This window comes from Cupriavidus sp. GW822-FHT03E04 (assembly GCF_058801495.1).
Window position 1 is genome coordinate 55,114 of sequence record NZ_JBXANI010000009.1, and the last position, 57,671, is coordinate 112,784.

The 57,671-nt window shown below is 68.0% G+C and carries 42 protein-coding genes (2 of these 42 only partly in view); 20 read left to right on the forward strand and 22 right to left on the reverse strand.

The features are described 5' to 3' along the window. On the reverse strand, positions 1-862 hold the 5' portion of the coding sequence (locus AC1RQC_RS14275; RefSeq protein WP_492883755.1) for a Zn-dependent alcohol dehydrogenase. Its footprint begins 227 nt before the window's first position; 862 of the gene's 1,089 nt are visible here — the first part of the coding sequence; the start codon lies at positions 860-862; its stop codon lies beyond the left edge, outside the window. Between the two features lie 157 nt (positions 863-1,019). Further along, positions 1,020-1,910 carry a mechanosensitive ion channel family protein gene (locus AC1RQC_RS14280; RefSeq protein WP_492883757.1) on the reverse strand — a complete coding sequence of 297 codons (891 nt, stop codon included), beginning with the start codon at positions 1,908-1,910 and terminating at the stop codon, positions 1,020-1,022. A gap of 264 nt (positions 1,911-2,174) precedes the next feature. Here AC1RQC_RS14280 and AC1RQC_RS14285 point away from each other — a divergent pair, with 264 nt between their 5' ends. The 6 genes from AC1RQC_RS14285 (at position 2,175) to AC1RQC_RS14310 (ending at position 12,373) form a co-directional block, all read left to right on the forward strand. Beyond that, positions 2,175-3,710, forward strand: coding sequence for an amino acid permease (locus tag AC1RQC_RS14285; protein WP_492387236.1), 1,536 nt, complete (start codon positions 2,175-2,177; stop codon positions 3,708-3,710). A gap of 91 nt (positions 3,711-3,801) precedes the next feature. Beyond that, positions 3,802-5,472 carry an amidohydrolase gene (locus tag AC1RQC_RS14290; RefSeq protein ID WP_492375619.1) on the forward strand — a complete coding sequence of 557 codons (1,671 nt, stop codon included), beginning with the start codon at positions 3,802-3,804 and terminating at the stop codon, positions 5,470-5,472. 701 nt (positions 5,473-6,173) lie between these two features. Beyond that, positions 6,174-7,511, forward strand: a complete 1,338-nt coding sequence (locus tag AC1RQC_RS14295) for an HlyD family secretion protein (RefSeq protein WP_492375620.1) — start codon at positions 6,174-6,176, stop codon at positions 7,509-7,511. Between the two features lie 34 nt (positions 7,512-7,545). Then, positions 7,546-8,898, forward strand: coding sequence for a hypothetical protein (locus tag AC1RQC_RS14300; protein WP_492375621.1), 1,353 nt, complete (start codon positions 7,546-7,548; stop codon positions 8,896-8,898). A gap of 2 nt (positions 8,899-8,900) precedes the next feature. Continuing rightward, positions 8,901-10,886 (forward strand): glycosyltransferase, encoded by a 1,986-nt coding sequence (locus tag AC1RQC_RS14305; protein WP_492883759.1) that lies wholly within the window; start codon positions 8,901-8,903, stop codon positions 10,884-10,886. A 5-nt stretch (positions 10,887-10,891) separates the two neighbouring features. After that, on the forward strand, positions 10,892-12,373 hold the full coding sequence (locus AC1RQC_RS14310) for an efflux transporter outer membrane subunit (RefSeq protein ID WP_492375623.1): 1,482 nt from the start codon (positions 10,892-10,894) through the stop codon (positions 12,371-12,373). A 29-nt stretch (positions 12,374-12,402) separates the two neighbouring features. Here the strand turns inward: AC1RQC_RS14310 and AC1RQC_RS14315 are convergent, their stop codons facing one another. Genes AC1RQC_RS14315 through AC1RQC_RS14325 form a run of 3 tightly spaced genes read right to left on the reverse strand, consistent with a single transcriptional unit; the run spans position 12,403 to position 14,783 of the window. Beyond that, positions 12,403-13,179 (reverse strand): amino acid ABC transporter permease, encoded by a 777-nt coding sequence (locus tag AC1RQC_RS14315; RefSeq protein WP_492375624.1) that lies wholly within the window; start codon positions 13,177-13,179, stop codon positions 12,403-12,405. Then, the gene (locus AC1RQC_RS14320; RefSeq protein ID WP_492883761.1) at positions 13,172-13,918 is read right to left on the reverse strand and encodes an ABC transporter permease subunit; all 747 of its coding nucleotides are present in this window, start codon (positions 13,916-13,918) and stop codon (positions 13,172-13,174) included. Before AC1RQC_RS14320 ends, AC1RQC_RS14315 begins: the two co-directional genes overlap by 8 nt. Positions 13,919-13,952: 34 nt before the next feature. Continuing rightward, a complete protein-coding gene (locus tag AC1RQC_RS14325) occupies positions 13,953-14,783 on the reverse strand; it encodes an ABC transporter substrate-binding protein (protein WP_492883763.1) in 831 nt (276 codons plus the stop codon). A 228-nt stretch (positions 14,784-15,011) separates the two neighbouring features. Here AC1RQC_RS14325 and trhA point away from each other — a divergent pair, with 228 nt between their 5' ends. Continuing rightward, complete coding sequence (gene trhA / locus AC1RQC_RS14330) at positions 15,012-15,629, forward strand: PAQR family membrane homeostasis protein TrhA (protein WP_253929680.1); 618 nt, start codon at positions 15,012-15,014, stop codon at positions 15,627-15,629. Here the strand turns inward: trhA and AC1RQC_RS14335 are convergent. Beyond that, the gene (locus AC1RQC_RS14335) at positions 15,626-16,105 is read right to left on the reverse strand and encodes a GNAT family N-acetyltransferase (protein WP_492375627.1); all 480 of its coding nucleotides are present in this window, start codon (positions 16,103-16,105) and stop codon (positions 15,626-15,628) included. The two genes, trhA and AC1RQC_RS14335, sit on opposite strands and share 4 nt — an antisense overlap. A gap of 99 nt (positions 16,106-16,204) precedes the next feature. Beyond that, positions 16,205-18,658, reverse strand: coding sequence for a penicillin acylase family protein (locus AC1RQC_RS14340; protein WP_492883765.1), 2,454 nt, complete (start codon positions 18,656-18,658; stop codon positions 16,205-16,207). Positions 18,659-18,968: 310 nt separating this feature from the next. On the opposite strand from AC1RQC_RS14340, the gene AC1RQC_RS14345 reads away from it, so the two are divergent. From AC1RQC_RS14345 to AC1RQC_RS14375, 7 genes are all read left to right on the forward strand, one after another. After that, positions 18,969-19,832: an IclR family transcriptional regulator gene (locus AC1RQC_RS14345; RefSeq protein WP_492375629.1), complete on the forward strand. Its 864-nt coding sequence runs from the start codon at positions 18,969-18,971 to the stop codon at positions 19,830-19,832. A 15-nt stretch (positions 19,833-19,847) separates the two neighbouring features. Continuing rightward, positions 19,848-20,903 carry a cyclase family protein gene (locus AC1RQC_RS14350; protein WP_492883767.1) on the forward strand — a complete coding sequence of 352 codons (1,056 nt, stop codon included), beginning with the start codon at positions 19,848-19,850 and terminating at the stop codon, positions 20,901-20,903. Between the two features lie 49 nt (positions 20,904-20,952). Next, complete coding sequence (locus AC1RQC_RS14355) at positions 20,953-22,203, forward strand: ABC transporter substrate-binding protein (protein ID WP_492375631.1); 1,251 nt, start codon at positions 20,953-20,955, stop codon at positions 22,201-22,203. 25 nt (positions 22,204-22,228) lie between these two features. Further along, a complete protein-coding gene (locus AC1RQC_RS14360) occupies positions 22,229-23,410 on the forward strand; it encodes a thiolase family protein (protein ID WP_492811062.1) in 1,182 nt (393 codons plus the stop codon). Next, positions 23,407-23,766: a Zn-ribbon domain-containing OB-fold protein gene (locus AC1RQC_RS14365; protein ID WP_492827979.1), complete on the forward strand. Its 360-nt coding sequence runs from the start codon at positions 23,407-23,409 to the stop codon at positions 23,764-23,766. The genes AC1RQC_RS14360 and AC1RQC_RS14365 overlap by 4 nt, the downstream gene beginning before the upstream one ends. Positions 23,767-23,834: 68 nt before the next feature. Next, complete coding sequence (locus AC1RQC_RS14370; RefSeq protein WP_492883769.1) at positions 23,835-24,833, forward strand: tripartite tricarboxylate transporter substrate binding protein; 999 nt, start codon at positions 23,835-23,837, stop codon at positions 24,831-24,833. A 61-nt stretch (positions 24,834-24,894) separates the two neighbouring features. After that, positions 24,895-27,015, forward strand: a complete 2,121-nt coding sequence (locus tag AC1RQC_RS14375; protein ID WP_492375635.1) for an acetate--CoA ligase family protein — start codon at positions 24,895-24,897, stop codon at positions 27,013-27,015. Between the two features lie 17 nt (positions 27,016-27,032). Here the strand turns inward: AC1RQC_RS14375 and AC1RQC_RS14380 are convergent, their stop codons facing one another. The 5 genes from AC1RQC_RS14380 to AC1RQC_RS14400 form a co-directional block, all read right to left on the reverse strand. Next, positions 27,033-28,544 (reverse strand): sulfite reductase subunit alpha, encoded by a 1,512-nt coding sequence (locus AC1RQC_RS14380; RefSeq protein ID WP_492883860.1) that lies wholly within the window; start codon positions 28,542-28,544, stop codon positions 27,033-27,035. 191 nt (positions 28,545-28,735) lie between these two features. After that, positions 28,736-29,743 carry an FAD:protein FMN transferase gene (locus AC1RQC_RS14385; RefSeq protein ID WP_492883771.1) on the reverse strand — a complete coding sequence of 336 codons (1,008 nt, stop codon included), beginning with the start codon at positions 29,741-29,743 and terminating at the stop codon, positions 28,736-28,738. Between the two features lie 123 nt (positions 29,744-29,866). Beyond that, complete coding sequence (locus AC1RQC_RS14390; protein WP_492811179.1) at positions 29,867-30,691, reverse strand: DUF4198 domain-containing protein; 825 nt, start codon at positions 30,689-30,691, stop codon at positions 29,867-29,869. Between the two features lie 65 nt (positions 30,692-30,756). After that, entirely contained in the window at positions 30,757-31,281 is a 525-nt protein-coding gene (locus AC1RQC_RS14395) for a DUF2271 domain-containing protein (RefSeq protein ID WP_492883773.1), read from the reverse strand. A 63-nt stretch (positions 31,282-31,344) separates the two neighbouring features. Beyond that, positions 31,345-31,980 carry a PepSY-associated TM helix domain-containing protein gene (locus tag AC1RQC_RS14400; RefSeq protein WP_492375637.1) on the reverse strand — a complete coding sequence of 212 codons (636 nt, stop codon included), beginning with the start codon at positions 31,978-31,980 and terminating at the stop codon, positions 31,345-31,347. A 398-nt stretch (positions 31,981-32,378) separates the two neighbouring features. On the opposite strand from AC1RQC_RS14400, the gene AC1RQC_RS14405 reads away from it, so the two are divergent. The 4 genes from AC1RQC_RS14405 to AC1RQC_RS14420 all read left to right on the forward strand — a co-directional run bounded on the left by AC1RQC_RS14405 (position 32,379) and on the right by AC1RQC_RS14420 (position 36,405). After that, positions 32,379-33,935, forward strand: a complete 1,557-nt coding sequence (locus tag AC1RQC_RS14405) for a methyl-accepting chemotaxis protein (RefSeq protein ID WP_492375638.1) — start codon at positions 32,379-32,381, stop codon at positions 33,933-33,935. Between the two features lie 687 nt (positions 33,936-34,622). Next, positions 34,623-35,069 (forward strand): ferric iron uptake transcriptional regulator, encoded by a 447-nt coding sequence (fur, locus tag AC1RQC_RS14410; protein ID WP_492811074.1) that lies wholly within the window; start codon positions 34,623-34,625, stop codon positions 35,067-35,069. A gap of 92 nt (positions 35,070-35,161) precedes the next feature. Then, on the forward strand, positions 35,162-35,440 hold the full coding sequence (locus AC1RQC_RS14415; RefSeq protein ID WP_492375640.1) for a hypothetical protein: 279 nt from the start codon (positions 35,162-35,164) through the stop codon (positions 35,438-35,440). Positions 35,441-35,607: 167 nt separating this feature from the next. Beyond that, positions 35,608-36,405, forward strand: coding sequence for a MipA/OmpV family protein (locus tag AC1RQC_RS14420; RefSeq protein ID WP_492371951.1), 798 nt, complete (start codon positions 35,608-35,610; stop codon positions 36,403-36,405). A gap of 62 nt (positions 36,406-36,467) precedes the next feature. Here AC1RQC_RS14420 and AC1RQC_RS14425 read toward each other — a convergent pair whose 3' ends face one another. Next, positions 36,468-37,394, reverse strand: coding sequence for a DMT family transporter (locus AC1RQC_RS14425; protein WP_492371950.1), 927 nt, complete (start codon positions 37,392-37,394; stop codon positions 36,468-36,470). Positions 37,395-37,747: 353 nt separating this feature from the next. Between AC1RQC_RS14425 and AC1RQC_RS14430 the strand changes: the two genes are divergently transcribed. Then, positions 37,748-38,065: a PadR family transcriptional regulator gene (locus AC1RQC_RS14430; protein ID WP_150985106.1), complete on the forward strand. Its 318-nt coding sequence runs from the start codon at positions 37,748-37,750 to the stop codon at positions 38,063-38,065. 320 nt (positions 38,066-38,385) lie between these two features. On the opposite strand, the gene AC1RQC_RS14435 is transcribed toward AC1RQC_RS14430, so the two are convergent. The 4 genes from AC1RQC_RS14435 to AC1RQC_RS14450 all read right to left on the reverse strand — a co-directional run bounded on the left by AC1RQC_RS14435 (position 38,386) and on the right by AC1RQC_RS14450 (position 45,675). Then, entirely contained in the window at positions 38,386-39,405 is a 1,020-nt protein-coding gene (locus tag AC1RQC_RS14435) for a putative 2-aminoethylphosphonate ABC transporter substrate-binding protein (RefSeq protein WP_492371949.1), read from the reverse strand. 84 nt (positions 39,406-39,489) lie between these two features. Further along, positions 39,490-41,235 carry a putative 2-aminoethylphosphonate ABC transporter permease subunit gene (locus AC1RQC_RS14440; RefSeq protein ID WP_492371948.1) on the reverse strand — a complete coding sequence of 582 codons (1,746 nt, stop codon included), beginning with the start codon at positions 41,233-41,235 and terminating at the stop codon, positions 39,490-39,492. Beyond that, positions 41,232-42,332 carry a putative 2-aminoethylphosphonate ABC transporter ATP-binding protein gene (locus tag AC1RQC_RS14445; protein WP_492371947.1) on the reverse strand — a complete coding sequence of 367 codons (1,101 nt, stop codon included), beginning with the start codon at positions 42,330-42,332 and terminating at the stop codon, positions 41,232-41,234. Before AC1RQC_RS14445 ends, AC1RQC_RS14440 begins: the two co-directional genes overlap by 4 nt. A gap of 115 nt (positions 42,333-42,447) precedes the next feature. Then, entirely contained in the window at positions 42,448-45,675 is a 3,228-nt protein-coding gene (locus tag AC1RQC_RS14450) for a bifunctional diguanylate cyclase/phosphodiesterase (protein WP_492883776.1), read from the reverse strand. Positions 45,676-45,962: 287 nt separating this feature from the next. Here AC1RQC_RS14450 and AC1RQC_RS14455 point away from each other — a divergent pair, with 287 nt between their 5' ends. Further along, positions 45,963-47,915 (forward strand): sensor domain-containing diguanylate cyclase, encoded by a 1,953-nt coding sequence (locus AC1RQC_RS14455; protein ID WP_492883778.1) that lies wholly within the window; start codon positions 45,963-45,965, stop codon positions 47,913-47,915. A gap of 19 nt (positions 47,916-47,934) precedes the next feature. Here AC1RQC_RS14455 and AC1RQC_RS14460 read toward each other — a convergent pair whose 3' ends face one another. From AC1RQC_RS14460 to bcsA, 5 genes are all read right to left on the reverse strand, one after another. Further along, the gene (locus tag AC1RQC_RS14460) at positions 47,935-48,267 is read right to left on the reverse strand and encodes a hypothetical protein (RefSeq protein WP_441632494.1); all 333 of its coding nucleotides are present in this window, start codon (positions 48,265-48,267) and stop codon (positions 47,935-47,937) included. 66 nt (positions 48,268-48,333) lie between these two features. Continuing rightward, positions 48,334-52,770, reverse strand: coding sequence for a cellulose synthase subunit BcsC-related outer membrane protein (locus tag AC1RQC_RS14465; RefSeq protein WP_492883780.1), 4,437 nt, complete (start codon positions 52,768-52,770; stop codon positions 48,334-48,336). Further along, positions 52,743-53,969 (reverse strand): cellulose synthase complex periplasmic endoglucanase BcsZ, encoded by a 1,227-nt coding sequence (gene bcsZ / locus AC1RQC_RS14470; RefSeq protein WP_492371943.1) that lies wholly within the window; start codon positions 53,967-53,969, stop codon positions 52,743-52,745. Before bcsZ ends, AC1RQC_RS14465 begins: the two co-directional genes overlap by 28 nt. Continuing rightward, positions 53,966-56,233: a cellulose biosynthesis cyclic di-GMP-binding regulatory protein BcsB gene (gene bcsB / locus AC1RQC_RS14475; protein ID WP_492371958.1), complete on the reverse strand. Its 2,268-nt coding sequence runs from the start codon at positions 56,231-56,233 to the stop codon at positions 53,966-53,968. Before bcsB ends, bcsZ begins: the two co-directional genes overlap by 4 nt. Positions 56,234-56,433: 200 nt before the next feature. Then, on the reverse strand, positions 56,434-57,671 hold the 3' portion of the coding sequence (gene bcsA, locus AC1RQC_RS14480; protein ID WP_492371942.1) for a UDP-forming cellulose synthase catalytic subunit. It continues 1,030 nt past the right edge of the window; 1,238 of the gene's 2,268 nt are visible here — the last part of the coding sequence; the start codon falls outside the window, past its right edge; the stop codon is at positions 56,434-56,436.

Here is a 57,671-nt window from a genome sequence, read left to right on the forward strand (position 1 = left end):
CGATCTTCACGCCTGGCGCGATCATGCCGATCACCGTGGCGGTGCCGCCGCGACGCAGCATGGAGAAGGCTTGCTCGGCGGTCTGCTTCAGGCCGATGGCTTCGAACGCATGGTGCACGCCGCCACGGGTCAGCTCCCGCACGGCTTCCACCGCATCCACGTCAGCCGCGTTGATCACATCGGTCGCGCCGAATTGCCTGGCAAGCTCCAGCTTGCCAGGCACCCGGTCGATCGCGATGATGCGGCCCGCGCCGGCAATGGCCGCGCTGTTGATGGTGGCCAGCCCGATGCCGCCGCAGCCGATCACCGCCACGGTCTCGCCCGGGCTCACGCGCGCGGTGTGGATGACCGCGCCCATGCCGGTGGTCACCGCGCAGCCGATCAGCGCGGCGCGGTCCAGCGGCATATCGCGGCGGATGGCCACCAGCGCGTGCTCGTGGATCAGCATCTGCTCGGCAAAGGCCGACAGGTTCAGGAACTGGTTCATCGGCCCGCCCTTGCCCGCCAGCAGGCGCGGCTCCTCGCCCTCGCGGCGCTTGGTGTCCGGCTCCACGCACAGCGACAGGTGGCCGGTCAGGCAGTGCTCGCAATGGCCGCAATAGGCCGACAGGCAAGTGATCACGTGATCGCCGGGCTTGACCGTGCGCACTTCGGAACCCACCTGCTCGACCACGCCGGCCGCCTCGTGCCCAAGCACCACCGGCATCGGGAAGGGATAGGCGCCATCTAGAAAATGCAGGTCCGAGTGGCAAACGCCCACCGCCGCCGTGCGCAGCAGCACCTCGTGCGGGCCCGGCTTGCCAATGGCGACGTCTTCGATCACCAGCGGGGTCTTGGGTTGATGCAGGACAGCGGCTTTCATGGGTCTCCTCGTTGTTCGATCTTGTTCGGCACAATTCGCTAAGATTCCCGTCCCCGGCAACGGCGGCGGCACGGCTACCATACAACCGAAACGCCGTTCAGTGAAGCCATAAAACAGCGCCCGCCCCCGGCCTGCCGCCCGGCCACGCGCCCGAGGATCAGGAATGCGACGCCGCCTTGTCCTGTTGCGCGGGCGCCGGCTCCGCAGCAGCAGCAGCAGCAGCAGCGGCCGGTTCCGCATTGCGCCGCTGGTGGTACTTGCGCAGGATCTGCTGCGCAATCGACAGCCGCGAGCCCACCGGCACCGGGAACCGCACCAGCGCATCGAGCCGGTCCGCCGCCATGGCTTCGAACATCACGCGCGGCTCGAACTGCGAGAGATCGAGAAAGCGCGAGCCGCCGTATTCCTCCAGGCTGTGCCGGGCCTCGGCCAGGAAGCCGGCGCACACCTCTTCCGTGATCGCGATCAGGTCGGCCTCGACGCGGTCCGGGTCGCTCTTCTCCGGCAACGGAATGCGCAGCGTGTCCAGGGTGTACTTGCCCGCCTGGGAGTGGTTGCGCACGGCGACTGTCAGCAACATGCTGTTGGGAATCTGCACCGTGGAACCAGTGAACTGGCGCGCCCCGGCAATTTCCACCAGCGTGGTGGTGAGCGCGTCCATGTCCACCACCTCGCCGGAATGCGGGCCAATCTCGACGATATCGCCAAGCTGGAAGGGGCGCGCCATCATGCGCAGGAAGGCGCCAAGGAAACACATCACCAGTTCCTTGCCGCCGATCACCAGGGCCACCGCGAAGGCGGTCAGCGAGATCGCCACGCTCTTGAGCTCGGACACCCAGATGCCCAGCAGCAGCAGGAACACCACCGCGGCAACCGCATTGCGCGAGGCCACGGTCCAGGTGCGATAGCTGCCGCGGTTGTCCTTGTCCCCCTGCTGGCGGGCCTGGAAAAAGCGGTTGATGAACTTCACTGCCAGCATGCCGGCCAGCACGATGCCGACGCTAAGCGCGATGTGTAGAAGATAGCTGTCGTTGAAGGGCAGGTTCATGAGGATCGGTCCGGATACCGCGAGGATGCAAACCCCAGATTCTAGCCATGCCGCACCGCAACCAGGGCAAAACCCGCCGCAGCCCCGCCCCGCGCCTTTCCCCAGGCGGCTTTTTCTCTTATGATGCCGCCCAATGTACCAGCCGGTAAATGTACTGCCGTGCATCCTGCCTTGTGCTGGCCGGGCCCGGTCGGATGCCGGCAGCGCCAGTCAATGCGGGCCACGCCGGCACATCCTGCTTCCGCGCTCCAATTCCTCTTATCCATGACCAGCCAGCAACCCGCACCCCACCCTCCACCACCCGCCCTGCGCCGCACCTTGCGCGCGCGCCATCTCACCATGATCGCCATCGGCGGCTCGATCGGCACCGGGCTGTTCGTGGCCTCCGGCGCCACCATCGCGCAGGCCGGCCCGGGCGGCGCGCTGGCGGCCTACATCCTGATCGGCGCCATGGTGTACTTCCTGATGACCAGCCTGGGCGAGCTGGCGGCGTACATGCCGGTGTCGGGATCGTTCGCCACCTACGGCGCGCTCTACGTGGAGGAAGGCTTCGGCTTCGCGCTGGGCTGGAACTACTGGTACAACTGGGCGGTGACCATCGCCGTGGAACTGGCTGCGGCGCAGCTGGTGATGCAGTACTGGTTTCCGGATACGCCCGGGCTGCTGTGGAGCGCCTTGTTCCTCACGCTGATGTTCCTGCTCAATGCCATCTCCGTGCGCGGCTTTGGCGAGGCCGAATACTGGTTCGCGCTGGTCAAGGTGGTGACGGTGATCGCGTTTATCGTCATCGGCGTGCTGATGATCTTCGGCATCCTGCGCGGCGATACGGGCGGCGTGCCGGCCGGGCTGGTGAACCTGACGGCAGGCGACGCGCCCTTCGTCGGCGGCCTGCCGGCGATGATCGGCGTGGCCATGATCGCGGGCTTTTCCTTCCAGGGCACCGAGCTGATCGGCGTGGCCGCCGGTGAATCGGCCGATCCCGCCAAGAACATCCCGCGCGCCGTGCGCCAGGTGTTCTGGCGCATCCTGCTGTTCTACGTGCTGGCGATCCTGATCATCGGCATCCTGATTCCCTACACCGATTCCAGCCTGCTCAAGAGCGATGTGGAAACGGTGGGCGTGAGCCCGTTCACGCTGGTGTTCCGCCATGCGGGACTGGCATTTGCCGCCGGAGTGATGAACGCGGTGATCCTGACCGCCGTGCTGTCGGCCGGCAACTCCGGCATGTACGCCTCCACCCGCATGCTCTACAACCTGGCGACCGAAGGCCGCGCCCCGCGCATCTTCGCACGCCTCACGCGCAACGGCGTGCCGCTGGCGGCACTGCTGGCCACCACCGCGGTGGGCGCGCTGTGCTTCCTGACCTCCATGTTCGAGAGCAAGTCCGTCTACCTGTGGCTGCTGAACCTGTCGGGCATGACCGGCTTCATCGCCTGGCTCGGCATCGCCATCAGCCATTACCGCTTCCGCCGCGGCTTTGTCGCGCAAGGGCTGGACCTTTCCCGCCTGCCGTATCGCTCGCCTTTCTTCCCGTACGGCCCGATCTTTGCCTTTGCGCTGTGCCTGATCGTCACGCTGGGCCAGAACTACCAGGCCTTCATGGACGGCAAGATCGACTGGGTGGCAGTGACCGCCACCTATATCGGCATCCCGATCTTCCTCGCCATCTGGCTAGGCTACCGCCTCGTACGCAAGACGCGCTTCGTGCGCTACGCGGACATGCAATTTCCGCCGCTGCCGCCGGCCCGCGGCACGCAGGCAACCGGTTCCGTCTTTCCCGCCACGGCGACCGGCGAATAAAGAGCAGTAAGCAGTAAGCATCCTGAGAACACATAAGAAAACCAAAGCGCTGTACTACAGCCGCAGTACGACAACAACAAGGAGAGTTGACTTGAAACACGCGATCCACAAGAGCCTGCTGGCAGTGGCCGTCGGCTTCACGATGTCGGCCCACGCCGCGCCTACGCTGATCGAATCCGTGCAGGGCTACACCTTGAAGAACGACCAGGTCGCCAGCTTTTCCGGCCTGGTGTTCGACCAGGGCAAGGTGCTGGCCACCGGCGACGCCACCGCGCTGCGCGCGCAGTACCCCGATGCCAGGCGCATCGACGGCCAGGGCAAGACCCTGCTTCCGGGCCTGATCGACGCCCACGGCCACGTGTTCCGCCTGGGCTTCAAGACCACCGAGATCTCGCTGTCGGGCACCAAGGACCTGGCCGAAGCGCAGGGCATGATCCGCGCCTACGGCGACAAGAACCCGCAGCGCAAATGGCTGCTGGGCTACGGCTGGAACCAGGTCAACTGGAAGCTGGGCCGCTTCCCCACCGCCGCCGAGCTGGACGCCGCCGTATCGGACCGCCCGGTGCGCCTGGTGCGCGTGGACGGCCACGCCGCCTGGCTGAACACCAAGGCCATGCAAGCCGCCGGCATCACGCGCGACACCAAGGACCCGGCGGGCGGGCGCATCGAGCGCGACGCCAACGGCAACCCCACCGGCGTGCTGGTCGACAAGGCCATGGCGCTGGTCAACAACGTGATCCCGCCGTACTCGGACGACGACCGCCGCGCCGCGCTGGCCGCCGCGCTGGCGCACATGAACGCGCTCGGCCTGACCGCCGCGGGCGACGCCGGCGTGACCGCGCAGGAAGACCGCATCTACCGCGAGTTCGCCGACCAGGGCAAGCTGACCACGCGCATCTACGGCATGATCCGCGACACCGGCGACGACTTCAAGGCGCTCTGCGCCAAGGGCCCGCTCTCCGGCTACGGCAACGACCGCTACTACCTGCGCGCGGTCAAGCTGTACGGCGACGGCGCACTCGGCAGCCGTGGCGCGGCGCTGATGGCGCCGTACTCGGATGACCACGTGCACAGCGGCCTGCTGTTCATGAGCGACGCGGCCATGCAGGCGAGCGTCAAGATGGCGATCAAGGCCGGCTACCAGGTCAACGTGCACGCCATCGGCGACGCCACCAACCACCAGGTGCTGGACGCGATTGAGGTCGCCTACAAGGAAGTCGGCGGCCGCGAACTGCGCAACCGCATCGAGCACGCCCAGGTGGTTGCGCTGCCGGACATCCCGCGCTTCAAGCAGCTCGACCTGATCGCTTCGATGCAACCCACCCATGCCACCAGCGACATGAACATGGCTGAGGACCGCATCGGCAAGGAACGCATCAAGGGCGCCTACGCCTGGCAGACCATGCTCAAGCAAGGCACCGTGATTGCCGGCGGCTCGGACTTCCCGGTGGAATCCGCCAACCCCTTCTACGGCCTGCATGCGGCGGTCACGCGTACCGACCACGAAGGCCGCCCGATCAAGGGCTGGCATCCGGAGGAAGCCATGACCCTGACCCAGGCCTTCCGCGCCTTCACGCTGGACGCTGCTTACGCGGAGCACCAGGAGAAGACGCTGGGCTCGCTGGAGCCGGGCAAGTGGGCCGACTTCATCCTGATCGACCAGGACCTGTTCAAGGTGGCGCCGGCCGAGATCTGGAAGACCCGTGTGACGCAGACGTGGGTGGCAGGTGAGCGCGTGTACGCGGACGCAAGCGCACGTTGATGTTGATGTGCTGAATTGCCGAGTGCCATGGCGTGTATTCGTCGCCGTGGCATGATCGAGAGGCCGGCCCTGCGCCGGCCTTTTTTCATGCGCGCTGCTTCTTCACAGTGCGTGTTGCAAACAGAAGACAGAAAACACCCATTGCCCGCCCCGCCGGGCGGCAAGCGATCAAGTGGCGAGCATGGCGCACAGGCCATCGCGCGATGAGAAGAAACAATGTCTGCAGAGGCCGCGGGGAATGCCTCACCCTCCGAAAATGTGCCCATGCGCATGTGAAAGCCAGGTCTCTGCCCGCGTGGGAAATGGGGGTATCGGATGCCATTGATTTCAACGGTGTGACATCCTGCTCTTACACATTCTTACAGCACTAGCGCCGCTTCTTGGCTAGCCTTCATTTACTCGCCACCGTGCAGCGAACCCGAGTCCTGCACATCCGCGAGTATCGTCGATGGCCCTCGGGCCATACGCATTCGCCCCGCTCCTGTGCTCAGCCGGAGCGCGGGCAGATCAACGGACCCGGCATGTCCTGGTCCACACACAGATGCGCAAGCGGCCCGGCTGGGCCGTGAAACAACGCATCGCGGAAGAAAAATTGGGGGACTTGCTTTACAGGGAACGTGCGTCTTGCCGACACGCCCGGTGCCAACGGCTTGCCGCTCGTTTTGCGAACCCGATCGCGCAAACTTGCCAGTGAGGATGCCATGAGCGACAAAATCGAACAAAGCCGTCCCCCGGCCACGCACCTGCCGGACTTGCGCACAGACCATCTGGCGCCTGCGAGAGGCAGCCGCGAGCTGAGCAAACGCCCCCTCTGGCATGTGGTGCCTCGCCTGACCAGTTACGGCGTAGCCGCCTTTATCGTCTGGGTGATCTTGGCCGTGATGTTCCCCCCCGTGTTTACGCGCTCGTCGGAACGCGCCGTGGTCGATGGACCGGTCAACCTGGTCACCACGCCGGTCGAAGGCGTGGTGGCAGGCCAGCGGATTTCGGTGGGCGCCTCATTTGCACCGGGAGACACGCTGATGAGCGTGCAGAACCAGAATATCGACCGCGCCTTGCTGGTGGAACTGACGGGCAAGAAGCTGGACAACCAGCAGCGCTACGATGCGGCCAAAGCCAAGCTCGAAGGCGATCAGGCCCGCCTCGATGCAACCGACCAGGAGACCAAGAAATACCAGGCAGCCGCACAAGCCGAGCACGCCGCCAAGATCCGCGGCATCCAGGCCCGCATGGCAATGGCCAAGGAACAGGTGGACCAGCAGGAAGACGTGGTGAACCGCAACCAGGCCATGCAATGGGCGGGCGCGGTCAGCGAGGCCTACACAAACGCCTCCCGATACCAGTTGTCGATCCTGTCGAACTCCAAGGAAGCGATCCGCGCCGAGCTCGACAACGCGCTTAGCAACAGCCAGGCAGCCAAGGGCAAGGTGTACCTCTCCAGCACCGATGGCGCGGTCTCCACGCTGGCGCAGCGGCACGACGAACTGAGCGCGGAGATCACCCAGCTCAAAGCGGAGCTGACCCAGCTTGAGCAGTATGGCAAGTCGGTTGACTCCCTGATCGCGCAGGAAGAGCAGCGCGTCCAACGCATGTCCAACCTGGATATCAAAGCCTACGATTCCGGCATGGTCCAGGACGTGCTGGCACCACCCGGCACGCGCGTCGCGGCCGGCGCGACTTTGCTGCGCAGTACCAATTGCGCGCAACCCCGGGTGGTGGCCGTGTTCCCCCGCAGCCTCAGCAACGACCTGTTGCCCGGCACCAAGGTGACGGTGCGCGTGGATGGCGTGGCCGCGCCGTTGGCCGGCAAGGTTGCTGAAATCCTGCCGCGCGCTCCAGATGGCGAGCAGGCGCGCTACTTCGTGCCGTTCCCGCCCATCGAGAAAAACGAGATCTACCTGATCGCCAAACTGGACAAGCGCTTGCCGGCGTTGCCCCAGCAGAGCGCCGGCGCGGCGGCGGATCGCTGTGCGCTGGGCCGCTGGGCCAAGGTCAGCCTCGACCAGCCCTGGTGGGGCCATATGCGCGCGCTGATCTGACGGCAGCGAATCCGACGCAAGGCAGGAGATCGCCATGAACCGGACCTTACCCACCTTATCCACTTTACTCACCTTACGCCGCCGAATGCTGCCGCCGCTGCTGGCCGGCATGACCGGCCTGGCCACGATCCTGGCGCCGCCCGCTGCCGCCCAGGCGCCCCCAGCGCAAGCGCGCGAGCAGTTGCTGGCAGGCGCCTGCCAGGCCATTGCCGCGCGGGTCGCGGCGGTGCCAGGCCAGGGCCCGGTGATGCTCGGCAGCTACGAGCCTGCACCGGGGCAGGGTCCGCTCGCACCCGCCTTGCAGCAAGCGGCGTTCGTCTATGACAACGCGCTCGCCGGCATCGCGCTGGTGGCCTGCCGCCGCGTTGGCGATGCGCGCCGCATAGCGGACGCCATGGTTGCTGCCAGCGCGCGCGATCGTCACTACCACGATAACCGGCTGCGCAATGCCTACCGCGCCGGCGCCCTGCCGGCGGGCCCCGCGCCCCTGCCCGGCTGGTGGGACGCGCCGAGCCAGCGCTGGTTCGAGGACGCGTACCAGGCCGGCACAGCCACAGGCAATGTGGCGTGGGCCGCGCTGATGCTGCTGGCCGTCTACGACAGCACCCACGAACGCCGCTATCTCGACAGTGCCGCGGCGCTGATGGGCTGGGTCGACGCCACGCTCTTCGATGCCGGTCCCCCGGGCGGCTTCATCGGCGGCTACTTCGGCGAGGAACCCAGCCCCACCCGCCAGTCCTGGAAATCCACCGAGCACAACGTCGATGCCTATGCCGCGTTCAGCTGGCTGGCCCGCCTCAGCAACGATCCGCGCTGGCCGGTGGCGGCGCGGCGCGCGCGCGGCTTCGTCGAGGCGATGTGGCAGCCGCGCGAAGGCCGCTTCGTGATCGGCACGCGCGACGATGGCCGCTCGCTCAATAGCGGCCCCTCCGCTCTCGATGCGGTGTTATGGCCGCTGATCGCCGTGCCAGACGCGCCCGCGGACTGGCGCAGGGGCCTGGACTGGACCCGCGAGCGTCATGGCGTCAAGGGCGGCTACGGCTTCAACGGCAACCCCGACGGCGTCTGGACCGAAGGCACGGGGCAGGCCGCGCTGGTGCTGCGCGCCAGCAGCCGCGTGCAGGATGCCTCATCGCTCTGGCCACTGCTGCTGTCACAGCGCGCGCCCTCCGGCCTGCTTTACGCCACGCCGGAACAACGCATCCGCACCGGCCTCTCGATCGGGCCGACCTCCACCACGGAGGACTTCTACTACTACCACCTGCCCCACCTCGGCGCGACCGCATGGGCGGTGCTGGCCGCCGCAGGCTGGAACCCCTTCCGTCCTTCCGGATGTGTCGATGCCGCTTGCACCAGCGCCATTTCCGCCTCTCCGTCCAAGGAGTAACGATGTTTGCATTCTTCCTCGATGGCAGGGCGCTGCTCCTCATCAACGCCGCCACACTGCTGCTCGCCTGGCTTTGCATGCGGGCAGACCGCGCCCGGGACTCTGACCGTTGCGTGTTCGGTGCCATCACCGCGACCCTGCTGCTCGTCTACCTCGCCTGGCGCTGGACCCAGACGCTGCCCGAATGGCAAATGACCTTCCCGAGCCTGTGGGCACATGCCTTCTTCGGGTTCGAGATCATGACGATCGCGTACACCGTGATCTCCATCGTCACGCTGACGCGCGGCAGCAACCACGCGCCAGCGGCCGATGCAGGCGAGGCAGCGCTGCGGCGCAGCCGCTCGGTGCCCCGCGTCGATATCTTCATCGCAACCTACAACGAAGGACTGGAAATTCTGGAGAAGACCATTGTTGCCGCGCTGGCGATCGACTATCCGGATTTTCGCGTGTGGGTACTCGACGACACCCGGCGCGACTGGCTGAAGGCGTTCTGCGCGCAGGTCGGCGCCAACTACGTCACGCGTCCCGACAACACGCATGCCAAGGCGGGCAACCTCAACAATGGCCTGCAGCATAGCGCCCGTGCGGAGCATGGCGGCGGCGCACCCTACATCATGGTGCTCGACGCCGACTTCGCCCCGAACAAGAACATCCTCATGCGTACCATCGGCCTGTTCGCCGACCCCAAGGTCGGCGTAGTGCAGACGCCGCAGTTCTACTACAACGCGGACCCGATCCAGTACAACCTGCGCTCGACCGAATGCTGGGTCGACGAGCAGCGGGCCTTCTTCGATGTGATGCAGCCCGCCAAGGACGCCTGGGGCACCGCCTTTTGCATCGGTACGTCGTTCGTGGTCCGGCGCGAGGCACTAGGCTTGATCGGCGGCTTCCCGACCGGCACGGTCACGGAGGATATCCACCTGACGTATCGCCTGATGCCCCACGGCTATGTCACGCGCTGGCTCAACGAACGCTTGAGCGTGGGCCTGTCCGCCGAAGGCCTGCCCGAGTACATCAGCCAGCGCAGCCGGTGGGGACTGGGCACGATCCAGGTGGCGCTCACGGCCGACGGGCCGCTGCGCGGACGCGGCTACACGCTGGGCCAGCGCGTGCATTACGTGCACGGCCTGCTGCACTGGCTGAGCCGCCCTTTCACGCTCATGCTGCTGGCCGGGCCACTGTTGAATTGGTACTTCGACGTGCCGACGCTGTACGGCGAACCGATGCAGTTCCTTGCCTATGGCGTGCCGGCGCTGCTGCTTTACTGGGCCTACAGCATCTGGGTAACCGGCTCGCGCGCACTGCCCATCTTTACTGAAGTCACGCAGATCGTATCCGCGCTGGCGGTCAGCGCGACGCTGGTCAGCGCGTTCTTCAAGCCGTTCGGGCGTCCTTTCAAGGTCACCAACAAGGGGCTGGATCGCAGCAAGCTGGTGATCCACGGGAAGTTCGCCACGCTCTACGGCTGCCTGATCTTGCTCTCGGGCATGGGCCTGGCGCGCGCGGTGGCCGCCGACGCGGCAGCCTCGGGACTCGTCTTCAACATCGCGTGGACCGCCGTGTCGATGGTGCTCTACCTTACCTCGCTGCTGGTCTGCGTGGAACTGCCACGGCCGCGCAAGGAGGAACGCTTCCCCTACCGGGAGCGAGCCCTGCTGCGGATCAACGGCAAGGCAGCTTGCGGCGGGCACGAGTACACCGCCACTACCGTGAACCTGTCCTGCAATGGCGTCGCCATTACCAGCGCGATGGCGGCGGCGATTCCGGTCGGCGCCGAGGGCGCGGTCTGGATGGAGGCGACCGGCTGGGTGCCATGCCGGATCGCGCGCCGCCAGGGCAAGCTGCTTGGGCTCGCCCTGCATCTGGACATGGCGACGCGCCACCGTTTGATACGGTTGCTCTTCAGCGAGCCCACCCACAACGTCGCCAGCCAGGGCAATCCCCGGCTGGCCATTTCGCGGCTCGTGTGGCGCGCCTTTTCCGGATGAATCCCATGCACAAGACTCTCGCCCCTATGCTGCGCATTCTCGGCATGGCCCTGCCGCTTGCGCTGGCCGCATGCACCCTCGAGCCAACATACCAGCGCCCCGCGCAGCCAGTGCCAGAGGCCTGGCCCACCGGCCCGGCCTACGCTGCCGGCACGCCGGCAGCGGCCGAAACCAGCACAGCGGCGGCCGACCTGGGCTGGCAGGACTTTTTCGTCGATGCGCGCCTGCGGCGCCTGATCGAACTGGCGCTGGCCAACAACCGCGATCTGCGCGTGGCCACGCTCGCCATTGAACAGGCACGCGCCCAGTACCGTATCCAGCGCGCCGCGCAGTTCCCCGCGATCGGTGCCAGCGCGGGCGTGCTCAGCCAGCGCGTGCCCAGCGAACTGCGCGCGCCCGGGCAGCCGGCGGTCATCACGCAGTACAGCGCGGGCGTGGGATTCAACGCGTTCGAGCTGGACTTCTTCGGACGCGTGCGCAGCCTCAAGCACGAGGCACTCGAACAATATCTCGCCACGGAGGAAGCGCGCCGCAGCGCCCATATCAGCCTGGTCGCCGAAGTCGCCAGCGCCTACCTGACCTGGCGCGCCGACCAGGTGCTGCTGCAAATCTCGGAGGACACGCTGAAGAGCCAGCAAGCTGCCGCCGAGATGATCGGGCGCGGCAAGCGCGCGGGCGCCATGGCACAGCTGGACCTGCACCGCGCCGAGACCCAGGTGCAGACCGCGCGCGTGGGCGTGGAGCAATACACGCGGCAGGTCGCGCAGGACGAGAATGCCATCAGCCTGCTGATCGGCGGCCCGCTGCCGCAAGACCTGCCACCGCCCGAGCCCTTCGAGTCGACAAGCCTCGTTGCCGAGCTGCCTGCCGGCCTACCTTCGGCGTTGCTGCAGCAAAGGCCCGACATCATGGCCGCCGAGCACCGCCTGAAAGCCTCCAACGCCGACATCGGCGCCGCGCGGGCGGCCTTCTTCCCGACCATCTCGCTGACCGGCGCGGTTGGCTCGGCCAGCACCAATCTGGCAGGGCTGTTCTCCGCAGGCATGGGCGCGTGGACCTTCGCGCCGCAGATCACCCTGCCGATCTTCAATGCCGGCAACAACCAGGCCAGGCTCGATGCCTCCAAGGTGCAGAAGGACATCAATATTGCCGCCTACGAAAAGACTATCCAGACGGCCTTTCGCGAAGTGGCAGACGGCCTGGCCGCGCGCGGGACCTATGACCGGGAGGCCGCCGCGCAGGAAACCCTGGTCAAGGAAGCCAGCGAAACCCAGCGCCTGTCGGAGATGCGGTTCAAGAATGGCGTGGACGACTATTTTGCCGTCTTCGATGCCCAGCGCCAGCTCTATACCGCGCAGCAAACCCTGGCCACCATCCGGCTGGCCCGCCTGACCAGCCGTGTCGCACTGTACAAGGCGCTTGGCGGAGGATGGTCGGAGCACACGGCCGCCGTGGCGCAAAGCGCGGACGTAACACCGGCACGATGAAGCGCACCGCAGCTAGCGGGGCCCGATCGCTACATGCCGGCCCCGGGCCTTGGCCGGACAGGTGGAAGCGCATGCGCCTCGGGCAGGCCTCGCCGCGCGGAGACGGCGGCCTGCCGCTGCGTCATACGGCAGGCCAGCGCCGCCACGCTCTCGATCGCCAGGCAAATCAGGAAGTAGAGCAACGCGACGGCAAGGAACACCTGCGCCGCATAGCCCACGCTGCGCCCGTTGACCTGCGTTGCCGCGGTCGACAACTCCACCACGCCCACGATATAGGCCAGCGACGTATCCTTGGCCAGCGACACCCACACATTGCCCAGCGACGGCAGCATGGCGCGCAGCGTCTGCGGCAACACCACCTGCCAGAGTGCCTGCAACGGCGTCATGCCGAGCGCCAGCGCCGCATTGCGCTGGCCGCGCCCAATCGCGTCGAAGCCCGCCGCCATGACCTGCGCGATGTAGGCTGCGCCGATCAGCGCGAGCGCCAGCACCACGGTCTGCACCTCACCCACGTGAACGCCCGCCAGCATCGGCAACAGGAAGTAAGCCCAGAAGATCAGCATCAACACGGGAATCGCGCGCAGGCAGGCCAGCAACGCGCGCACGGCACGCGCCAGCGGTGCCGGCGCCAGGTCAAGCAGCACGGCAACGCCAATGCCCAGCACGGTGGCACCCGCGCAGGCCAGCAGCGCCATCCACAAGGTCAGCGCGGCGCCCGCCAGGGGACCGTTGGGGAACGTGCCAGCCAACAGATAGGGCAACTGCTTGAGCACGACGGCCCAGCCGGAGAGATCGGCATCAGGCACGCGCTGCCTCCGTCCATCCCAGGCGGCGCAGCAGCACCGGCGCCGCCGCCTGCAACAACAGGATCAGCGCGACGTAAAGCAGCGTGGCCAGGCCGAAGGCCTGGAAGGTCATCAGGCTGTCGGTTTCCACTTGCCGGGCGGTGTAGGACATCTCCGCAAAGCCGATCGCCATCGCCAGCGAAGTGTTCTTGATGGTCTGGCAGAACTGCCCCACCATCGGCCGCGCGGCAACGCGCAGCGCCTGCGGCAGCACCACGCGCCAGAATGCGGCGGCGGGCGTAAAGCCCAGCGCCAGCGCCGCCGCGCCCTGGCCTGCCGGCACGTTGGCAAGGCCCGCCTCGAACTCGCGCGCATAAAAAGCGCTGGCGTAAAGGCCGATGCCGGCCAGGCTCGCAAGCGCCTCCAGCGAAGGCGCGGGCACGTGCAAGCCGCCGATGCGCCATCCCTGCCAGTCATACAGCGCGCCGATGGCGCCCTCGCCCAGCAGCTGCGCCGCGCCGAAATACCAGAAGAACAACTGCACCAGCAACGGCGTGCGGCGCAGGAAACCAACGGCGCCGCGCGCCGCCAGGCGCAGCGGCATGATCGGGCTACGCGCGAGCACCAGCCAGCCGGCGGCAATCGCGCAGCCAAGCACAAACACCGTCACCGACAATGCCACGGTCAGGCCAAAGCCGGCGGCGATCCAGCCGACGTACTTTGCCGGCAGCGACTGCAGCAGGATCGCTGGTCCCTGCATGGCTAGCCCTTGCCGGGAAAGAAGAAAGCCATCCTCACTTCAGCGCGCTGCCAATCGTGAAATCCCGCGCCAGCGGCGCCGTGCTCTTCGGCCCGAACCACTTGTCGTAGATGCGCGCCGCCGTGCCGTTCTTCTCCAGCTCCGCCAGGATGCGATCGATCTCCGCGGTCAGCCGGTCCTCGCCCTTGGGAACGCCCACGCCCATGTACTCACGCGTCAGCGTGAACGACGAAATCTCGAACTGATCCTTGTTGGGCAACGTCGCCAGCAACGCACCCAGCTTGGCGCCATCCTGCGCAAACGCCTGGATCGCGCCGCTGCGCAGCGCGGTCAGCGCCAGCGGGGAATCGTCATACGCAATCACGCGCGCGTCCGGATACTTCTGCCGCAGCGTGGTCTCCTGCGTGGTGCCCTTGTCCACGCCGAGGCGCCAGGCCTTCAGGTCGTCCGGCTGCTTAAGCGCGCCCTTCCTGGCGATGAACTGCAAGCCGCTGGCGAAGTACGGCGTGGAGAAGCCGATCTGCTGGCGGCGCTCATCGGTGATGGTGAAATTGGCGGCAACGATGTCTACCTTCTGCGATGCCAGCAGGGCAATGCGGTTAGCCGGGTTGGTCGCGCGGAACTCAGGCTTGACGCCCAGCCGCTTGGCGATCTCGGCCGCGTAGTCCACGTCGAGGCCAACAGGGGTGGTACTGCCGGCCTCGACAAAGCCGAACGGCGGGTTCGCGTCGAACACGCCCACGCGCAGCACGCCAGCCTTCTTGATGTCATCCAGGCGGTCAGCCATGGCGGGGCTCGAAGCGAGTACGGTGAGGCCGGTGAGCAGCGTCAGGGCAGCCTTGAACAGCGGCGAAGGGATACGCATGGGGAGTCTCGCTAAGGGTTGGATGGCGAGACGATAGCGGTGGGAACCCAGGCCGGGAACGAATGGTTTTGCAGATGGTTATGCCATCCCGGGGAGCCCCATCGGCAGGCCCCGACGGCCCACTTTCCACGCCCCTTCGAATTCCATGCAAAAATACCCCGATAACGCACCGCAACAAAGCCCCCTGCAATCGCCCCTACCAGCGACCACTACAGGAGAATGAACAACATGTACCGTGGAGAACGTTTCAACGGCTACAGCCATCTGGCGGGCGCCGTCCTGGCCGCGGCCGGCACAGCAGTCCTTATCACCAGCTCTGCCCTTTACCACGACGCCTGGAAGGTCGTCAGCTCCATCGTCTACGGCGCCACGCTGGTCTTCCTCTACACCATCTCCACGCTCTATCACAGCCTGCGCGGCCGCCCCAAGGACATCCTGCGGCGGCTCGATTACTGCGCCATCTACCTGCTGATCGCCGGCAGCTACACGCCCTTCGCGCTGGTCACGCTGCGCGGGCCCTGGGGCTGGACGCTGTTCGGGGTGAACTGGGGACTGGCGGTGATCGGCATCGCGCAGGAGCTGTTGATTGGCCACCGCACCCGCGTGTTCTCGCTGCTGATCTATGTACTGATGGGCTGGCTGGTGCTGTTTGCCTTTGGCCCGCTGGTGGCGGCGCTACCGGCTGCCGGCCTGTACTGGCTGGTGGCGGGCGGTGCGCTCTATACGGCCGGCATCGGGTTCTTCCTGTTCGACGAGAAGGTGCGGCACTTCCACGGCATCTGGCACCTGTTCGTGCTGGCCGGCAGCGCCTGCCAGTTTGTCAGCATTCTCTGGTACGTGGGCTAGCCCCTGGCGTCCTCGAGCGCCAGGCGCATCGGCACATAGGCGATGCCTTTCGTCTGTGCGCGAGGGCCGATGGCCTGGAAGCCGAAGCGCTCGTACACCACGGTTGCGAACGGGCTCGAATTGACGGTGAATTCACGCACCTCGCCGCTGGCGATCGCGGCCTGGCTGGCGGCTTGCCAGAGGGATCCGGCAACGCCGCTCCGATGCATCTGTGGAGCGACGAACAGGTGAAAGAGGTGGCTGACGTCCCGCATCGCAAGGATGCCGGCCAGCTGCTCGCCGCGGTAGGCAACCAGATAGTGGAAGCGCGGACTGGTGACATAACCGGCAATCGCATCCGGCGAGAGGCTGGCGAGAAAGTCCTCCGCGCCGGCCCCGGACGCCTCGATCGTGAAATAGTGCGCGACGCTCATGGCAAGCGCGCTGATGGCGGCAGCGTCTTCGGTGCCGGCTCGGCGAATGACCAACGTTTCCATGGTGGCTCGGGCTGATGATAGCCATCCAGTTTGTCATAGCGCGGGCCGGCGCGCCACATGCCTGCAGCCAGGCCCGAGCTGAACGAGCCCGTCGCGGGCTTACTGCGGCACCAGTTCCACCTTCTCCCGCGTCTCCTTCTCCACCGCCTTGCGCGTGTAGAGCAGCGGGAAGTAATCGCCCCTGGCCCACATCTGCGCCAGGTCGCGATAGTGCGGGCTGGTGGGATTGCCGGATTGCCCGGGTGCGTTGACCACGCGCGAGGCATCCCAGTTGCCCACGTCCAGCACCATGCGGAACGACGCGCCCGCGGTGAGCTGGTAGTCGCTGTTGCGGTAGCTCGTGTTCATCGGCGTGAAGGAAGACCCGCCGATCGGCCCGGCGTTGACGTCGTAGCGCTGGCGCGCCGCGTTGTCCAGCAGCGGGTCGAGCGGATGATTGAACACCGCTGTGTGCAGCCTGCCCCATTGCCAGGCTTTGGGGTCCGGGCCGAGCTTGCGCTCCACCTCCGCCATGGCGCTCTTGAGCGAGGCCACGATGACTTCGTTGCGGCGCTCCACCGGCATCCACGGCTCGGGCTTTTCCAGCACCGCCAGCACGCGGCTGGCATCGCCGTAGCCCGCAAGCTTGGCGCCTTCCGGCGACAGCGCCGCGCGCACCACCGCCGGGCGCAGGTACTTGCTGAACCAGACTTCGAACAACGCCGCCGGCGCGCTGTCGGCGCGCTCGTTGCCGTCCCAGCCGCGCAGCAGGTCGAGTCCCCGCCGCGCCTGGGCGTCCTCGGTGCGTACGTTGGCCAGCAACGCCACCGCGCGCAGCGCCGGCAGCGAGGTGGTGTCGTTCTGCCACGCCATGCTGTCCGCCACCGAGGAATGCGGGTTCGCCGCCACCAGGCTCTTGAGCCGCCGCGCGCGCGCCGTGTCGCTCCATTCGTAGCCCACGCCCATCTTGGCTGCAGGGTGGTTGGGCGGGATGTTGTTCTCGTTGGCGGTCACCACATAGCCGGCGGCCGGGTTGTAGGCCCACGGCAGCTCGTCCATGTTGCGGTAGCCCGCCCACTCGTAGCGGCCGTCGCCCGGCACTGGCGTGAGGCCATCCCAGTTGGGGCGGATGACGGTCAGGCCGCCGGGGATCCAGCCAATGTTGCCTTCGCGGTCGGCGTAGACCTGGTTCTCGCCCGGGGCGCCCCAGCGGTTCATCGCGGCGCGGAACTGGTCCCAGTTCTGGGAGCGCATGTAGTCCATGGAGCCGAAGTACGGCGCCATGCCCAGATCCAGCCAGGCCGCGCGCAGCGCGTAGGCGCGATTGCCCTTGGCATCGGTGACCAGCACCGGGCCGTGGCGGGTGAATTCCAGGCTGATCTTGCGCGGCGCGGCTTCGCCCTTGACAGCGATCTCCTCAGTCACGGCTTCCATCGGTTCCCAACGGCCGCGGTACTTGTATTCATGCGGCTGCGCCGGGTTGGTCTCGTAGACGTAGAGATCCTCCTGGTCCATATAGAAGCGGGTCAGTCCAAAACCAATGTTGTCGTTGTGCCCGATCGAGATCCCCGGCAGGAACGGCTCCCCGGCTCCGATCACCGACATCCCCGGTGCGTTCAGGTGGCTGATGTAGCGCAGGCTGGGCGCGCCGTGCGCGCGGTGCGGGTCATTGGCAAGGATGGGCCGGCCGGTGCTGGTGCGCGAGCCCGAGATCACCCAGTTGTTGGAGCCGAGGCTGCGCGCGGTGTCGCTGTTGGTGTCAAGCACCGCATACAACGCTTCGTGCGGGATGCCCTCCGCCTTGGCCGAAGCCCACCACTCTTTCGGAAAGCGCGGCGCGGCGGTGGCGAGCTCATAGGCGCGGCGCAGCTCGACCGTGGGCAGCGCGCAGGGGTCGAGGCCGTCCGGCAGCTTGGGCTGGATCGGCGGATCCAGCTCGCGCTGCACCCAGTCAGTGCGGGCGGCATCGGGCTTGACCTGGCAGTAGACCTGCGCGCGATTGACCTCGCCCATGAAATTGAGCGTGAGCCCGTGATGGCGGATGCGCACGATATCTTCCGCACGCCAGCGCGCGGGCTTGTAGTTCAGCACGCGAAACTCCGGCGGCAGCAAGTCCGGCCTGCTCTCCGTCTGCGCCACATAGGCGTTCACGCCGGCCACGAACGCCTCCGCCACGCGCTTGGCATCCGAGCCATAGGCCAGCCACTCGCGGTACATGTCGCCGCGGAACAGCACGGCGCGCGCCATGCGGTCCCCTTCTACATAGGCCGGCCCAAAGTCCTTGGCCATCTCGCCCAGGCCACGCTTGCGCCACAAGTCGATCTGCCACAGGCGGTCGCGCGCGGCCATGAAGCCTTGTACATAAAAGGCGTCGTAGAGCGTGTTGGCGTAGATATGCGGCACGCCCCAGCGGTCGATCAGGATGCTGGCGGGCTTCTCCAGGCCCGCCACCTGGAAGCGTTCGTTGGCGGGGGCCGCGGCGGTTGCTGCGGTTGTGGCGGCCGGTGGCACGGCCTGGGCGGCGGCAGTGCTCAGGATGAGCAGCGCGGCAAGGCGGCGGGCTCGGCAAACCATGGTGTTTCCTTGGGGACGTGGGGATCGCATCAGGTAAAAATCGGGTGTCGCGAGCCGTGCTGGCGCGGCGAATCGCCGCCAAGGATAGCGGAAGTCGCACCGGCGAGCCTAATCGGGCTACCCGTTTTTGCGGGATTGCAACCCGGCTCACGCTCCGGGAACCGCCGCGAACACCCAACTGGCGCGGCTTTCCATGAATTTCATCAGGCAAAACTTTGATGCAGTGCAGAATGACGGGGCACACGTGGAAGCCTATAACCCCAAAACCGGTTTCACTCTTCGAAACCGGCCGACTCCGGAGTGCGCTCGCGTGACGGTACCGACTACCTCCCTCCAGAAGGCCTGCAGGCTGCTGCGCGTGCTGTCGGACGCGCGCAATACGCGCCTGACCGACCTGGCCGTGGCGGCCGGCGTCGACAAGGCCTCGGCGCTGCGCCTGCTGGACACGCTGGCGGCCGAAGGCTTTATCGAGCGTGACCCCGACACCAAGGCGTTCACGCTGGGCCCCGAATGGCTGGCGCTGCGCGCGGCCAGCGTGCGCCGCATCGACCCGCGCGCCAGCGTGCGGCCGGCGCTGATCCGGCTTGCCCAAGCCTTCGAGGACACCACCATCCTGTCAGTGCCAAGCGGCTGGGAATCCGTCTGCCTGGAACTGCGCCCCGGCACTTTCCCGATCCGCGCCAACTACCTTGACGTGGGCAGCCGGCGCCCGCTTGGGGTCGGCGCAGGCAGCCTGGCGCTGCTGGCGGCACTGCCCGATGCGGAGGTGGAAGCCACCTTGCACGCCATCGCACCCGCGCTCAAGCGCTATCCGCGCATCAGCGCGGCGATGCTGCTGCGCGAGGTGGAGGCCACCCGCGCGCGCGGCTACGCGGTGCTGCTGGATGTGGTGGTGGAACGCATGGGCGGCATCGCCATCGCGCTGCCGGACCCGGATGGCTACCCGCTTGGCGCCATCAGCATTGCCGCGCTCAATGAGCGCATCAGTGAGCGCGAGCCGGCGCTCGCGCGCGCGCTGCGCCGCGAAGCCGAAACCGTTTGCGCCGCCTGGACACCGCCGGCGCCCAACTCGGCGGCGGCACGCCGGCGCAACGCCACCATGGCCAGCGCCACGCCAACGACCAAGACCCCGACTGCGCGCAAGACGCGGCGAACCATCACGACCGACCTGTAACCGGAGACAGACAGCATGCGCTGGAAGCAACGACCGCAAGGTTCCAACTGGGGCGACTTCGGCCCCGACGACCAGCTTGGCCGCGTCAACCTGATCGGCGCAGAGCAGGTGCGCAAGGGCGCGCGCGAGGTACAGGCCGGGCTGTCGTTCTGCCTGTCGCTGCCGCTGGATTATCCCGGCGGCAACAAGCTCAACCCGCGCCGCCATCCGCCAGTGCTGCGCCCCACCTTCCGCGACGACATACCCTATGTGAACTTCCCGCTGGCCAAGGTCGACCCAAGCGCCACCGACGTGATCAGCGACGACCAGGTGCTGCTGTCGCTGCAGTACTCCACGCAGTGGGACTCGCTCGCCCACGTGGGCGCGCTGTTCGATGCGGATGGCGATGGCCGCCCGGAGCGGGTCTACTACAACGGCTACCGGGCCAACGAGCACATCGTGGGCCCGGTGGACTACGCGGAGGACGATCATTTTGCCGCGCACGCCTGCGGCCACGACCACAGCGAGGCGCGCGCGCTCGGCATCGAGAACTTCGCCGTCAAGGGCATGCAGGGGCGCGGCGTGCTGGTGGACCTGGCCAATGCATTTGGCCAGGATTTGCGCAACGTGGGCTACGACGACCTGATGCACGTGCTGGAGGCCGACCGGGTGGAGGTGGAACCCGGCGACATGCTGTTGCTGCGCACGGGCTTTGCCGAAGTGGTGCTGTCGATGCAGCGCGAGCCGGATGAAGCCGTGCTGCATCACAGCTGTTGCGCGCTGGACGGCCGCGACGACCGCCTGCTGAACTGGATCACCGATACGGGCATCGCCGCGCTGATCGCCGACAACTACGCGGTGGAGCGCTATCCGGCGCGGCCCGCGCCGGCCGACCAGCCGAATCATCCGCTGCTGCCGCTGCACCATCACTGCCTGTTCAAGCTCGGCCTGCCGCTGGGCGAACTCTGGTACCTGAAGGAGCTCGCGCAGTGGCTGCGCGCCAACCAGCGCTCGCGCTTCATGCTGACCGCGCCGCCGCTGCGGCTGCCGGGCGCGGTGGGCTCGCCCACCACGCCGATCGCTACCGTCTAGGCACCCACAAGAAAGCAAGTCAACAAGACCAAAGCTGGAGGAGACCACCATGAACCGAAACCAATCGCTGCTGCGCCGCCCGCTGGGCGCGCTCGCCATCGCCGCCGCGTTGCTGTGCGGCGCAGGACAGGCCAATGCGCAGCCGGCCAAGGCCGGCATTTCCGATGACGAGGTCAAGATCGGCCTGATCCTCGACATGAGCGGCCTGTACGCCGACGTGACCGGGCGCGGCAGCGCCACCGCCGCGCAGATGGCCATCGACGATTTTGGCGGCAAGGTGCTGGGCAAGAAGATCGAGCTGGTGGTGGCCGATCACCAGAACAAGGCCGACATCGCCGCCAGCAAGGCGCGCGAGTGGTTCGATACGGGCCACGTCGACGCCATCCTGGACGTGGCCGCCTCGGCACCGGCGCTGGCGGTGCTGGAGGTCGCCAAGCAGAAGAACAAGATCGTGGTGTTCTCCGGCCCCGGCACCGAGCGCATCACCAACGACCTGTGCACGCCGGTTTCGGTGCATTACGCCTATGACACCTACGCGCTGGCCAATTCCACAGCGCGCGCGGTAGTGCAGCGCGGCGGCAAGACATGGTTCTTCCTGACCGCCGACTACGCCTTCGGCCACACGCTGCAGGAGTCCGCCACCGCCGTGATCAACGAGACCGGCGGCAAGGTGCTCGGCGCGGCGCGCCATCCCATTGGCGCCAGCGATTTTGCTTCCTACCTGCTGCAGGCGCAGGCCAGCAAGGCGCAGGTGGTGGGCCTGGCCAATGCCGGCGGCGATGCCGTCAACGCCATCAAGGCGGCCAGCGAATTCGGCCTGACCAAAGGTGGCAACCAGCGCATGGCGGGGCTGCTGCTGTACATCAACGACATCCACGCCATCGGCCTGAAGACCGCATCCGGGCTGCTGCTGACCGAGGGCTTCTACTGGGACATGAACGACGCCACGCGCGCGTGGTCGCGCCGGTACTTCGAGAAGCTCAAGAAGATGCCGAACATGAGCCAGGCCGGCACCTATTCGTCGGTGATGCATTACCTCAAGGCGATCCAGGCCGCGGGCACCGACGAAACCGCTGCCGTCATGAAGCAGATGAAGGCGATGCCGATCAACGACTTCTTCGCCAAGAACGGCCGTATCCGCGAAGACGGCCGCATGATTCACGACATGTACCTGTTCGAGGTCAAGACGCCGGCGGAATCGAAGTACCCATGGGACTACTACAAGCTGCTGGCCACGGTGCCAGGCGACCAGGCCTTCATGCCGGTGGCCAAGTCGCAGTGCCCGCTGCTGAAACGGTGAAGCGGTGACGGTGAAGCGAGACGACATGCCACACGCAGCTTACCTGCGCGGCGCGGGCAATACGCGCTTTGGCCGCGTCGAGGGCAGCACGCCGCTGACGCTGATGGCGCAGGCCACCGACGCCGCGCTGGCCGACGCGGGCCTGGCCCGCGCCGACATCGACGGCGTGCTGTGCGGCTACGCCACCACGCTGCCGCACCTGATGCTGGCCACGCGCTTTTGCGAGTACGCCTCGCTCGATCCGGCCTACGCGCACGGCGTGGCCTCCGGCGGCGCCACCGGCGGCGTGATGGCCATGCTGGCGCGCGAGCTGGTGGGCGCAGGGCGCTGCCGCAACGTGCTGGTGGTAGCCGGCGAGAACCGCCTCTCCGGCCAGAGCCGTGACCAGTCCATCCAGACGCTGGCCCAGGTTGGCGAGCCGGACATGGAAGTGCCCAACGGCGCTTCCGTGCCGGCTTACTACGCGCTGCTGGCCTCGCGCTATCTGGCCGAGACCGGCATGCACGCCGACGCGCTCAGCGGCTTCGCGGTGCTGATGCGCGAGCACGCGGCGGGGCACCCCGATGCGCACCTGCGTGAGCCGCTCACGCTGGATGCGGCACGCGCCGCCAAGCCCATCGCCACGCCGCTGCGGCTGTCGGACTGCTGCCCGATCTCCGATGGCGCGGTGGCGCTGGTGGTGTCCGCCGAGCCGGGTGGCGGCACACCCGTGCGCATCACGGGCGCGGGGCAGGCACATCGCCACCAGCATCTGTGCGCGCTCGACAGCGTGCTGGCTACCGGCGCTGCAGACGCCGCGCGGCGCGCGCTCGCGCAAGCGGGCAACACGATCGGGCAGATCGACTACCTGGCGATCTACGACTCGTTCACGATCACGCTGGCCATGCTGCTGGAAGAGCTTGGCATAGCCCCGCGCGGCGGCTCGCCGCAGCGGCTTGCGGCAGGCGACTTTGCGCGCGACGGCGCGCTGCCGCTCAACACGCACGGCGGCCTGCTTGCCTTCGGGCACTCGGGCGTGGCCGGCGGGCTGATGCATCTGGCGGAAGCCACGCGGCAGCTTGCGGGCAAGGCTGGCGCGCGCCAGTTGCCGCCGCGCAAGCGCGCGCTGTTTCACGCGGATGGCGGGGTGCTGTCTTCGCATGTCAGCCTGGTGCTGGAGGCGGGAACGCTTGCAATACCCACCGCTTCGCCAAGGACATCGCCATGAGCAATGACCATCCCTATCAAGCCGGCCTCGACGCAGGCGTGGTGCGCTATCAGGCGTGCGAGGACTGCGCCGCGTGGCAACCGCTGCAGCGCCATGCATGCCGCGCTTGCGGCAGCACGCGGCTGACGTGGCGCGACGCCACGGGTCGCGCTACCGTGCACAGCGTCACCGAAGTCGCGCGCGCGCCCACCGAGGATTTCCGCGCGCTGGCGCCTTACACGCTGGTGCTGGCCACGCTTGACGAAGGCCCGCGCGTGATGGGGCATGCCGAGCCCGGCGTGACGATCGGCGAGCGCGTGCGCGCGGGGTTCATGCGCCATGGCGAGCGCACGCTGCTGCGTTTCCAGCGCGAGTAAGCCGCATGGCCCGGCGTAGCACGACACAGCACGACACAGCAACATACATCGACACCCTGGAGACCGACATGGTCCGAACCTTGCCGCTTCGGCGGCCCGCGCGCGCCTTGCTGGTGGGCGCGATGGCAATGACCACCGTGCTGCTGGCCGCGCCCGGCGCACGCGCGCAGGACTGGCCAACGCGTCCGGTGCGGCTGGTTGTGCCTTACCCGCCCGGCGGCCCCACCGACATCGTGGCGCGCGTGGTCGGGCAGAAATTGTCGGAGCAGCTCAAGCAGCCCGTGGTGATCGAGAACCGGCCCGGCGCGGGCGGAAATATCGGTGCCGAGGCCACCGCGAAGGCCGCGCCGGATGGCTACACGCTGCTGGTGGCGACCACGGCGCACGCCATCAACATGACGCTGTTCACCAAGCCCGGCTACAACACGCAGAAGGACTTCGCCCCGGTCTCGCTGCTGACGCGCGGCCCGCTGGTGCTGGTCACGGCGCCCGCCACACCGGCGGCCAATGTCGCGGAGCTGATCGCGCTGGCCAAGGCCAAGCCGGGACAAGTCAGCTTTGCCAGCTCCGGCAACGGCCAGTCCACGCACCTCGCCGCCGAACTGTTCAACAGCATGGCGGGCACGCACATGACCCACGTGCCGTACAAAGGCAGCGCGCCCGCGCTCACCGATGTGATGGGCGGGCAGGCCACAGTGATGTTCGACACCATGCTCTCCGCCATGCCCTTCGTGCGCGAGGGCCGGCTGCGCGCGCTGGCGATCACCGGCGCGGCCCGCTCGCCCGCCGCGCCCGATGTGCCCACCATGGCGCAGGCTGGCCTGCCCGGCTACGAAGCCACCGCGTGGAACGCTCTGCTCGCGCCGGCGGCGACACCACAGGCCGTGATCGCCACCTTGAGCAGCGCGCTGAAGACCGTGCTTGAACAGGAGGATGTACGCGCCAAGTTCGCTATGCAGGGCTTCGCCGCGGAATGGACGGCACCTGGCGCCACGGCGCAGTTCCTGACCCGGGAGATCGACAAATGGGGCAAGGTGGTCAAGGCCTCCGGCGCCACCATCGATTGAGCCATTCACGCTGTTCCCTGAAGCCGGACATGCCGGCCTTTGATTCCGGATCGCACTCATCATGAACCAGACCTTGCAAGCCTTGCTGGCGCCTCGCTCGATCGCGGTGATCGGCGCCTCCGACCATATCCACAAGATCGGTGGCCGGCCCATCTACTACATGCGCGAGCATGGCTACGCCGGCAAGCTCTTCCCGGTGAACCCGCAGCGCGACACCATCCAGGGCCTGCCCGCCTTTGCCTCGCTCGATGCGCTGCCCGAGGTGCCGGAGCTGGCCATCATCGTGGTGGGCGGCGACGCAGCCGTGTCGGCGGTGCGCGATTGCGCGCGGCTGGGTGTGGCGGCCGCGATCGTGATCGCCTCGGGCTTCGGCGAAGCCGGCGAGGAAGGCCGCAGCCAGCAGGACGAGATGGTGCGGATTGCCGCCGGCGCGGGGCTGCGCCTGGTTGGCCCGAACAGCCAGGGCCTGGCCAACTTCGGCACCGGCACCATTGCCAGCTTCTCCACCATGTTTATCGAAGTGCCGCCGCAGGATGGCCCGGTGGCGGTGGTGAGCCAGAGCGGCGGCGTCAGCGCCATGGTCTACGGCCTGCTGCGCGGCCAGGGCATCGGCGTGCGCCATATGCACGCCACCGGCAACGAAGCCGACATCACAGTGAGCGAGCTGGCGCTGGCCGTGGCGCACGATCCCGATGTGCAACTGATCCTGCTGTACCTGGAGAGCCTGACCGATCCGGCCATGCTTGCGCGAGCCGCCGCAGTGGCGCGCCGCCGTGGCGTGCCCATCGTTGCCGTCAAGGCGGGCCGCTCCAGCGCGGGCCAGCGCGCGGCAGCGTCGCACACCGGCGCCATTGCCAATGAAGACCGCGCGGTGGGTGCCTTCCTGGCGCGGCACGGCATCTGCCGCGTGGATGATGCGCACGCGCTGGCGCGCTGTGCACCGCTTTACCTGCGCGGCTGGCAGGCCAGCGGGCGGCAACTGGTGGTGGTGAGCAATTCCGGCGCGAGCTGCGTGATGGCGGCCGACGCGGCGGAGCCGCTCGGGCTTGCGCTGGCGCCGCTGTCGCAGGCCACGCAAGCGGCGCTGGCGCAGCGCCTGCCCGGATTCGCCTCAACCGCAAACCCGGTCGATGTCACCGCCGCGCTGCTGACCAACAGCGGGCTGTTTGGCGACGTGCTGCCGGTGGTGGCCGCCGACCCGGCCGCCGACCTGCTGCTGCTCGATATCCCGGTGGCGGGCATGGGCTACGACCTGCCGCGCTTTGCACGCGACGCCGCCAGCTTTGCAGACAGCGCCGGCAAGCCGATTGCCGTGGCGGCCTGGCAGGCGCCGGTGGCAGCTGCGTTCCGCGCGGCCAACGTGCCCACCTATGCCAGCGGCGCCGAGGCGCTGGCTGCGTTCGCGCAACTGGTCACACACCAGCAGCAACTGCGCGATGTGGCCGCGCAAGACACGGCCGTCGCCGCGCATCGGCCCGCGGCAAGCGATGCAGCAGGCGCTGCGTCGAGCGCTACCGGCCACACGCTGAGCGAGGCGGCGAGCCTCGCGCGCCTGGCGTTGGCCGGCATCCCGGTGGTAGCGCACAAGCTGTGCCAGAGCGTGGATGAAGCGGTCGCGGCGTGGCGCGAGTTGAAAGGGCCCGTCGCAGTCAAGGCCAGCTCGCCGCAAGTGCCGCACAAGAGCGAGCACGGCCTTGTCGCGTTGAACTGCAACGATGAACACGCCGTGGCGCAGGCCTTCCTCACGCAGACCGACATCCTGGACAAGCTCGGCGCGGCCTGCGAGGGCGTGGTGGTGGCGCGCATGGAACGCGGCCAGCGCGAATGCATGGTGGGCGCGCACTGGGACCCGGTGTTCGGGCCGGTGGTGCTGGTGGGAGACGGCGGCAAATATGTGGAGGTGCTGCGCGACACGGCCGTGCTGCTGGCGCCGTGCAGCGAGGCCGCGGTGGCGCGCGCCGTGGCCGGCCTGCGCATTGCGCCACTGCTGGCGGGCGTGCGCGGCGAGCCGGCTGTCGATGTGGCGGCGCTATGCCGGATCGCCGTGCGCGTGGGCCAGCTGATGCTTGACGCCAACGGTGCGATCCGCTCGATTGACCTCAACCCGGTGATGGTGAGTGCGGGCGGGGCGGTGGTGGTGGATGCGCTGATGGAGGTGGCAGGGGACGCTACGCCAGCCTGATCGCTTTCCAGCCAGGCTCAGTAGACATCGCGCCGATACCGGCCCTGCTCACCAAGGCGCAGCAGGGCCTCTTCGCCCAGCACCTCCGACAGCGCCGCGTTGACGCCACCGGCCATGCCTTTGAGGCTGCCGCAAACGTAGATGGCCGCGCCAGCTTCGATCCATTCTCGCAATGCGTCGGCCGATGCGCGCACGGCGTCCTGCACGTAATGGAGCGAGCCGCCATCGCGCGAGTAGACCAGGTCCAGCCGCTGCAGCACGCCATTGGCCTGCCATGCGGTGAGCTCAGAGTGGTGGAACGCGTCGTGCTCCGCGGTGCGCTCACCAAACAGCAGCCAGTTGCGATGATGCCCGGCCGCGGCGCGGGCTTTCAGGTGCGCGCGCAGGCCGGCCAGGCCGGTGCCGTTGCCGATCAGGATCAGCGGGCGATCATCCGCAGGCGGATGAAAGCCGCGATTGGTGCGGATGCGCAGGGCGATGCCCGCGCCTGGCTCCGCATGCGCGGTGAGCCAGCCGGATGCCAGGCCGAGCCGGCCATCGTCATGGCGCGTCTGGCGCACCAGCAAATCCAGTTGCCCGTCGCCCGGCAGCGAGGCAATCGAATACTCGCGGTGCGGCAACAGCGGCAGCGTATCCACCAGCCGTTGCGGCGTGACGCCGGCCAGTGCGGCAAGATGCGGATCGGGCAGGACGATGCGCATGGCGAGCGCCTGCGCCAGCGTGGTGGATGCGCCATCGCAGCGCACGGCGGTGTCGCCGTCCAGCGAGAGCTTTGCCAGCACACGCGCCACTTCGGACGGCGCAAGACGCGGGCCGATCTCGGCGATGTCGCCGGCCTGCCACGACGGCGCGCCCCCGCCCACTGTGGCCGGCACCAGCGCAAGGTGGAAGGCTGGTGCGCCCGGGCTGCCCGGATTGAGCAGTCTGCGCTCGTGCAGGCGCCAGTCGGCGTAGCGGGGCATTTCCCAGTCGGCGATTTCGGCGCCGCCGGCGAGTGCGCTGAGATGGTTCTGCCAGTGGCGCAGGGCCCCGGCATCGCCATTGTCCACTTCCACCATGTCGAAGAGCGCCTGCGCATGCTGGCGCTGCATCCATGCCGACAGCGCGTGGCCGAAGGCGCAGTAGTTCGCGTAGCTGCGGTCGCCAAGCGCGAGGATGCCGTAGCGCAGCGCGCGCAGGCCACCTGCGCCGGCGGCGGCCGTCAGGCGGCGTGCAAAGCCCGAGGCGCTGTCTGGCGCATCGCCCTCGCCCGTGGTACTGACCACGAACAGCGCCTGACGGCAATGGGCAAGACGCCCGGCCACCAGCTGGTCGAACGATAGCAACTGCGCGGGCACGCCGGCATCCTGCAGCGCCTGCGCGGTCTGCAGCGCAAGCTGCTCGGCAAAGCCGCTCTGGCTCGCGTAGGCCACGACCGTGGCGCCGTCCTTGGCTTCCGATAGCTGGCCGGCGCGCGGACGCCGCCGGCGATGCCGGCCGATCACGGCGGCACAGAACCCGGCATAGGCTATTACCACGCCGGCGGCCATGCCCGCGCGGCTGGGTGCGAGAAAGCCCAGAGCGGTGCCGGCCACGCCAGCCAGCGCGCCCAGCAGGATCACGGCGTCGATGACGCGGAAGCGCTTGCGGGAATTGCCGGCATGGCCTTCGTGGCCCTGCCGGCGCGAGCTAGCCGCGGCCGGCGGGTCCATAGGCAGGGAGGAGGCGGTATCAGGCGTGGTCATGACAGCATGGCCTCGAAGGCCGGCGACAAGCGTTCGTCGAAGCCGTCGCTGCGGCGGATCAGGAAGCGCGCGGCCAGCGCATGACGGCAGGCGAATACCATGCCCGCCTCGGGGCCCAGCACGGTCAGCGCGGTGGACAGCGCATCGGCCATCATGCATTGCGGGTGCAGCACCGTGACGGAGGCCAGCGCGTGGCTGGCCGGGTAGCCCGTGCGCGGGTCCAGCGTGTGCGCATAGCGGCGACCGCCACTATCGAAGTAACGCCGGTAGTCGCCCGAGGTGGCCACCGACAAGCCATGCAGCGCGACCAGCGTCTCGTGCCCCGCCGCGCCACCGCCCGGCGGCGTTTCCAGCGCGACCCACCACGGCATGCCGTCGGGCTTGACGCCATGGCCGCGCAGCTCGCCGCCGATTTCCACCAGGTGGTTGTCGATGCCCTGCCCGCTCAGGTAGCGCGACACCGCATCCACGCCAAAGCCCTTGGCGATGGCACAGAAATCCAGCCGGATGCCGCCGGGCTGCTGCACGCGGCTACCGGCCTCGTCGATGGCGATGCGCTGCCATGCGCATTGCGCGCGCGCCTGCTCCAGCGCCGCCAGCGCGGGCGCTTGGGCACGCTGCGGCGCCGGGCCGAAGCCCCACAGGTCGACCAGCGGCCCCGCGCTGGGGTCAAAGGCGCCGCCACTGTCGCGCGCCACTTGCAGCGCCGCCTTCAGCACGGTGAAGCAGTCGGCTGGCAGCACCTGCCAGCTGCCGGCCGCGGCGCGGTTGAAGCGGCTCACGTCCGAGGCTTCGTCCCAGTTGCTCATCTGCGCGACGACCTCGGCCAGCACAGCGCGGATGCCGGCGTCGAGCGTGTCTTGATCGACTGCCACGGGCGATGCGGCCCACGCCACCGACCATGTGGTGCCCATGGTCTCGCCTTGCCGCCAGCACAGGCGTGACGCCGCGACAGGCACGGGCGGAACGGCACCAAGCGAAAGGGGAACCAGGACACGCTGCATATGAGACGGACGGGAGACGGACAGGAGACGGAAATGACGAAAACACAAAAAGCCCGCTGGGGGCTTAGGGCTTGCGCAGGCGACGGGACTCACGCCCCGCCGCCTGCCGGCGTGGCATTGCGCTTACTGCGGCAGCACTTCCACCGTGGCCGCATAGCTGGCGCGGCGCGTCTTGGCTTCCTTGACGGCAACCTTGTCGTCGCGCACCTCGGCTTCCAGCCAGTACATGCCCGGGGCCGGCCACTTGACGCTGAACTTGCCGTCGGCGTCGGTGGTGAACGCCATTTCCTGCAACTGGTCGCGATAGCGGATACCGCCCGGCACCACGGCTACCTTGACGTTGGCGGCGGGCTTGCCGTCCAGCAACAGGCGGAAGCTGGCGGCGTCGCCGGCGACCAGGTCGTTCGGGTGGGTCACGGGCGCCAGCTCCAGGCCCCGGCCAGTGGTCTGCAGCACCTTGGCGGTGGGCTTGCCCGCCGTCACGAAGGCTTCCAGGCGGCTGTCGGCCTGCGTCACCTGCAGGTCCTGCGCGCCGGCCGGCACCTCCTTGGCGAAGGCTTCGGGCGAACCGCGCCAGCGCTTGGCCTGGCCGTCCACCTTGTAGCTGGCAAACAGGCCGTGGTTGACCATGGCCACCTTGTAGGTGCCGGGCTGGGTCAGGTGAACGTCGAAGGTGCTGCGATAGCGGCCGGTGCTGGCGTTCTCGACCTTGGCCGCGGCGCCGTCCGGCGCGGTCACGGCGAGGTTATCGAGGCGCAGCGGCACGTGCTCGAAGTAGAACAGGTCGTTCGACACGGCGGCGTCGACGGTCACCCACGGGTCGCTGCCCGACAGCACGGTCGCCGACGGCAGCAGCCACTGGCGGTGTGCGTGGGCGGCCAGCGGCATCAGCGCGGCCAAGGCCAGCGCGGCGGCCTGGACGGACAGTTTGGTGGCGAAGGTCTTCATCGTCATGCTCCTATTCCTCTTGCTATTGAATGCAGGGCTGGTTGATCGGTTCGGGGCTCAGGGCTTCAGGGCTTCAGGTCGACCGAGACGCCGCCAAGCTCATGCTCGCCCTTGGCCTTGGCCGAAGCGGCTGCCTTCGGCGGCCAGGCAAAGGGCACGCGCAGCAGTTCGCGGCCGCCGACCTCGCGGGCGGCTTCCACGACGAGCTGATACTCGCCGGCGGGCAGCTTGCCCAGCGGCGCCTTGGCATCCGCGAAAGTGAGCGTGTGCTCTCCGGCCGCGCGCGTGGCGCCGGAGATGCCGTCGGCGGGCATCTGCATGTCGCGCCCGGCCTTGCGCCACCACTGGCGCATGTCCTTGAGCCACTTGGTGCCTTCGCCGTCCTTGTGCTTGACGTCATACCAGACGGCCAGCGTGGCGGCCGGGCTCTGGTCGGCGCGCTCGATCCACATCGAGACATAGGGCCGGTGGTATTCCGCGACGTTCAGGCGCGGGATCTCTACCTTGACGTTCATTTCGGCCGCCACGGCCGGGCTGGCGAATGGAGCCGCGGCCAGGCCGGTAAGGGTGACGGTAAGCAATCGGCGCATAACGGGACCTCGTCTTTGAACGGTAAATGGGATCAGGTGATCGTTAGTAATCGCTAGTGATCGTTAGTGGATGAACAGCAGCGCCAGCAGCAGCGGCACCACCACGCCCAGCCCGACCAGCGGCCAGGTCGCCATGCGGCCTCCGGCGTGCAGCTTGAGCAGGAACAAGCCGGTCACGCTGAAGATCAGGCAGGCTGCGGCGAACACATCCAGGAACAGGCTCCATGCGCGGCCGGTGTTGCGGCCCTTGTGCAGGTCGTTCAGGTAGGAGATCCAGCCCCGCGTGGTCTTCTCGTACTGCACATCGCCGCTGTCCAGTGCCACGCTGACCCAGGCATCGCCACCCGGGCGCGGCAATGCGACATAGATCTCATCGGCCTGCCACTCGGCTTCACGGCCATGGGCGTTGATATCGAGTTCCTGCGACAGCCAGTTGGCCAGCGCCGCTGGCACCGGGCCCTTGTCTGCGTGCGTGGCCCGGCGCAAGGCCGCCGTGAGGCTGGCCGGCGCGCTCGCCGTGCGTGTGACCACTTGCGGGCGAGCCTCGATCTGGCCAGCGTGGTTGAGCGTGAAGCCGGTGACGGCAAATAGCAGCATGCCGATCAGGCACATTGCCGAACTGATCCAATGCCACTGATGCAGGTGTTTGAGCCAGAATGCCCGGCGCTGCTGGCCTGCCGCTAGCGATGTTTCAGTCATGTTTGTTGATCTTCCGGCGCCCGGCAACCTGCTTCTCCGGTGCCTCACTGGTCAGCTTGCCGCGTCCGCGCAAAGGTGCCGCGCCCCGTGCCAGGTGACGGCCCAGGCAAGTAAAGCGAAAGGATAATGGTTCTCATTTGAAATCGCAATGCTTGCGCTGGCGATCAGGCATTACGTTCCATTACACGCTCCACACTCGGAACGCCCCTTAAAGTGCAGCGTCATCCGCAGCCAAAAGATCATTTGTGCGGTTGCGTGCATGCCACTGCCAAATTCCCCTGCGAGCCTTGCTGCACCTGAGGAAATCCCCTAGCGAGCGGTCGTCAAGTTTGTCCTCCGGGCCGCCGTTATCGCCTCAGCAGTGCCGTAAATCCATAGCTAGAAAAAGGGGAGAGAGAATGCTGGAGCGCCTGAGCCTGAGGAAAAAATTGCTGTTGCCATTGCTGCTGAGCTGGGTCTGCCTGCTCGGGCTGACGCTATGGGACGCCTGGCAGATGCGCGAGCTGCGCCTGGCGGAGAGAAAGCTCGACCTGGCGCACGTCACCGAAACCGCGCTGTCCATGGTCCAGTCGTACGAGGCACTGGGGCGCAGCGGCAAGATGCCGATGGAAGAGGCCAAGCAGCAGGCCCTGGAGCGCGTGCGCGCCATCCGCTTTGGCGAGGACGGCTACTTCACCCTGATGCATTCCAACGCGGTTGTGGTGATGCATCCGTTCAAACCGGAGATGAACGGCAAGAACATGGAAGACACCAAGGACCCGAAGGGCACTTATCTGTTCCGCGATATTGCCGCGATCGGCAAAGGCGCGGGACAGGGTTACGTGCAGTACCTGTGGGCCAAGCCTGGCGCCGAGGCGCCGCAGCCCAAACTGAGCTACGTGGCGAACTTCAAGCCGTGGGACTGGAACTTCATCGCCGGGGTCTACCTGGACGATATCGACGCGGCGTTCCGCCAGGCGCTGCTCAAGTCGCTGGCCTTGCTGCTGGGCATCGGCACGGTGATGACTGTGGTGGTGCTGCGCATCGCCAACGGCCTGCATAAACAGCTGGGCGGAGAGCCGGCGCTGACTTCGCGCATCGCCGCGCGCATCGCCGAAGGCGACCTGGCCAGCGAAGTGCACACCGCGCCCGGTGACAACCACAGCGTGCTGTTCGCCATGCAGCAGATGCAAACCCGCCTGACCGGCGCCATCGGCAGCATCCGCGGCTCGGCGGATTCGATCGCCGGAGCGGCCAGGGAGATCGCCACCGGCAACGCCGACCTGTCGCGCCGCAGCGAAGAGCAAGCGGCGTCGCTGGAGCAAACGGCGGCCAGCATGGAGCAGCTCACCGGCACCGTGCGCCAGAGCGCCGACAACGCGCGCCAGGCCAGCCGCCTGGCCGAGGGCGCATCGGAGATCGCGGTGCGCGGCGGCGTCATCGTGGGCAAGGTGGTCAACACCATGGGCGAGATCAAGGCCGCCTCCGGCAAGGTGGTCGACATCATCGGCGTGATCGAAGGCATCGCCTTCCAGACCAATATCCTGGCGCTCAACGCGGCGGTGGAAGCCGCCCGCGCGGGCGACCAGGGCCGCGGCTTCGCGGTGGTGGCCGGCGAGGTACGCAGCCTGGCGCAGCGCAGCGCTACCGCCGCCAAGGAGATCAAGGCCTTGATCGGCAACTCCGCGCAGCGGGTGGATGATGGCTCGGCGCTGGTGGAAACCGCCGGGCAAGCGATGGACGAGATCGTGGAAGCGGTCAAGCGCGTGACCGACCTGATGGGCGAGATGCGCGCCGCCACCGAAGAGCAGACCGGCGGCATCGAGCAGGTCAACCAGGCCGTGACGCAGATGGACCAGATGGCGCAGCAGAACGCCGCGCTGGTGGAGCAGGCAGCCGCCGCGGCCGCCTCCCTCGAAGACCAGGCCGATGCGCTGCACCGCGCCGTTGGCACGTTCCGGCTGGCGGGCGCGTGAGATCCGCATAGGGCGGTAACCAGCGGCGCCCCGGGCTCGGCATGCCGGGCGCCGCCATCGCGCGCTTGACTGCGCGCTTCGCGTGCGCCGGGGACTTTCCCCGCTTGCCCGGCGCACGTTTTCTTTTTCCGCGCTCCTCCCTGCGTTTCCTCCCGCGCTTGCGCGCAACTGGTGGCCGCGCCATCCGCAAAGCCCTTCCGAAATAAGTTGAAAATTTTCCTTGTAATGAGATTAATTCCCATTTACTATTGCCTCATTGACTGACGCAGGCGAGCAAGGAAGCAAGACAAGCTTGGCCTGGCGCCAGGCACCAGAACACAGCAAGGCCAGCGGCAAGTCCGCGGCAACAAGAATTTTGAGATGTCGCAACGCGGCATCCATCACCGTCTTTTGTGGGGACCGCTCCGTACCGCGGAGCGTTTGGCAGTAGCCAGTCACCGGAGGATCGGGAAAGCAACCAGACCCCGCTTTCCCGATCGCCTCTTCGGCCGACAAGCCAAGCCATTTTTTTATTCCGCGAGCCGTGCGCCACGGCTCGCAGCAGCGGGCGGCCTTCCTTGCAGGACACCGCCCGCTGCACGCCTACGGTTGGAATCGCGAACGTCCGCCCAATGCGCGTGATGGCGCAGCCGGCCCAGACACCTTCATTTCCGATTGATGCGCCCCGTGCGGGCGCTAAGCCGCAGCATGCTGATGCCTCCCAACAGTACCGAACCCATTGACCTCAAGCGTGCCGGACTCAAGGCAACGTCACCGCGCGTTCGCGTGCTGGAAGTTTTCCGTGCCAGCCCACGGCGCCACCTCAGCGCCGAAGACGTCTACCGCATCCTGCTGGCACAGGAAGTCGATGCCGGCTTGTCGACGATCTACCGCGTGCTCAACCAGCTGGTGCAGGCCAACATCCTGCTGCGCCACAGCTTCGAAGCCGATCACGCAGTGTTCGAACTCAACGAAGGTGGCCACCACGACCACCTGATCTGCGTGGCCTGCGGCCGCGTGGAAGAATTCCGCGACGAAGCCATCGAAATCCGCCAGCGCGAAGTGGCAAGCGCCAATGCCTTCGTGCTGCGCGAGCACATGCTGGTGCTATACGGCCTTTGCCCTGGATGCCGAGCCGACAAATCCATCAACTGATACGGCCCTCGTTCCACCGCCCCCCATTGTCGGAACCACGGCCTCGCCCGTCCCCGCCCGTCGCGGGCACGGGTGCGCAACCGGAGTCCATCATGGATCGCCAGACCAAGCCCCTGACCGAACTCAAGCGCCTGCTGAACGATTGCCTGCATGCGCAACCCGGCTGCCAGGGCTGCCAGCTGCACGCCGTGTGCGTGCACCGGCCGGACCACACCGGGTGCAACTGGAGCGCGGAGGTCGATTTCCCCGGGACGAGCGACGAAGAAGCGATGCGGAGCTTGCCACTGGCACGCCGGGTAGTCGTGATGGTCAGGGAGCGCTTCAATGTGGAGCGGATGAACATGGGCGAACCGGGCTTGAGCCTGGCTTGAGCCCCCGGCACAGTTCACACAAGCAGGTGGCACTTGAGTGCAGGCACATGGGTGAGCGTTTTCCACCCTGCCAAATCCCCCCACCCCCTCCCCCTCCAGTTAAAATCCCCCGCTAGCCCCCCCCCCCGCGCGCAGCGCGGCCCCACTCAAACCCGCTCCGCGTCCAAATGCCCATCCCCTTCGCGCCCCGCCGCGCACTTCTGGCTCTAGCCCTCACCCTGGGCGCCACAGCCGCCTGGGCAGCGCCTGACGCGCCGGCCACCACCGCGCCCGCCAGTAACTGGAAGATCTCGGCCGGCCCGGGCGTGTACGCCGCGCCGGATTTCCCCGGCTCCCGCAGCACGCTTGTTTATCCGATCATCTACCAGGACATCGACTACGGCGGCCGCTTCTTCTCGCGCGGCTTCGACCTGCTAGGGGTCTACGCGGTCAACAACGATATCTGGCAGATCGGCGCCGACTTCCAGTTCGACCCGACCTGGCGCAAAAGCAAGAATGACAGCCGGCTCAGGGGCCTGGGCGACGTCAACATGACCATGCGGGCGCGCGCATTCGCGCAGGCGCAGGTGTCGTTCGTAACGTTCTCGGCGGATGTGGCGCAGGATATCGCTGGCCAGGGCCAGGGCTTGATTGCGAATGGCGATGTGCTGTTCAGCCTGCCAGCCGGTAAGTGGCTATTCACATTGGGGCCAGGGGTGACCTGGACCAACAGCAAGTACATGCAGACGTTCTTCGGCGTCACGGCGGAGCAAAGCGCGCGTTCCGGCCTGCAGACGCATGCCGTGGGTGCTGGCCTGCGCGAGTGGCATGCGAATGGCATCGTCACCTACGAGATCTCGCGCAACTGGTCCGCGCTGGCCTCCGTGACCTTTGCCCGGCTGCAGGGCGATGCGGCCAGCAGCCCGATCACCGAGCGGCGCCAGCAATGGACCACCATGGGGGCCGTGACCTACCGGTTCCGCTAAGCGCGGGGAGCACAGGTAGCGCGAGATGGGCTAGATGAGCGGGATGGCCGAGCCTTTCGCCGTCAGGGCCGGCCCGGCCCCGGCGCCACCACATTCGCGCTGGCAGCCGGGGCCGCGGGCCGCAGCACCAGCCAGACGGCCATCCCGATCAGCGCTCCGCCGGCGGCGTGTGCCCACGACAATTGCTCGCCAAGGAAGATGGCGCCCCAGACGATGCCGAACGGCGGGATCAGGAAGGTCACGGTCAGCGAGCGAACCGGGCCCAGGTCGGCAATCAGCCGGTAGTACAGGATGTACGCAATCGCCGTGCAAAGCATCCCCACCCCCAGCATCGCCATCCAAACGCCTGGGCCGGCGGCCGGCAGCGTGTTTTCGCGCATCAGTGCAACCGCGCTGAACGGCAGCAGGAACAGGGTGGCGCCAACCATGCTGCCCGTTGCCACCAGGCGCGCGTCCAGACCGCCCTGCGCGGTGATCCAGCGCCGCGCGAGGAAGCCCGCCAGACCGTAGCATGCGGTCGCCACCAGGCAGGCGGCGGCGCCGAGCAGCACCTGGGGCGAGAACGCTACCGGCCCGGTGCGGGTCAGCACCGCGACACCGGCAACGCCGAGGACGACGCCGCCGGCCTTGGCCAGCGTCAGGCGCTCGCTAAAGCACAGCGCGCCGATCAACACGCCCATCAGCGGCGTCATGGCGTTGAACACGGCGGAGTAGCCGGCCGGTAGCCACAGCGCGGCGAACGAGTACATGGCGAATGGGATGCCGGAGTTGATCACGCCCAGCACCATGACCTGCCGCCACTTGCCGCGCATGTTCCAGCGCACGCGCATCATCGCCAGGCAGGCCACGAGCGTCAGCGCCCCGATCAGTACCCGCAGAAAGGCGGCGGTCAGGGGACCAAGCACCGGCGCGCTGATCCGCAGGAACAGGAAACTGGCGCCCCAGATGGCGGCAAGGCTGAGCAGGCGGATCAGGTCGGTGGGTTTCATGGTGGGGAGAGAAAACGAGGATGGCGTGCCCGGATTAAACCCCGGTGCCAGTGTGGCCGCAAGCTGGTTTCGGACATCTCCCTGTCCCAGATTACCGCTTAAAAGTGCACTTTAATGCGCTTTTTGGAGGAATCGCCACACTGACACCCTACTGACGAGGGGGCAGTCACATGAGTTGCGTGACAAGTCGTGTTTAGTTATTTTAAAATCTGATCTGCGCCAGAGTTAATTGACCCCTCCGACGCATTCCCGACAAGCCGCCACTTACGTGGCGGCTTCTTTTTTTTGCGGCGCACGGTTCACAACTATAAATCAACGTCAACCGCAATGGGAGATGACGCGTTTGCAGCGTCATGAAACGACAGTTCCTTGGCTTGCTAGCCCGCATTTACGTCCTCCAATTTGCCGTCGAGGTGCCGGCCACCGTGGCCATGCTCGCCGAGATGCTGATGGAGTACGGGTTCCAGGTGGATATTGGCACCGTCCGTCCCTTGCTGCGCGCCTTGCAGATGGAAGGCTACATGGAAAGCGTCCTGCGTGACGGCATCGGGCGTGTCTACCTGATCACGGAACGTGGCCGGGAAGAGCTGCGCAGCAGCCGCAGCCATGTTGACGACTTGTATCGCCGGCTGCACTCGCGCAACGATCCCTCGGAAGCGTCCCACGGTTGATTGCCAGCACGGGCGGCCAGGCTTGGCCGCTTTTGCGCAGCGCCCCGGCGGCGCTCGCGCCGGGGCAGCGTGAGTCCACACTCACGCCCTCGCCTCTCCTCACAATCCCCCCGCACGCTGCCCACCAAAAACGTCCAAACGGGGTCGTTTTGCCGCAACTCGTCATGCGACGAATAACGTACCCGTTTCTGCGTGGACCACCATGCTTTGCATCAATGAAAGCGCCCGGGCAAGCCGTACGCGCTGGATTGCGCACCGCTTGCCCGGGCTTACCGGCTGACGCTGATCGCCAGGTTTTACTTCTTTGCTTCTTTACTGATTTACTTCTTCTCGGCCTTGCCTTCGTAGCGCTTGCTCCACTCGGCGAGAATGCGGTCCCGGTTGGCGCTGGCCCACGTGAAGTCATTCTTGATCAGGCGCTTCTCGTAGTCGGCCGGCAGCAGCGGATCCGGCTTGGCGATGCCCGGGATGGCCAGCACCGCGAAGTTCTTCTCGTACAGCGCCATGGCGTCGGACGAAGCGGAGAAGTCGGCCAGCTTGCGCGCCGCATCCAGGTTCTTGGTGCCCTTGATGATCGCGGTGGCCTCGATGTCCCAGCCCAGCCCTTCGGACGGCAGCACGATGTCGATCGGCGCGCCTTCCTTCTTGGACTTCATCGCACGGTATTCAAACGCGATGCCGATCGGGAACTCGCCTTGCGCCGCCATCTTGCAGGGCTTGGAGCCGGAGTGCGTATACAGGCCGATGTTCTTGTGCAGGGCGTCCATGTAGGACCAGCCCTTTTGCTCGCCCATCATCTGCAGCCAGGCGCTCACGTCCAGGTAGCCGGTGCCCGACGACGCAGGATGCGGCATGACGATCTTGCCCGCGTATACCGGCTTGGCCAGGTCGGCCCACGACGTGGGCTTGGGCAAGCCCTGCTTTTGCGCCTCGATGGTGTTAAAGCAGATTGCCGCGCCCCATACGTCCATGCCAACCCATGCCGGCGGATTGGCGGCGCTGCGGTATTGCGCGTCCACCGCCGCCAGGTTCTTCGGCGCGTACGGCTGCAGCATGCCTTCCTTGTCGAGGATGGCGAGGCTGGAACCGGCCAGGCCCCACACCGCGTCGGCGCGCGGCGCGGCCTTCTCGGCCAGCAGCTTGGCGGTCACGATGCCGGTGGAGTCGCGCACCCACTTGATCTCGATGTCCGGGTTGGCCTTCTCGAACGCGGCCTTGTAGGCGGCGATCTGGTCGGCCTCCAGCGCGGTGTAAACCGTCAGCACGGTATTGGCATGGGCGGCGCCGGCCAGCAGCGCGAAGGCGGCCACGGCGGTGGCGGTGCGGAACAGGTGAGTCATGGTTTCTCCTTGGTGGAAGGCGTGTCGTGAAGTTCGGGTCGTGAAATGCGTATCGCGGCGCCGGCGCTGGTTAGCGACGGCAAATCAAGGCGCCGGCGCGCGCCAGGCTTGCGTGCGGCGCAGCCAGCCGCGTGCGGCGCCCATCAGCAGCAGGCAGGCCAGCGCCGAGGTCAGCAGGATCAGCGTGGACATGGCCGCGGCTGGCGCGGTGTCGCCGGCATCATCCATGTTCAGCACCGAGATCGCGGCCAGCACGGTATCGGGGCTATAGAGGAAGATCACCGCGGATACCGTGGTCATGGCCGAGACAAACAGGTAGCGGAAGATATCGATCAGCGCGGGCAGGCAGATCGGCACCGTCACCCGCCAGCAGGTGACCAGCGGCGCCACGCCCAGCGACAGCGCGGCGGCCTCGAACTCGGCATCGAGCTGGCGCAGCGCGGCGGCGGCGGTAAGGTGGCCGGTGGTGTAGAAGTGGGCCACGTTGCAGATCACCAGCAGCGTCATGGTGCCGTAGAGCCCGTGCAGCGGATTGGAGGGCGCGTTGAAGAAGAACACATAGCCCAGCCCGAGTACCAGCCCGGGCACCGCCATCGGCAACACAAAGCCGGCGCGCAGCACGCCATGCAACCACGCCGGCCCGCGCGTGCGCTCGGTCAGCCACGCGCCGAAGAAGATCGCCAGCGTGCCGGCCAGTGCGCTCAGCGCGGCCAGGCGCAAGCTGTTGCGGTAGGCCAGCCAGCCGCCGCCATCCATATTGTCGAAGTCGTAATGCGCCAGCGTGAGCTGCAGGTTGTACGGCCACAGCTTGACCAGCGAAGCGCCCACCGCCGCCGCCAGCATGATCAGCAAGGCGGCGCCGATCACCGTCACCACCAGCGTGCAACACGTGTCGCGCAGCCCGTCGCGGCCCGGCACATAGACCTGGGCACGGCTCGACATCTGCGCGCGTTGCCGGCGCTGCATGGCGATGTCCACGCCGAACGTCAGCAGCGCCGGCAACAGCAGCAGCATGCCGATCAGCGCGCCGCGCGCGAACTGCTGTTGCCCCACCACGGCCTTGTAGGCTTCCAGCGCCAGCACCGGATAGCCGCCGCCCACCACCTTGGGCACGCCGAAATCCGTCACCACCAGCGTAAACACCAGGCACGCCGCGCCAAACAGGCCGTGCCGCGCACCCGGCAGCGTCACCGTGAGGAAGGTGCGCCAGGCGGAGGCCCCCATGGCGCGCGCGGCCTCGTACAGGCGTGCGTCGGCCAGCGAGAGCGCGGCCATCAGCACCATCAGCGCATGGGGAAACGTATAGAAGGCCTCGCCCAGCACGATGCCCCAGAAACCATAGATGCCGCCTGCGCCGAATGCCCCCTTGAAGACGCCCTGGTTGCCGAACAGGTAAACCAGCGCGATGCCCGGCAGCAGCGAAGGGGCGAACAGCGGCAGCAGCGCAATGCCCCGCCAGAGCGGCTTGAACGCGATACGGGAGCGTTGCAGCGCGTAGGCAAAGCCAAAGGCCAGCGGCACCACCAGCGCGGCCACGGTCAGCGAGACGGCCACGCTGCGGCCCAGCAGCGGCAGGAAATTCGGGTTGGCGACCATCTCGGCCACGCGCGCAGGCAAGGCCCAGCGCCCGGCTTCATCGAACCATGCCTGGCCAAACAGCGCCAGCAGCGGCAGTACCAGCGCCACGGCCAGCCCGGCAAGCCAGAGCCACTTCATCGCAGCGGGCGCGGCATGCGCGATGCGGTCCGCCGCGCTGCCGGCGCCACGCCCGCGCCTGACAGTGGCATCGCGATCGGCCTTCGCCCCGGCCACGGGCAATGCGCGCGTCATGCGAACACCTGCAGCGCCTGGCTGGGCAGCGACACCCAGAACTTGTGGCTGCCCGGCGCCGGCAGCAGGTGGCGCTCCTCGCGCAGTACGTCGGCAAACAGCGTGTGGCCCGGCAGGCGGTCGGCCTCCAGCATCAGGCGATAGCGGCTGCCCAGATAGGTCTGGTCGACAATGCGCGCCAGCAGGCGGTTGGGCTCGCCTTCCACGGGGTGCAGCCGGATGGCTTCCGGGCGGCAGCACAGCCGGGCTGCGCCTTCGGCCACCTCGCCGGCGCGGGCCGGGGACACGGCCAGGTCGAGCTCGCCCACGCTGAAGGTATCGCGCCCGCTGAGCCGGCCATCCAGCCAGTTGGCCTGACCGATGAATTCGGCCACGAAGGCCGAGGCCGGGCGCTCGTAGATCTCGCCGGGCGTGCCGACCTGCGCGATGCGCCCGCCCTCCATCACGGCGATGCGGTCCGCCATCGCCATGGCTTCATCCTGGTCGTGCGTGACCATGACGGTAGTGACGTTCAAGCGCCGCTGCAACTGGCGCAACTCCAGCCTCAGATGCTCGCGCACCCGCGCATCGAGTGCCGACATCGGCTCATCGAGCAGCAGCAGCGACGGTGCCGGCGCCAGCGCGCGCGCCAGTGCCACGCGCTGCTGCTGGCCGCCCGAGAGCTGGCCGGGGAACTTGCGCTCGCTGCCCGCCAGGCCTACCAGCGACAGCATTTCCGCGACGCGGGCTTCGCGATGCGCACGTCCCATGCCCCGGCCCTGCAAGCCGTAGGCCACGTTCTGGGCCACCGGCAGATTGGGAAACAGCGCATAGGACTGGAACAGGATGCCGTAGTCGCGCGCCTGCGGTGGCAAGCCTGTCAGCTCGCGCCCGCCGGCGTGGATACGGCCCGTGTCCTCGCGCTCCAGCCCCGCGATGATGCGCAGCAAAGTGGTCTTGCCGCAACCCGAAGGGCCCAGCAGGCACAGCAGTTCCCCCTGCGCCACCGACAGCGAAACGCCGTCCAGCGCCTGGAACCCTCCCGCCCCTCCGAAACGCTTGCCTACCTGCTCGACCGCCAGGAACGCGCGGCCCGGCGCGGACTCACCTGCTTGCATGGACAACCCTCTGCGCTTTGATAACAGCGGGCAGCATAGGAGCGGCGCATGCCAGCCGTGTGGCAGTTGGGCAAAGAATCCCGATGCAGGTATCGGCGGATTTTGGGGATGCGGCTCAATCCGCGGCCGGCACCCGTTGCGCCCAGGCCTGCATGGTCGCTTCACCGCCTGCCGCGCAGATCTCCATCAGGCCGGCCAGCGGCACCGCCTGGCAGAACAGGTAGCCCTGCACGGCATCGCAGCCGTGTTCGCGCAGGAAGGCGAACTGCGCGGGCGACTCCACGCCTTCGGCCACCACCTGCAGGTGGAGCTGGTGGCCAAGGGTGATGATGGCGGCCGCCACGGCCTGGTGATGTTCATCGTGCGCGACGTCGTCGACGAAGGCTTTGTCGATCTTCAGCTTGTCGATCGGCAGCCGCGTCAGGTAGCTCAAGCCCGAATAGCCCGTGCCGAAATCGTCGATCGACAATCCCACGCCGAGCGCGCGCACGCGCTCGAAGGTGTCGATGGTCTTGCTCCCGCCCTCGATCAGGATGCCCTCCGTCACCTCGATGGTGAGGCTCGAAGCCGGCAGCCCGGCGGCCGCCAGGCATTGCGTGACCATGGCGGGAAACCCTTCCTGGCGCAGTTGCAGCGGCGAGATATTCACCGCCACATCCAGCTCCACGCCAAGCTCGCTGCGCAGGTGCTGGATCTCGCGGCAGGCCGTGGCCAGGATCCACTCGCCCAGCGGCATGATCAGGCCGCTTTGCTCGGCAATCGGGATGAACTCGGTTGGCGGGATCACGCCGCGCTCGGGCGTTTCCCATTGAATGAGCGCTTCCACGCCGGCAATGCGCAACGTGGCCGTGTCGACGATGGGCTGGTAGCGCAGCTTGAACGCCTGCGTGGCCAGCGCGCGCCGCAGCAGCCCCTCGATGGTGAAACGCGCCATGGATGCCTCGGCCATCTCGCTGGAGAAGCGGCTGAGCTGCGCACCGCCGCGGCGCTTGGCCGCGTACATGGCGGCATCGGCGTTCCTGAGCAGGTCGGCCAGGTTGTCGCCGTCGTCGGGGCACAGCACCATGCCGATCGAGGGCGTCACGCGCAGGCGCTGGTTGCCTAGCTGCAGGTCTTCCGACAGGCGGGCCAGGATCTTGGCGGCGACCAGCTCGGCCTCGCTGTCCTGGCTCAACGGGTCGAGCACCACCACGAACTCGTCGCCGCCCATGCGGGCAACCAGGTCGGCGTGGCGCACCGCGGCCTTGAGGCGATCGGCCACGATACGCAGCACCTCATCGCCGATGTGGTGGCCGAGCGATTCGTTGATGCGCTTGAACTGGTCGAGATCGAGCAACAGCAGCGCGATGCGCTCGCCCTTGCGCAGCGCGCGCTGCAGCACCAGTTCCGTGCGCGCATGCAGTTGGGCGCGGTTGGGCAGGCCCGTAAGCGCGTCGTGATGCGCCAGGTGCCGGATGTATTCGTCCGCACGCTTGCGCTCCGTCAGGTCATGCGCGATGGCGAGATAGCCGCCGGCATCCAGGCCACCGTTGCCGGCCTCGCCAGCAAAGGCCGGGGCCGGCGGGTTCCCCGTGCCGCCGGGCAGGTGCGCCTCGGGCAGCGCGGTCAGCGTCAGTTGCACCGGCAGGCGCGAGCCGCCCTTGCGGACATAGGTCCACTCCTGTTCGTCGGTCAGCCCGTGCCGGGCCTTGCCGACCACGGCGGCCAGGCCCGGCGCCACCGGCTCGCCCAGCTCGTTGGTGAGCACGGCAGCGCGCGCCGCAACCTCCTTGGGATCGAGGAAGTCCAGATAGCGCATGCCTGCGGCCACCTCGCTGGCCTGGTACCACAGCATGCGCTGGCCGGCGCGGTTGATGCCGGTCACCGTGCCGTTGCGGTCGAAAGTGATGACGCACAGCGCGGTGTGATCGAGCACGCGCGCGCTGCGCTCTGCCGCATCGGCGGCCGCCAGTTCGGCGCGGCGGATGGCGCTCAGGTCGGTCACTACCCACAGCACCCGGCCGGGCCCGGCAGCAGGCACCGGCGCCACCGCCACGCGCACGGGGATGATGGTGCCGTCGGACCTGCGGGCGTGGCTCTCCAGCCGCCCCTCCAGCGCCGTCGCGGCCAGCGTGGCGGCATCGGGCAGCAAGGTAGCGATGATGGTGCCGGGGAACTGGTCCGGCGCCTTGCCGAACAGCCCTGTGGCCGCCGCGCTGGCGATCTGGACACGGCCGCCGGCATCGCATACCAGGAAGGCATCGCTGGCGCTGGCCAGGCCCGCGCGCTGCAGGGCGCCATCCGCCTGCCGGCCCTGGCGCGCCCGCGCCGCGAGCTGCCACGCCCTGCGCCGCTGGCGTGCCAGGCCAAACACAATCCAGGCTAGCAGCAGCGTGCCTGCCGTGCCGAGCGCCAGTACCAGCATGGAGCGTCGCGGGCGATGCGCCGATTCGAAGGCCGGCGTGGTGGTGGCGCGCAAGGTCCAGACCCTGCCGCCATAGGTCAGCTCGCGTTCGGCCTGCAGCAACGGCGGCGGGACCGGCGCGCCTGCCGGCAAGGGCTCGGCGTCACCGGCCAGGAGCGCGCCGGGCTTGATGTCGCGTCCTTCATAAAGCAGCAGCGACAAGGTGCCGGCCGCGGGCAGGCTGACCCCGCGCAGCAGGTCTTCCAGGCGCAGCGAGGTATAGACATAGCCGGTCACGGCCAGCTGCCGCTGGGTAGGGGTGTTCAGCGGCAGGCCACTGCCGTACACCGGCAGGTACAGCACCGCGCCACGCTGCGGCGCCTGCGTTTCGCTCTCCCGCGTGAGTTCCACGCCGCCGCTCAGGCGCGCCTCGCCGCTATCGCGGGCAGCCTCGGCGGCAGCGCGGCGCACGGGATCGGACATGATGTCAAAGCCAAGCGCCCGCGTGATGCGCCCGGCGAAGGGCTCGACATACACAACCGGCGCGTACACGTCGCGCGGGCCCAGCGGGTAGACCTCGAATCCGGGCTGGCCCTCGCGGCGCATCGTCTCCACCAGCCAGTCGAGCTCCCGTGGCGGGGTCAGGCGCGCATAACCGATCGAATGCGTGCCGGGCGGCAGGTCATCCAGCTGGGTGGTGTACAGGTAGTTGCGCCACTGCTCGCGGGTGAGGGCGGGATCGGCGGCGAACAGCCCGGTGGTGCCGCGCAGCAGCTGCTCGTTGTCCAGCAGGCGTCGTTGCAAGGCGGAGAAGACCGGCGAGAACACCGCCTCGAAATCGCCCCGCGCCACCTCGCGCTCGAGCGTATGCATGCCACGCCAGGCGCCGCCAGTCGCCAGGGCGCCGGCTGCGGCGACCAGCAGGGACAGCAGGACTGGCGAAATTGAGGGCAGTTTCATGACTTGGGAGTGCGGATGGGAGCCCTCGGTGGCCTCGCCCAGCCGCCGCAGGGCGACGGTCCACTATACCGTGGCGGCAATGGCTCGCCCACCCCCGGCGCGCCACTGTAACGTGCGGCGCCACACGCTGGCGGGCGCGGCCCGCGTGCGCCCATGCCAGACTCGCGCGGGGCTGGCGCTTGTGGTAGGGTTGGCGGGCCTGCAAGCCTGCCGAAGCCCGACTCCCGGCAACCATGCGGGCCGGCCGTCCAGAAGGCGCGCGCCGTCCCCCGACTCCGCCGGCTCGCATGCCCCAAGTTTCGCTTTCCCTGAAGGCGCGTCTCGCGCTGATTACCACGGCGCTTGCCGCCGTGCTTGGTACCGGCATCGTGCTGGCATCGCTTTATTACGCACACGACGACCTGCGCGCCGCGCTGCAAGACCAGCAGGACTCCATCGTCAAGCTAGCCTCGGACCAGCTCGACACTGCCATGGAAGACCGCATCACCCTGCTGTCCCATGTAGCGCCGCAACTGGCCGGCGAGCTCTCCCGCCCGGGCGCCGAGCTGCGCCTGCTGCTGGAGCGGCGGATTCCCGTGCCCGGCACCTTCAATGCGTTCATGCTGGCCGATGCCCAGGGCCGCGTGCTGGCCCGGGATGGCGTGCAGGTCAGCATTGCCGACCGCGACTACTTCCGCGAAGCCGCGCGCACCCTTGAGCCTGTGATCACCCCGCCTATCCGCGCCCGTATCAATGGCGCGACCGGCGTGCTGGTGGCGGTGCCCATCGTCTCGAAGCAGGGCGAATTCCTTGGCCTGCTGGGGGGCTGGCTCGACCTGTCGAGCGCCAACTTCCTGGTGGAGATCACCCACAACCGGCTCGGCACCACCGGCTTCTATTGCCTGGTATCGGGAGGGCGGATGCCGGTCTATGTGCGGCACCCCGATCCGGCCAAGGCCACGCAGCCGGCCCGCGCGCTGGGAGACACCTGCGGCGTCGACGACCGCAGCGGGCGCGTCGAGTTTCTCTCGCCCGCCAGGCCGCTGATCTCGCGCTACCTGATGGAGAGCACCGGATGGGAGCTGGTGGCGGTGCTGCCAGCGCAGGAGGCGTTCGCGCCGCTGCACGCCATGCAGGTGCGCTTCCTCGCGCTGGCGCTGCTGTCGCTGGCGGTGGTGGCCCTGCTGATCTGGCTGACGGTGCGGCATCTGCTGACGCCGCTCACGCGCCTGCACCAGGTGGTAAGCGATAGCGCGCACGACCTCGCGGCCTACGAGAAACTGCCAGCGCAGCAGCGTGACGAGATCGGCGATCTGGCGCGCGCCTTCGGGCAGTTGATGCATGACGTGCGCGAGCGGCGCGAGCAGCTCGACCTGAGCGAGCGCCAGTTGCGCGCGGTCACCGATACGCTGCCTGCGCTGCTGGCGTTTATCGGGCCCGACGAGCGCTATGTCTTCAACAATCTCGCCTACGAGCGGACTTTCGGCATCACGGTGCAGGCGCTGCGCGGCATGACCGTGCGCGAGGTGATCGGCGACACCCGCTATGCCCGCGCCCGGCCGTTCCTGCAAAAAGCGCTGGCGGGCAACGCGGTGACGTTCGAGACGGAAGAAAGCGATCCGGATTACCGCTGCATGGAGACCAGCCTGCGCCCCGAATGGAGCGCAGATGGCAGCCATGTGGTGGGCGTGCATGTGCATGTGCAGGACGTGACCCAGCGCAAGCTGGAAACCCTGCGGCTATCGCGCATCTCCCGGCTCGACCACCTGACCCAGTTGCTCAACCGCAACGCCTTCGAGGCGCTGCTGCAGGCCGCCATGGCGCGCAGCCGCGAAGACGGCCGGCTCATGGCGCTGCTCTACCTGGACATGGATCGCTTCAAGGCGGTCAACGACTTCCACGGCCACATCACCGGCGACCTGCTGCTGCAGGCCTTCGGGCGGCGCCTGCAGCGCTGCGTGCGCGAGCGCGACACGGTGGCGCGCCTGGGCGGCGACGAGTTCGCGGTAGTGCTGGAGGATATCGGCGGCGCGGCCAATGCCCAGCGCATTGCGCAGGCCATCGTGCACTCGGTGAGCCGGCGCTTTTTCATCGACGGGGTGTTTGCCGATGTGGATGTGAGCATCGGCGTGGCGCTCTACAAGGGCGCACCCATGCCGGACCAGGAGCTGATGCGCCAGGCCGATGCCCTGCTCTACCGCGCCAAGGCGGCAGGCCGGGGCCGCTTCGAGATGGGACCGCCGGAACTACTGGACAGCTGACTTAGCTCGCCTGGCTGACTTACTTGCCTTCTTCGAACGGCACATGCTTACCGTCGCGCGACTGATAGCCCAGCTTGGTGTCCGCGCCCATCATCCGCTCCCATGCCACCATGGCATCCGCCACGGCTTGAGGCTCGCCCTTGAACACCAGCACGTCATTGCCGCAGTTCGGGCACTGCCCGCCAAACACGGCATCGATGCCGCGCAGGTTGGGGGCGTCGATGGCATCGAAGGTACTGAACGCCGTCTTGCACGCGCCGCACACCAGTTGCGCGGGCCGCATGCCTTCGAGCCGCGCGCGGGCCTGGCCGGCACGCTCTGCCTGGCTGCCCCGTTGTTTTGCTTCACCCATGATGGACTTCCTTTGCGCAGCCGCCTGGCTGCGCTTCACTTGATTGATTCATCCGTTGCGCGCCCCTCAGAACGGCGCGGGGCCCACGGCCGACTGCGGCGCCACCGGCGGGAACGCGATCAGCCCGGTCTGGCGCTGCAACGCGTAGCGCACATAGACGCCGGCATACCACTGGCGATAGTCGCGCGCGTTGTCGATGCCAAGCATGCCGCCGACAAACAGCTGCTGGGCCGCCTGGTACTCCATCGAGCCAACCAGATTGTAGGCCAGGCCGGTCTTGGACTGGCCAGGATAGACGGTGTTGCCGGCCGCCGACTGGGCCGCTCGATCGGTCGGGAAATAGTCCGACGCATCCTCGCGGAACGCCTGCATGCCTAACGCGCCGCGCACATTGTAGGCCAGCCTGCCGCTGCGCCCTGCCAGCGAGAGCGGCACGGTCACGGCGAAGTAGGTCTGCGGGCTGAAGTAACCGCCTTGGCCGAAGGTGAAGTAGCGCAGGTTATCCGCGTACCCCATCGAGGTGAAGTTCACCCCGCTCATCAGGCGCTGCTCGGTGCTGTCGATCAGGCGCAGGTAGAACCCGCCACCGCCTTCCCAACGCGTGTTGCGCTTCACATCGTGGCCGGTCAGCAAGCCATAGCCGCCGTAGCCGTAGATGCCGAAGAAGCCATCGTCCCAACCCAGGTCGACGCGCCCGCTGCTGTTCATCACGCCCCCCCACTGCAGGCCGGTGCGGTCATCGCGCGCGCCCGCGTACGACAGCAAGCTGTCGGTGACAGGGCGGCGCGATGCGCCAAGCGACAGCGTGGTACGTTGCGTCAGCGGCAGGTTGAAGCGCACGCCGGTATTGACGTCGGTGTAGCGGAAGCCCAGCGGCGTGCTGCCAATGTCAGCCTTGATGCGGTCCGATTCATAGGCCACGCCCAGCGCCACACCAAAGGCATTCTGCTGGCCGGCGGAAGTGGACCGCAGCGGCGTGCCGGCCGAGTTGACGGGCGCGCCGCCCACCGGGACCGCCAGCGGGCCGCCGCCAAAGCGCGAGGCGCTGTTGAAGTCGCTGCCGACGGAGCCCGCGTCCAGCGCGACCGGTGTCACGCGCGCCACCAGCTTGCCGTTGCCGACGGCTATCTTGGCTTCGGCCACCACCTGCATCTCGGTGAGCTGGCTCATGCCGGAGTCGCCATTGCGCCCGCGTAGCACAGGGCCACCGGCGAGCGTGCTGGTGCGCTGCGATTCGATCTCGTTGAGTTCCTGCTGCGCAGTCTTGGGGCCGGTCGGGTTGGCCTGCGAATCGGCTTCGGCCAGCCAGGGCGCGCGCGACTGCGCGCCAATCGGCTGGCGCGCAGTCGCGGCGGGCACGGGTGCCGCCGCGTAGCCGCCGGCCGCCGGCGCGGTGTACTGCGCAGCGGGATACTGAGGTGCCATGGCCTGCTGCGGCACGGGATAGGGCACACCCGGTTGCTGGGCGACCTGCGCGTTGGCTGGATAGGCGGGGTAGGCCTGGCCAGCCTGACCAGTCTGATAAGCCTGATTGGCTGGATAAGCCTGCGCCGGCGCCTTGGCCGCGCGCGTATTCTTGCCGCGCGTGCTGGCGGGCGCCTGCATCGGCATCGGCATCGGCGCTTGCACCTGCTGCGCATAGTAGGCCTGCGGCTGCTGGATCTCCGGTGCCATGCCCTGCCCGGCGGCGGACACCGGCGCCGGGATGTAGGGTTGCGAGGCCTGTGCACCGGCGTTCATCATCACCGGCGCGGGCGCCATTGCCGGCTGGGGTGCGGCCGCGGCACGCGTGGGACCGGGCACGATCAGGTACGGCGCCTGCGACCCGGGCGGCGGCAACTGCGAACTGCCGCGCTGGCCGGGCAGGCCGACAAACGGGTTGGACGGCACGCGGTCGAAGCCCGCGCCATCCGGGCGCGCGCCGGCCGAGGCTATGCCCGCGGCATTCTCTGCCGCCACCGCTGCGCGGAAGTACTCGGCGGCGCGCGAGGTCTTGCCTTGGGCGCGGTAGAGCCGCCCGGCGGCGGTCAGCACCTTGGGCGATCTGGGCGCCTGCGCCAGCGCCATCTGCAGCGTGCCTTCGGCCCAGCTGTACTCCTTGGCAGCGGTGGCGGTGCCGATCGCCGCCAGCATCAGGTCAAGGTTGCGCGGATCCTTCTCCAGCACGCTCTCGTACAGCGTCAGAGCCTTCTTGTTCTCGCCCGCCTGCGCGTACATGCGCGCCAGGCTGGCGCGCACGGCGCTGTTGCCGGGGCGCTCGGAGAGCGCCGGCGCCAGCATGTCGTAGGCAGCCACGAGGTCGCCGCTCTCGGTCAGCGCATCGGCCTGGCGCACGATGTAGGCGACCCGCAGGTCGTCATAGTCACGGCGCTGCGAAGCACTCAGGCTGGCGTTGGCGAGCTGGCGCAGCACACCGGCCAGTTCCACGTCCTGCCTGGTCTTGAGCAGAATGGCGGCGTACTGCAGTTGCATGCCGACGTCCGGGCGCACCGTGCGGCCCATGACGTTGCGCATCAGCGAGAGCGCACGCGCCTCGTCACCCGCATCGGCGTAAGCCAGCGCCAGCGCGCCGAGCTGGTCGGGGTCCTGCTGGGCGTAACGTTCCGCTTGCTGCAGCACGCCCAGCGCCGCGGCCTGCTGCCCGGCGGCGGCGAGCCCGCTGGCTCGCTCGGCTTCGGCGTGCACCCACAGGCGGCGTTGCAGGGTGCCCATGTCGCGGGTGCGGCTCTGCGGGGGAATGCGCTCCAGCGCTTCAAGCCCGCTTTGCCAGTCGCCGGTTTCGGCGGACAGCAACGCGCTGGCATACAGCGCGTCCGGCATATTGGGGTTGGACAGCAGCAAGCCGTCCATGACGCTGCGCGCCTGCTCCTTCAAGCCCATCGACGCATAAGCGCGCGCTACATCCAGGCGCACCCAAGGGTTGGTCGGGTCGGCCGCCATCGCGTCTTCCAGCGCGCGGCGCGCGCCGGCGGCATCGCCGCGCTGCAAGGCGGCGCGGGCCTGGCCACGCGCCTCCTCGGCGCGCAGCTTGCCCAGCGAGCCGACCTTGTCCTGCTGGGCGGGCGTCAGGTTCTGCACGATAGCGAGCGCTTCCGCGCTCTTGTTCTGCGCCGCCAGCACGCCAACCAGGCCGCGCGTAGCGTCGGGGTTGTCGGGCTGCTGCTTGAGCACGCGACGATACGCGGCTTCGGCCGGGGCGTACTGGCCTTCCTCGGCCATCACGTCGGCCAGCGCCACCTGGGCGGAAGGCTCGCGCGGGTCGAGCTTGACCGCTCGCTCCAGCAGGCTGCGCGCCTCGGCGCGGTTGCCCGCGCCGCGCGCGGTGCTGGCCTGCTCGGACAGCAGCCAGTACGTGGCGCTGTTCTGTGCGCTGCGGTAGCGGCCGCCGGCACCACGCTTAGCGGCCTGGTCGAGGAAATCCAGGGCCTCGGCAAACTTCTCCTGCTTGAGGCGCAGCACGCCCATGCCGCCGAGCGCGTCTGCGTCGCCGGGGCGCTCCTGCAGCGCGGCCTGGAACCGGTCACCGGCGCGTTCGAGGTCGCCGGCATCCATGGCATCGAAGCCTTGTTGCACGATCTGGCGCACGGGGTTGCCAGCGGCGCCTGCCGCTTGCGTGGCTTGCTGCTGTTGCTGCTGGGCCTTGACCGCGTCAAGCTTGGCGCGGATGGTGGCGTCGTCGGGATGGCTTGCCAGCCAGGCCTGGTACAGCGGCGCATCCGCCGGGCGGCCGCCCAGCCAGGTCAGCGCCCGCCGCCAGCTCTCGCTGGCCTGAGCAGCTACGTCACTGCTTTTAGACAGCGCCTCCAGCTGGCGAATGCCGTCGCGGCGCGTGGACTCGCGATAGGTCAGGTGCTGCGCCAGCGCGAGCTGCGCGCGGTTGTCCGACGGATTGGCACGGGCCAGTTGCTCCAGGCCCTTGCGGGCTTCATCCCAGCCCTGCGCCGTGCCGCCCAGCGTCTGGTAGTACTCCAGCGCCAGGTTGCCTTGCGGCACCGCGCCGCCCGCGGCTTGCTGATAGCGCTTGACCGCTTCCTCGCTCTGGCCGCTGCGCGCCAGCTGGCGCGCCTGCTCGACCTGCCGGGTCGCGCCGCCGCTGCTGATCACCTGCGTGAGGCGCGCCACCAGCGGGGAGTTGGGCTGGGCCTTCTTCAAGCGCTCCAGGTAGGTGCGCGCGCCATCGGGGCGGCCCGCCTCGGCTTCGGCCACGCCCATGCCATACAGGGCTTCCGGCTGGGCCGGATTCAGGCGCAGGATCTTCTGCCACGCTTCGGCAGCGCGGTCGCTGCGGCCGCGTTCCTGCCAGTACTTGCCCTGGTCCACCAACAGCTTGACCGGGTCTTCCTGCGCCGTGGCGGCCGCGGCGAACGCCGTCAGCAGGCTCAGCACCAGCGTCTTGGCACGCAGGCCCTTGCCGCGCGCGGTGTCCGCAGCAATGTGCTGCCCGCTCGCCGAGCGGGGGGTGTTCGCGCGTCCGTTCATGGCCGGGCGCTTGCGGTTCGACATGTCTTCTCCCACTCCAGCTCCAGTTGCCCCGAAGGCGCGAACCGGTAGCGGCCTTCGGCAAAGCCGAGGCCGAATAATCCCAATACGGTGTCGTAGTACGTGGCGGCGGATTTGCCCGTGGCTGAGTCGATCATCGTCTCCGCCCGGGTGCGCTGCACCGCGGCCGCCGGCGATCCAGCCGCCTGCAGGAACGGCACCAGTGCGGCGGAGAAGCCCGCCGGGCCGTCGCCGTCCACTGCGCCGCTGTCGGCGTGCATGCGCTCGGGCGGCGCGGCGCGTCCCGCCATGCGCTGCGCCTGCGGCGCCAGTGCCTTCATCAGCATGCGGCCAGCGGCGTCACCGCGCGGTGTCACGCCGGCCCACAGGTAGACGCGGATGGCGTCATAGCTGCTGACGTCGCCCTTGTCCGGGTCGGTGAGAAAACCGGTGCCGGCCGCGTCGCTGCGGTAGGCCGACCAGTCGGGCACGATGCCCTGTTTGGCCACTGCGTCGACCAGCTTGCCGGCCTGCGTGGCGAGCGTGCCCCACGGGCCGGACGGCTCGACAGCGGCCAGGCGGCGCAGCAACGGCACCGGCAGGTAGCTGGCGTTGAGGCGCCACTGGCGCGGGCCATCGGCATTGCCTTGGACAAAGCCCTGCGGCGCCGGCAACAGCATGGTGCCAAAGCCGGGCAGCGACACCACCTCTTGCTTGGCCACCAGCTTGAGCAGCGCGCGCGCCTGCTCGCCATAACGCGGCTGCTTCCACAACCGTGCAGCTTCAAGCAGCGCGAAGGCGAACCACAGGTCGGCATCCGATGCGGGGTTGGCATCGATCACGCCCCACGAGCCGTCGGCCCGGTGGCCCCACTGCCAGGCGGGCAGCTTGTCCTGCAGGTTGCCCGCGCCGAGGTTGGCAACGCTCCATTGCCACAGGCGGTCGAAGGTAGCGCGGTCGTTGGCCATCAGGGCGAACACCATGCCGTAGGACTGGCCCTCGGAGGTGCTTTGCTGCTCCTTGGTGGACGGGTCGAGCACGCGGCCGTCGGCCTGCACGAAGCGGGACAGGAACTGCTGGTACAGCGGCCACGCACAGGCAGCCTGCGGCGATGCCTTCGGCGCTGCGGCATGCGCCAGCGCGGGCCAGCCACCCAGCACCCCGAGCGCGCCCAGGCCGGGCAAGCCCGCGATCCATCGGCGGCGTGTGCGGTTCACGCTCACTTGTGTTCCCCCAGCTTGCGGCGCGCGGCGCGCGCCCGCAGCGACAGATACATCAACACCGCCAGCAGCAGCGCAGCGCCGCCGATCATCAGCACCATGACAAGGGGGCGCTGCGATAGCCACCACTGCACATAGGTCCAGGGCGGCAGCTTGCCCACATGGTAGTTCTGCTGTGCCGCCAGGCTGTCGATCTCTTTGCCGCGCACCAGCGCCAGGCTGCCTTGCACCTTCGTGACCCGGTCGGGATCGAGCAGCACCTCGGTCACGGTCTGCAGGCCCTGCGGCGCGTTGCTGGTGACGGCCACCACACTGCGCCCGGACGCCAGTGGCGACTCGAAGGCGCTTAGCGCGGCATCGGTGCTGGCGCTGCTGATCGACATGCGCGTCTCGACCGGGTGGTTGCGCGTGCCATCCGCGCCGTTCCACCAGCCCGTCACGGCGGAGACCAGATCGGTCAGCGCAAAGCGCTTTTCATTGCCGGCCAGCGTGACCGGCATGCGCTCGGCCCATTGCGTGAAGAGCGGCTGGCTCTGCGTGGTGCCGATCACCAGCAGGTCGCGCGCGGCCTGCTTGTCGACCTGCGCGGCGCCGCTCACGGCCACTCCGGTGGCGGGATAGCCGGTGGACTCGCCCATGCGCCCCATCAGCGTGAGGTAAGTCGAGTAGTCCTCGGCAGCGGGCTTGTCCGGCAGGATGACCGCGGTCTCGGAGAGGTCGGCCATGCGCGTGAAGGGGAAGCCACTGTTGCCAAACACCGCCAGGTCAGGCAGCGCGATAAAGTGCGGCAGGCCGGTGATGTTGATGGTCGAGTCCGGGTCGATCGCGCCCTTGACGTTGTCCAGCATCACGTCCTTGCACGCGCCCTGCTTGAGGTAGTCGTAGTAGAAATGGAACTGCAGCTGCGACTGCGCGGGCAGCATGAACAGCGGCAGCGCGATGCGCTCGTCGACCGGCACCGAGCCATCCGGCAGCACCTTGGCCAGCAACTGGCTGGCACGGCCCTCCTGGTTCTTGACCGAGCGCAGCGCGTAGGCGCGCAGGAACTGGTTGCTCACGCTGATGTTGAGGGTGGACTTGTCCACCACCGGGCGCGGCGTATAGCGGTACTTCAGGTCGATCGGGATGCCCTTGCTGCGCCAGCCGAACAGGTCGGGCGGCAGCCGGAAATTCACCCGCACCAGGTCCGGGTTGTAGCCCGAGACATTGAGGTCGCGCACTTCGGCTAGCTCGCCGAAGCGCACCGGGCGGTCGCTGCGGATCCAGTTGGGCGCGTCGTAGGGCACGCGCGGCGCCACGTCGTCGAGCTTGTTGATGGTGGCGCTCTGCCCGGACAACGCGCGCGCGCCGAGCGTGAGCGCCTGCGCCGCGGTCTTGAGCTCGGCGCTGTCGCGGCCCATCACCAGCAGCAGCTTGCCGTTCGCATCGCCCGGATTCGGCACCACCGCGATCGACGGCCCGCCGATGGCGGGCACCTGCACGCCGGCGGGCTTTTCCTCGTTGGTGACGAACACCACCGCATTGCCGGTAGCCGGTACCTGGTTGAGCGTGGCGGCAAACGACGCACCGCGATAGCCGGCCAGCGCGCCGAACCATGACGAGACCGTGCCCGCGGCTTCCAGCGTAGCCGTCGACGGCGCACCAGCGAACACAAAGGGCAGCCTGAGGCGGCTAACGTCACGGCGATCGAAGAACGGCAGCGGCAGCAGCGCCAGGTCGTTGGCCAGCGCCACCGGCGTAAGCGTGAGCTCCAGCACGCTGCTGTTGCCAACGGTGGCCCACAGGCTGGAGTGGAAGGGATCTTCGCAATCGGTGGTGTAGTGGCCGATCAGCTGCAGGTTGAGGCGGTTGAACTCGGTGATCAGCCGCGGCTCGATCGGCACATCGCGCTCCAGGCTGGTGCCCGCGGTGTCCTTGGGCACCGGCACGGCGCCGGCAACCTCGCCGTTGACCATCACGTTGATATGCGACAGCGCCGGTATCAGCGCGGGCGAATACGTGTAACGCAATTTCAGGCGCGCGCCAGTCACGACCTCGTCGGCGCGGATCGAGAACGGCACGCCGTTGATGGCGTCCACGCCACGCAACTGGAACGGCGCGGTGGCACCCAGCTGCTTGAGCGTGAGCTGCACGGTGCGCGCGCCGCTGCGGGGCGCTGCGGCGGCGGCCTGCGCCGCCACCCCGGCGGGCGACTGCGCGGCGACCGCGTCGCGCGTGGTGTCGGGCACGCCGGCGCGCTGGGCGCCGGCCGGGGTCACCGTCAGCATGGCGAGCGCGAGCAATGCGCTAAGGCGGGTCGCGGCGGGCAGGCGCGCGGTGCGGTGCGCGGTTGAGCGCGCAGGCGTGCGATCGGTCAGGCGTGGTGTCTTGGTCAAACGCATTCTCTGTCTTTTTGCCAGTGGTCCGGTGCGTGTTCAAGCCGCGACCCGAACCGTTGCGGGACGCGGCGCTGGGCCGACGAGGCCGATCAACGGGTGGAAGCGCCAGGTTCTGGACGGCGCAACAATTGGCGCATCTCGCGCCCAAGGTGGAACATCACGTTATGGAAGCCAAGCAGGCCAATGCGCAGGATCTGGCCGGCGGCCAGCCCCGGGGCATCCGGCCGCTTGCGGCCCCACGAATCGATCCACGCGTCGGCTCGCGCGAAGGTGCACTGCACGAAAGCCATCTCCTCGCGCGGGCTCATTTCCGCCAGCTCCAGGCCGGTGTGCGTGTCGCCCTGGAACACCACCTTGGCGGGGAACATGTGCTCGTCGTTCTGCAGGTAGAGCGAGATCTGCACCTGCTCGCCCACGGCGGCCTTCATGCCCGGCGGCAGCCGCATGCCGATGCCGCCCTCGGCGAAGTCGATGGTCTCGCACACCAGCGTGCGGCCATCGGGAAAGTGCAGCGTGGCGGGCAGCTTCATCGCCACGCGGTGCGCCACGCGGATCTGGCGCGTCTCGCTGGCGACCGCAATCGAGGCGCCGAGGATGATCAGGTTGTAGAACGTCCAGATCAGGTTGAGCACCACCGTGGTGGCCTCGAACTGGTTCCACAGGAACAGCCGCAGGAAGCCCACCACCACGCCCAGCAAGTTGAACAGCAGCAGCACCAGGTAAGGCCGCGAGATCACCCAGTCGAAGTAGGCTTCCTCGATCACGCCGCCCTTGGGCGTCACGTTGAACTTGCCGGCCGCGGGGTTGACGAACGCCACCAGCACAGGCCGCATGATGTACCACGCCAGCACGGATTCGTAGACTTCGTTCCAGAACGAATGGCGGAACTTGCCCTGGATGCGTGAGTTGGTCATGTTCGCGTGCAACAGGTGCGGCAGCGCGAAGGTGGCAATGGTCAGCGCCGGGGCCTGGATCACGTGGGCGCCGAACAGCAGGTACGCCAGCGGCGCCGTCAGGAACACCAGCCGCGGCAAGCCGTAGAAGAAGTGCAGCATGGCATTGAGGTAGCACAGCCGCTGCGGGATCGACAGGCCCGGCCCGAACAGCGGGTTGTCCACCCGGCAGATCTGCGCCATGCCCCGGGCCCAGCGAATGCGCTGCCCGACGTGGCCGGAGAGGCTTTCCGTGGCCAGCCCCGCGGCCTGGGGGATCGCCAGGTAGGCGGTGCCGTAGCCCTTGCGGTGCAGCTTGAGCGCGGTGTGCGCGTCCTCGGTCACGGTTTCCACCGCGATGCCGCCCACTTCCAGCAGCGGCGCGCGGCGGATCA

Excerpts from the sequence above, each read along its gene's own strand:
- AC1RQC_RS14295 (WP_492375620.1), top strand. The coding sequence starts at position 6,174 with ATGAGCGACAAAATCGAACAAAGCCGTCCCCCGGCCACGCACCTGCCG.
- AC1RQC_RS14450 (WP_492883776.1), bottom strand. The coding sequence starts at position 45,675 with ATGAAACTGCCCTCAATTTCGCCAGTCCTGCTGTCCCTGCTGGTCGCC.
- AC1RQC_RS14415 (WP_492375640.1), top strand. The coding sequence starts at position 35,162 with ATGGATCGCCAGACCAAGCCCCTGACCGAACTCAAGCGCCTGCTGAAC.
- AC1RQC_RS14305 (WP_492883759.1), top strand. The coding sequence starts at position 8,901 with ATGTTTGCATTCTTCCTCGATGGCAGGGCGCTGCTCCTCATCAACGCC.
- bcsB (WP_492371958.1), bottom strand. The coding sequence starts at position 56,233 with ATGCTGACGGTGACCCCGGCCGGCGCCCAGCGCGCCGGCGTGCCCGAC.
- AC1RQC_RS14430 (WP_150985106.1), top strand. The coding sequence starts at position 37,748 with ATGAAACGACAGTTCCTTGGCTTGCTAGCCCGCATTTACGTCCTCCAA.
- AC1RQC_RS14280 (WP_492883757.1), bottom strand. The coding sequence starts at position 1,910 with ATGAACCTGCCCTTCAACGACAGCTATCTTCTACACATCGCGCTTAGC.
- AC1RQC_RS14335 (WP_492375627.1), bottom strand. The coding sequence starts at position 16,105 with ATGGAAACGTTGGTCATTCGCCGAGCCGGCACCGAAGACGCTGCCGCC.
- AC1RQC_RS14385 (WP_492883771.1), bottom strand. The coding sequence starts at position 29,743 with ATGCAGCGTGTCCTGGTTCCCCTTTCGCTTGGTGCCGTTCCGCCCGTG.
- AC1RQC_RS14380 (WP_492883860.1), bottom strand. The coding sequence starts at position 28,544 with ATGGCCGCCGGCGTGGTAATAGCCTATGCCGGGTTCTGTGCCGCCGTG.
- AC1RQC_RS14355 (WP_492375631.1), top strand. The coding sequence starts at position 20,953 with ATGAACCGAAACCAATCGCTGCTGCGCCGCCCGCTGGGCGCGCTCGCC.
- AC1RQC_RS14375 (WP_492375635.1), top strand. The coding sequence starts at position 24,895 with ATGAACCAGACCTTGCAAGCCTTGCTGGCGCCTCGCTCGATCGCGGTG.
- AC1RQC_RS14390 (WP_492811179.1), bottom strand. The coding sequence starts at position 30,691 with ATGAAGACCTTCGCCACCAAACTGTCCGTCCAGGCCGCCGCGCTGGCC.
- AC1RQC_RS14455 (WP_492883778.1), top strand. The coding sequence starts at position 45,963 with ATGCCCCAAGTTTCGCTTTCCCTGAAGGCGCGTCTCGCGCTGATTACC.
- AC1RQC_RS14420 (WP_492371951.1), top strand. The coding sequence starts at position 35,608 with ATGCCCATCCCCTTCGCGCCCCGCCGCGCACTTCTGGCTCTAGCCCTC.
- AC1RQC_RS14405 (WP_492375638.1), top strand. The coding sequence starts at position 32,379 with ATGCTGGAGCGCCTGAGCCTGAGGAAAAAATTGCTGTTGCCATTGCTG.
- fur (WP_492811074.1), top strand. The coding sequence starts at position 34,623 with ATGCTGATGCCTCCCAACAGTACCGAACCCATTGACCTCAAGCGTGCC.
- AC1RQC_RS14310 (WP_492375623.1), top strand. The coding sequence starts at position 10,892 with ATGCACAAGACTCTCGCCCCTATGCTGCGCATTCTCGGCATGGCCCTG.
- AC1RQC_RS14300 (WP_492375621.1), top strand. The coding sequence starts at position 7,546 with ATGAACCGGACCTTACCCACCTTATCCACTTTACTCACCTTACGCCGC.
- trhA (WP_253929680.1), top strand. The coding sequence starts at position 15,012 with ATGTACCGTGGAGAACGTTTCAACGGCTACAGCCATCTGGCGGGCGCC.
- AC1RQC_RS14460 (WP_441632494.1), bottom strand. The coding sequence starts at position 48,267 with ATGGGTGAAGCAAAACAACGGGGCAGCCAGGCAGAGCGTGCCGGCCAG.
- AC1RQC_RS14285 (WP_492387236.1), top strand. The coding sequence starts at position 2,175 with ATGACCAGCCAGCAACCCGCACCCCACCCTCCACCACCCGCCCTGCGC.
- AC1RQC_RS14325 (WP_492883763.1), bottom strand. The coding sequence starts at position 14,783 with ATGCGTATCCCTTCGCCGCTGTTCAAGGCTGCCCTGACGCTGCTCACC.
- AC1RQC_RS14425 (WP_492371950.1), bottom strand. The coding sequence starts at position 37,394 with ATGAAACCCACCGACCTGATCCGCCTGCTCAGCCTTGCCGCCATCTGG.
- AC1RQC_RS14360 (WP_492811062.1), top strand. The coding sequence starts at position 22,229 with ATGCCACACGCAGCTTACCTGCGCGGCGCGGGCAATACGCGCTTTGGC.
- AC1RQC_RS14320 (WP_492883761.1), bottom strand. The coding sequence starts at position 13,918 with ATGCAGGGACCAGCGATCCTGCTGCAGTCGCTGCCGGCAAAGTACGTC.
- AC1RQC_RS14365 (WP_492827979.1), top strand. The coding sequence starts at position 23,407 with ATGAGCAATGACCATCCCTATCAAGCCGGCCTCGACGCAGGCGTGGTG.
- AC1RQC_RS14395 (WP_492883773.1), bottom strand. The coding sequence starts at position 31,281 with ATGCGCCGATTGCTTACCGTCACCCTTACCGGCCTGGCCGCGGCTCCA.
- AC1RQC_RS14370 (WP_492883769.1), top strand. The coding sequence starts at position 23,835 with ATGGTCCGAACCTTGCCGCTTCGGCGGCCCGCGCGCGCCTTGCTGGTG.
- AC1RQC_RS14400 (WP_492375637.1), bottom strand. The coding sequence starts at position 31,980 with ATGACTGAAACATCGCTAGCGGCAGGCCAGCAGCGCCGGGCATTCTGG.
- AC1RQC_RS14340 (WP_492883765.1), bottom strand. The coding sequence starts at position 18,658 with ATGGTTTGCCGAGCCCGCCGCCTTGCCGCGCTGCTCATCCTGAGCACT.
- AC1RQC_RS14465 (WP_492883780.1), bottom strand. The coding sequence starts at position 52,770 with ATGTCGAACCGCAAGCGCCCGGCCATGAACGGACGCGCGAACACCCCC.
- AC1RQC_RS14435 (WP_492371949.1), bottom strand. The coding sequence starts at position 39,405 with ATGACTCACCTGTTCCGCACCGCCACCGCCGTGGCCGCCTTCGCGCTG.
- AC1RQC_RS14350 (WP_492883767.1), top strand. The coding sequence starts at position 19,848 with ATGCGCTGGAAGCAACGACCGCAAGGTTCCAACTGGGGCGACTTCGGC.
- AC1RQC_RS14445 (WP_492371947.1), bottom strand. The coding sequence starts at position 42,332 with ATGCAAGCAGGTGAGTCCGCGCCGGGCCGCGCGTTCCTGGCGGTCGAG.
- AC1RQC_RS14440 (WP_492371948.1), bottom strand. The coding sequence starts at position 41,235 with ATGACGCGCGCATTGCCCGTGGCCGGGGCGAAGGCCGATCGCGATGCC.